The sequence below is a fragment of the Tatumella sp. JGM94 genome (assembly GCF_018257595.1).
GTDB classification, from domain to species: domain Bacteria; phylum Pseudomonadota; class Gammaproteobacteria; order Enterobacterales; family Enterobacteriaceae; genus Tatumella; species Tatumella punctata.
This window is the reverse complement of sequence record NZ_JAERJN010000001.1, coordinates 1-57,671: the sequence shown is the minus strand read 5'-3', so window position 1 is coordinate 57,671 and position 57,671 is coordinate 1. Positions and strand designations below refer to the sequence as shown.

Annotated in this window: 51 protein-coding genes (1 of these 51 running past the window's edge); 23 read left to right on the top strand and 28 right to left on the bottom strand. The window is 53.3% G+C overall.

Translation table 11 applies throughout. The annotated features are described in order from the left end of the window. Positions 1-315, top strand: partial view of a c-type cytochrome gene (locus JK216_RS00250; protein WP_212710109.1) — the end only. Its footprint begins 1,041 nt before the window's first position; 315 of the gene's 1,356 nt are visible here — the last part of the coding sequence; its start codon lies off the left edge, out of view; its stop codon occupies positions 313-315. Positions 316-359: 44 nt separating this feature from the next. Here JK216_RS00250 and JK216_RS00245 read toward each other — a convergent pair whose 3' ends face one another. After that, positions 360-2,000, bottom strand: a complete 1,641-nt coding sequence (locus JK216_RS00245) for a multidrug ABC transporter permease/ATP-binding protein (protein ID WP_212706919.1) — start codon at positions 1,998-2,000, stop codon at positions 360-362. 64 nt (positions 2,001-2,064) lie between these two features. Beyond that, the gene (locus JK216_RS00240; protein ID WP_249212938.1) at positions 2,065-4,266 is read right to left on the bottom strand and encodes a TonB-dependent siderophore receptor; all 2,202 of its coding nucleotides are present in this window, start codon (positions 4,264-4,266) and stop codon (positions 2,065-2,067) included. Positions 4,267-4,423: 157 nt separating this feature from the next. Between JK216_RS00240 and fhuF the strand changes: the two genes are divergently transcribed. From fhuF to fhuB, 4 genes are all read left to right on the top strand, one after another. Further along, entirely contained in the window at positions 4,424-5,095 is a 672-nt protein-coding gene (gene fhuF / locus JK216_RS00235; RefSeq protein ID WP_212711327.1) for a siderophore-iron reductase FhuF, read from the top strand. Between the two features lie 79 nt (positions 5,096-5,174). Next, a complete protein-coding gene (locus JK216_RS00230; protein ID WP_349290152.1) occupies positions 5,175-5,912 on the top strand; it encodes an ATP-binding cassette domain-containing protein in 738 nt (245 codons plus the stop codon). Beyond that, on the top strand, positions 5,902-6,819 hold the full coding sequence (gene fhuD, locus JK216_RS00225) for a Fe(3+)-hydroxamate ABC transporter substrate-binding protein FhuD (protein WP_212711326.1): 918 nt from the start codon (positions 5,902-5,904) through the stop codon (positions 6,817-6,819). Before JK216_RS00230 ends, fhuD begins: the two co-directional genes overlap by 11 nt. Beyond that, positions 6,812-8,773: a Fe(3+)-hydroxamate ABC transporter permease FhuB gene (gene fhuB / locus JK216_RS00220; RefSeq protein ID WP_212711325.1), complete on the top strand. Its 1,962-nt coding sequence runs from the start codon at positions 6,812-6,814 to the stop codon at positions 8,771-8,773. Before fhuD ends, fhuB begins: the two co-directional genes overlap by 8 nt. A gap of 51 nt (positions 8,774-8,824) precedes the next feature. Here the strand turns inward: fhuB and JK216_RS00215 are convergent, their stop codons facing one another. Beyond that, positions 8,825-10,180, bottom strand: coding sequence for a carbohydrate porin (locus tag JK216_RS00215; RefSeq protein ID WP_212706914.1), 1,356 nt, complete (start codon positions 10,178-10,180; stop codon positions 8,825-8,827). A gap of 579 nt (positions 10,181-10,759) precedes the next feature. Between JK216_RS00215 and JK216_RS00210 the strand changes: the two genes are divergently transcribed. Beyond that, positions 10,760-11,974 carry an MFS transporter gene (locus JK216_RS00210; protein WP_212711324.1) on the top strand — a complete coding sequence of 405 codons (1,215 nt, stop codon included), beginning with the start codon at positions 10,760-10,762 and terminating at the stop codon, positions 11,972-11,974. A 36-nt stretch (positions 11,975-12,010) separates the two neighbouring features. Here the strand turns inward: JK216_RS00210 and JK216_RS00205 are convergent, their stop codons facing one another. Then, entirely contained in the window at positions 12,011-12,928 is a 918-nt protein-coding gene (locus JK216_RS00205) for a bestrophin family ion channel (RefSeq protein WP_212706912.1), read from the bottom strand. 366 nt (positions 12,929-13,294) lie between these two features. On the opposite strand from JK216_RS00205, the gene mqo reads away from it, so the two are divergent. Further along, a complete protein-coding gene (gene mqo / locus JK216_RS00200; protein ID WP_212710104.1) occupies positions 13,295-14,938 on the top strand; it encodes a malate dehydrogenase (quinone) in 1,644 nt (547 codons plus the stop codon). Positions 14,939-15,004: 66 nt separating this feature from the next. Here mqo and JK216_RS00195 read toward each other — a convergent pair whose 3' ends face one another. Continuing rightward, a complete protein-coding gene (locus JK216_RS00195; protein WP_212710103.1) occupies positions 15,005-16,243 on the bottom strand; it encodes an MFS transporter in 1,239 nt (412 codons plus the stop codon). 242 nt (positions 16,244-16,485) lie between these two features. On the opposite strand from JK216_RS00195, the gene JK216_RS00190 reads away from it, so the two are divergent. Next, positions 16,486-17,958 (top strand): catalase, encoded by a 1,473-nt coding sequence (locus JK216_RS00190; RefSeq protein WP_212706909.1) that lies wholly within the window; start codon positions 16,486-16,488, stop codon positions 17,956-17,958. Between the two features lie 41 nt (positions 17,959-17,999). Here JK216_RS00190 and vsr read toward each other — a convergent pair whose 3' ends face one another. After that, on the bottom strand, positions 18,000-18,473 hold the full coding sequence (gene vsr, locus JK216_RS00185; RefSeq protein ID WP_212706908.1) for a DNA mismatch endonuclease Vsr: 474 nt from the start codon (positions 18,471-18,473) through the stop codon (positions 18,000-18,002). Between the two features lie 377 nt (positions 18,474-18,850). Between vsr and pmrA the strand changes: the two genes are divergently transcribed. Next, on the top strand, positions 18,851-19,507 hold the full coding sequence (gene pmrA / locus JK216_RS00180; protein ID WP_212710101.1) for a two-component system response regulator PmrA: 657 nt from the start codon (positions 18,851-18,853) through the stop codon (positions 19,505-19,507). A gap of 25 nt (positions 19,508-19,532) precedes the next feature. Then, positions 19,533-20,645 (top strand): two-component system sensor histidine kinase PmrB, encoded by a 1,113-nt coding sequence (gene pmrB, locus JK216_RS00175; RefSeq protein ID WP_349290151.1) that lies wholly within the window; start codon positions 19,533-19,535, stop codon positions 20,643-20,645. 172 nt (positions 20,646-20,817) lie between these two features. Here the strand turns inward: pmrB and phoC are convergent, their stop codons facing one another. The 4 genes from phoC to yddG all read right to left on the bottom strand — a co-directional run bounded on the left by phoC (position 20,818) and on the right by yddG (position 24,371). Next, entirely contained in the window at positions 20,818-21,564 is a 747-nt protein-coding gene (gene phoC, locus JK216_RS00170) for an acid phosphatase PhoC (RefSeq protein WP_212706906.1), read from the bottom strand. A gap of 207 nt (positions 21,565-21,771) precedes the next feature. Beyond that, positions 21,772-22,671, bottom strand: a complete 900-nt coding sequence (locus JK216_RS00165) for a Kdo hydroxylase family protein (RefSeq protein WP_212706905.1) — start codon at positions 22,669-22,671, stop codon at positions 21,772-21,774. Positions 22,672-22,788: 117 nt separating this feature from the next. Next, positions 22,789-23,427 carry a glutathione S-transferase family protein gene (locus JK216_RS00160; RefSeq protein ID WP_212706904.1) on the bottom strand — a complete coding sequence of 213 codons (639 nt, stop codon included), beginning with the start codon at positions 23,425-23,427 and terminating at the stop codon, positions 22,789-22,791. Positions 23,428-23,450: 23 nt separating this feature from the next. Further along, positions 23,451-24,371, bottom strand: a complete 921-nt coding sequence (gene yddG / locus JK216_RS00155) for an aromatic amino acid DMT transporter YddG (protein ID WP_212706903.1) — start codon at positions 24,369-24,371, stop codon at positions 23,451-23,453. A 380-nt stretch (positions 24,372-24,751) separates the two neighbouring features. Here yddG and JK216_RS00150 point away from each other — a divergent pair, with 380 nt between their 5' ends. The 3 genes from JK216_RS00150 (at position 24,752) to dld (ending at position 28,191) form a co-directional block, all read left to right on the top strand. Then, entirely contained in the window at positions 24,752-25,369 is a 618-nt protein-coding gene (locus JK216_RS00150; protein ID WP_212706902.1) for a trimeric intracellular cation channel family protein, read from the top strand. Between the two features lie 123 nt (positions 25,370-25,492). After that, positions 25,493-26,137: an oxygen-insensitive NAD(P)H nitroreductase gene (gene nfsB, locus JK216_RS00145; protein ID WP_212706901.1), complete on the top strand. Its 645-nt coding sequence runs from the start codon at positions 25,493-25,495 to the stop codon at positions 26,135-26,137. 356 nt (positions 26,138-26,493) lie between these two features. Next, complete coding sequence (dld, locus tag JK216_RS00140) at positions 26,494-28,191, top strand: D-lactate dehydrogenase (protein WP_212706900.1); 1,698 nt, start codon at positions 26,494-26,496, stop codon at positions 28,189-28,191. Between the two features lie 53 nt (positions 28,192-28,244). Here dld and pqqF read toward each other — a convergent pair whose 3' ends face one another. The 8 genes from pqqF to JK216_RS00100 form a co-directional block, all read right to left on the bottom strand. Next, positions 28,245-30,590: a pyrroloquinoline quinone biosynthesis protein PqqF gene (gene pqqF / locus JK216_RS00135; protein WP_212711323.1), complete on the bottom strand. Its 2,346-nt coding sequence runs from the start codon at positions 30,588-30,590 to the stop codon at positions 28,245-28,247. 4 nt (positions 30,591-30,594) lie between these two features. Then, positions 30,595-31,734 (bottom strand): pyrroloquinoline quinone biosynthesis protein PqqE, encoded by a 1,140-nt coding sequence (gene pqqE / locus JK216_RS00130; RefSeq protein ID WP_212711322.1) that lies wholly within the window; start codon positions 31,732-31,734, stop codon positions 30,595-30,597. Further along, positions 31,721-32,002 (bottom strand): pyrroloquinoline quinone biosynthesis peptide chaperone PqqD, encoded by a 282-nt coding sequence (gene pqqD, locus JK216_RS00125; protein ID WP_212706973.1) that lies wholly within the window; start codon positions 32,000-32,002, stop codon positions 31,721-31,723. The genes pqqE and pqqD overlap by 14 nt, the downstream gene beginning before the upstream one ends. A gap of 2 nt (positions 32,003-32,004) precedes the next feature. Then, positions 32,005-32,760 carry a pyrroloquinoline-quinone synthase PqqC gene (gene pqqC, locus JK216_RS00120; RefSeq protein ID WP_212706897.1) on the bottom strand — a complete coding sequence of 252 codons (756 nt, stop codon included), beginning with the start codon at positions 32,758-32,760 and terminating at the stop codon, positions 32,005-32,007. 3 nt (positions 32,761-32,763) lie between these two features. Then, the gene (gene pqqB / locus JK216_RS00115) at positions 32,764-33,681 is read right to left on the bottom strand and encodes a pyrroloquinoline quinone biosynthesis protein PqqB (protein WP_212711321.1); all 918 of its coding nucleotides are present in this window, start codon (positions 33,679-33,681) and stop codon (positions 32,764-32,766) included. A gap of 60 nt (positions 33,682-33,741) precedes the next feature. Next, entirely contained in the window at positions 33,742-33,813 is a 72-nt protein-coding gene (pqqA, locus tag JK216_RS00110; protein ID WP_072055929.1) for a pyrroloquinoline quinone precursor peptide PqqA, read from the bottom strand. Between the two features lie 153 nt (positions 33,814-33,966). Next, the gene (locus tag JK216_RS00105) at positions 33,967-34,986 is read right to left on the bottom strand and encodes a dipeptidase (RefSeq protein WP_212706895.1); all 1,020 of its coding nucleotides are present in this window, start codon (positions 34,984-34,986) and stop codon (positions 33,967-33,969) included. Positions 34,987-35,042: 56 nt separating this feature from the next. After that, positions 35,043-35,918 carry an NAD(P)-dependent oxidoreductase gene (locus tag JK216_RS00100; protein WP_212706894.1) on the bottom strand — a complete coding sequence of 292 codons (876 nt, stop codon included), beginning with the start codon at positions 35,916-35,918 and terminating at the stop codon, positions 35,043-35,045. Between the two features lie 325 nt (positions 35,919-36,243). On the opposite strand from JK216_RS00100, the gene pqqU reads away from it, so the two are divergent. After that, complete coding sequence (gene pqqU / locus JK216_RS00095) at positions 36,244-38,388, top strand: TonB-dependent receptor PqqU (protein ID WP_212711320.1); 2,145 nt, start codon at positions 36,244-36,246, stop codon at positions 38,386-38,388. A gap of 44 nt (positions 38,389-38,432) precedes the next feature. On the opposite strand, the gene JK216_RS00090 is transcribed toward pqqU, so the two are convergent. Together JK216_RS00090 and JK216_RS17120 are read right to left on the bottom strand one after the other, a co-directional pair. Beyond that, a complete protein-coding gene (locus JK216_RS00090) occupies positions 38,433-39,488 on the bottom strand; it encodes an AbrB family transcriptional regulator (protein ID WP_212711319.1) in 1,056 nt (351 codons plus the stop codon). 1 nt (position 39,489) lies between these two features. Beyond that, on the bottom strand, positions 39,490-39,618 hold the full coding sequence (locus JK216_RS17120; RefSeq protein WP_256441121.1) for a hypothetical protein: 129 nt from the start codon (positions 39,616-39,618) through the stop codon (positions 39,490-39,492). Positions 39,619-39,876: 258 nt separating this feature from the next. On the opposite strand from JK216_RS17120, the gene JK216_RS00085 reads away from it, so the two are divergent. From JK216_RS00085 to JK216_RS00075, 3 genes are all read left to right on the top strand, one after another. Beyond that, on the top strand, positions 39,877-41,046 hold the full coding sequence (locus tag JK216_RS00085; RefSeq protein WP_212706891.1) for a benzoate/H(+) symporter BenE family transporter: 1,170 nt from the start codon (positions 39,877-39,879) through the stop codon (positions 41,044-41,046). A gap of 149 nt (positions 41,047-41,195) precedes the next feature. Further along, the gene (locus JK216_RS00080; RefSeq protein WP_212706890.1) at positions 41,196-42,383 is read left to right on the top strand and encodes a hypothetical protein; all 1,188 of its coding nucleotides are present in this window, start codon (positions 41,196-41,198) and stop codon (positions 42,381-42,383) included. Then, a complete protein-coding gene (locus JK216_RS00075; protein ID WP_212711318.1) occupies positions 42,383-45,292 on the top strand; it encodes a virulence factor SrfB in 2,910 nt (969 codons plus the stop codon). The genes JK216_RS00080 and JK216_RS00075 overlap by 1 nt, the downstream gene beginning before the upstream one ends. Here the strand turns inward: JK216_RS00075 and JK216_RS00070 are convergent. The 5 genes from JK216_RS00070 to JK216_RS00050 form a co-directional block, all read right to left on the bottom strand. Then, positions 45,266-45,586 carry a barstar family protein gene (locus JK216_RS00070; RefSeq protein ID WP_212711317.1) on the bottom strand — a complete coding sequence of 107 codons (321 nt, stop codon included), beginning with the start codon at positions 45,584-45,586 and terminating at the stop codon, positions 45,266-45,268. The two genes, JK216_RS00075 and JK216_RS00070, sit on opposite strands and share 27 nt — an antisense overlap. 1 nt (position 45,587) lies before the next feature. After that, entirely contained in the window at positions 45,588-46,067 is a 480-nt protein-coding gene (locus JK216_RS00065) for a ribonuclease domain-containing protein (RefSeq protein WP_212706886.1), read from the bottom strand. A 192-nt stretch (positions 46,068-46,259) separates the two neighbouring features. Next, positions 46,260-46,607, bottom strand: a complete 348-nt coding sequence (locus JK216_RS00060) for a helix-turn-helix domain-containing protein (protein WP_212706885.1) — start codon at positions 46,605-46,607, stop codon at positions 46,260-46,262. 191 nt (positions 46,608-46,798) lie between these two features. After that, positions 46,799-47,284, bottom strand: a complete 486-nt coding sequence (locus JK216_RS00055) for an Rrf2 family transcriptional regulator (RefSeq protein WP_212706884.1) — start codon at positions 47,282-47,284, stop codon at positions 46,799-46,801. Positions 47,285-47,390: 106 nt separating this feature from the next. Beyond that, entirely contained in the window at positions 47,391-48,320 is a 930-nt protein-coding gene (locus JK216_RS00050; RefSeq protein WP_212706883.1) for an ROK family protein, read from the bottom strand. Between the two features lie 216 nt (positions 48,321-48,536). Here JK216_RS00050 and tus point away from each other — a divergent pair, with 216 nt between their 5' ends. Then, positions 48,537-49,463: a DNA replication terminus site-binding protein gene (tus, locus tag JK216_RS00045; RefSeq protein ID WP_212711316.1), complete on the top strand. Its 927-nt coding sequence runs from the start codon at positions 48,537-48,539 to the stop codon at positions 49,461-49,463. A gap of 12 nt (positions 49,464-49,475) precedes the next feature. Here the strand turns inward: tus and fumC are convergent, their stop codons facing one another. Then, entirely contained in the window at positions 49,476-50,879 is a 1,404-nt protein-coding gene (fumC, locus tag JK216_RS00040; protein ID WP_212711315.1) for a class II fumarate hydratase, read from the bottom strand. Positions 50,880-51,276: 397 nt separating this feature from the next. Here fumC and JK216_RS00035 point away from each other — a divergent pair, with 397 nt between their 5' ends. Then, positions 51,277-52,770, top strand: a complete 1,494-nt coding sequence (locus JK216_RS00035; protein ID WP_212711314.1) for a YdgA family protein — start codon at positions 51,277-51,279, stop codon at positions 52,768-52,770. Here the strand turns inward: JK216_RS00035 and JK216_RS00030 are convergent. After that, positions 52,747-52,935: a hypothetical protein gene (locus JK216_RS00030; RefSeq protein WP_212711313.1), complete on the bottom strand. Its 189-nt coding sequence runs from the start codon at positions 52,933-52,935 to the stop codon at positions 52,747-52,749. The two genes, JK216_RS00035 and JK216_RS00030, sit on opposite strands and share 24 nt — an antisense overlap. A gap of 40 nt (positions 52,936-52,975) precedes the next feature. Beyond that, positions 52,976-53,224 carry a hypothetical protein gene (locus JK216_RS00025; protein WP_212706878.1) on the bottom strand — a complete coding sequence of 83 codons (249 nt, stop codon included), beginning with the start codon at positions 53,222-53,224 and terminating at the stop codon, positions 52,976-52,978. Between the two features lie 231 nt (positions 53,225-53,455). Between JK216_RS00025 and add the strand changes: the two genes are divergently transcribed. The 4 genes from add to rsxC all read left to right on the top strand — a co-directional run. Then, a complete protein-coding gene (gene add, locus JK216_RS00020; protein WP_212706877.1) occupies positions 53,456-54,454 on the top strand; it encodes an adenosine deaminase in 999 nt (332 codons plus the stop codon). Between the two features lie 188 nt (positions 54,455-54,642). Further along, on the top strand, positions 54,643-55,224 hold the full coding sequence (gene rsxA / locus JK216_RS00015) for an electron transport complex subunit RsxA (RefSeq protein WP_212706876.1): 582 nt from the start codon (positions 54,643-54,645) through the stop codon (positions 55,222-55,224). Beyond that, positions 55,224-55,802 (top strand): electron transport complex subunit RsxB, encoded by a 579-nt coding sequence (gene rsxB, locus JK216_RS00010; RefSeq protein WP_212706875.1) that lies wholly within the window; start codon positions 55,224-55,226, stop codon positions 55,800-55,802. Before rsxA ends, rsxB begins: the two co-directional genes overlap by 1 nt. Continuing rightward, positions 55,795-57,671, top strand: a 1,877-nt coding sequence (gene rsxC, locus JK216_RS00005) for an electron transport complex subunit RsxC (RefSeq protein WP_212715371.1), incomplete at its 3' end; no start/stop codon positions are given. The genes rsxB and rsxC, both read left to right, overlap by 8 nt.

Here is a 57,671-nt window from a genome sequence, read left to right as displayed (position 1 = left end):
CTGCAGCGTCCGGTGGCTGATAATGCGGTAATGGCGATTCTCGACGGATTAACCCCTGACCACGGACAGGCTATGCCGTCATTCAGCAGCAGTATGAATGATCAGCAAATCTCGACACTGGTTAATTATATCTTCAGCACCTTCGGTGACAGGGAGGTACAGACCAGTCCGCAACGGGTCGCAGTACTGCGGGCAGGAGGTGCACCGTCCCCGCTGTTGTCGATAGCCAGGGGCGGAATGATCGCTGCCGTGGTGATTGTTGCCGGGCTGATTATCGCTGGTGTTGTGCGGCGATCCCGTCGTAAAAAACGCTGATACGGGTCACTTTCCCGGGGGCTGCCCGCGCAGCCCCTGTTTATTTATCCGCCCTGAACCGGCTGTGCAAGTACCTCTCTGGCAGCCTGCCGCCGCTGTGCTGCGGACAGTTCCATAAGCTGTCCCTGCTGCATCTGCAGGACCCGGTCTGCGACATCAAAGTAATCATCATCATGACTGATAATCAGCAGGGTTTTGCCCTGCGACACTAACCACGGCAACAATTCACGATAGAAATAGCGCCGGAACTGGGGATCCTGTTCGGCAGCCCACTCATCAAGAAACAAAATATCGCGCTTTTCCGCCAGCGCCAGTAACAATGCCACTCGTTTTTTTTGCCCCTGAGACAGTTCCAGCGTACTCAGCTGGTGATCCTTGACATAAATTTTCTCCCCCAGCTGCATTTTTTCCAGCCACTGTTCTGTCAGGGCCTGATCCTCCGGCTGTGGTTCAACAAACAGGGTTTTAAACAAATAAGGCCGGGTAAATACCACCGAAAACAGAGATTTTAACCCTGTATTGTCCAGCGGCTGATTATCCAGCCAGACTTTCGCCTGAGGATCTTTATACAAACCGGCCAGCATCTGACTAAGAGTCGATTTCCCGGAGCCATTGGCACCGATAATAAATACAATTTCCCCGCGTCTGAGAGTGGCATTCACCGGACCCACCCGGAACCCGCTCTGCGGGTAATACCAGCTGAGATTTTCCCAGCGCAGGATCTGCCAGTCGGCAGGGATCGCCGTAGCAGGCGGCGGCTCAGTCGTCGCCCGGTCGGGGAATATCTGGTTGATTTTTTGCCAGGCCAGTTCCCCGCTCAGCAACGTCGGCCAGGCACCAATCGCCTGTAGCAACGGAGAGCGTAAAAACAAGACGGTCAGGGAGAAAGATGTGGCTGTGGTGGCGGAGATCCATCCCAGCGACCGGGACGCCAGGAAAATCAGCCCGATTAGCCCGAGCATCATGATATTTGACCAGTTAATTGCCGAAATATGAAAACTGTCGGCGCGGATAATATGCTGCCGGTAGCCGAGGGCCGCCTGCTGATAATCATGGTCATAAAAGTGCCGGGCCCTGGCCGGATTCAGGCTCAGTTCTTTTTTACCGTGGATAACCACCTGGAAGACCTCCTGCAACTGGCTCTCATAGTCACGGACATGGCGGATATGATGATAGACCTTAGCCACCATCCGGTAACCGGTATAAAAAGTCAGCCCCATCCAGATAATCACTATCCCTGATACAGGCAGGGATAAATAGCCGAGATAGCCGATCGCCACCCCGCCCAGCACGACTCCCTGAATTAATTCAGGCAGACGGACAAAAGCCAGGGTGATATTACGAATATCCGGCCCCAGCAGAGACAGTAACTCACCGTCCCCCTGTTGCTCTAACTTATCCAGTGGTGTGGCCATCATTTGCCGGATGATCCGGCTGCGTTTCTGCCAGATAAAATGATGCCCCAGCGCCGTCAGTCCCCACTGTGCTGCCAGCGTAATCAGTAACAGCAGGATCAGCAGCCCGGTCAGCTTGCTCAGCCCGGTATATAACGAGCTTTCATCGGCCAGGGTCTGATTAATATAAGCAATGGTAAAAATACCCAGACAGGCACTGGTCAGGTTAAGCAGAATAATTCCGCCGATAGCCAGCAAATGCTGTTTCAGAATCGATCGTAGTAGCGACATAGTTCACTGTAAAAATGGCCGCCGGACTGGCCGGCGGACAGGGGCTGAGGAACAACGGGAGTGATCAGAAATCGACACTCATTGATAATTTAAGGGTTCGCGGATCCCCCTGGGTCAGATAACCATTACTCTGACCGACGGTTTGCCAGTATTTTCTGTTGGTGACGTTTTCCAGCCCGGCGCGCCAGGTTACACGGGTCTCCTGCAGTGAGGTCACATACTGTACCCCGAGGTCCAGACGGGTCCAGGCCGGTATCGGCATAGTATTGGCCACATCGTAATACTGGCGGCTGGTATGCACCAGGGTGCCCGATAAGGTGACGCCCTGTACGCCCGGAATATCCCATTCAGAACCCAGTGTCCATTGATTACGCGGTACGCCTACAGCATCCTTACCATTGGATCCGTCGCTGGTATTGTGCATTACCGGTTTCAGCCAGCTGCTGCCGGCATTCACCCGCCAGCCAAGGATCGGCTCACCGAAGATATTGACTTCAATGCCCTGATTACGCTGTTCACCGGTCAGACGATATACCTGGTCACTGTCCAGACGGCCCGCCATCTTACGCATATCAAACAGGGCCAGGTTTCCGCCAAAGGTGCCGCGCTGTACTTTAACCCCGACTTCGTTCTGTCGCGTACGTCCGATACCCGGCACCTGCCCTGCATTCACCGCATTTGACGGGGCAACGGCTGCCGCCTGCAGACCTTCCGTATGGTTTGCGTACAGAGACAGCCAGTCCTGTGCTTTCCATACCACACCATAGGCCGGTGACCAGCGATGAGCATCAAATGCACTGGCCGTATCTTCCGCACCACTGTATTGGTAGTTACGTACCCGCAGTTTCTGGTAGCGGGCACCGGCCGTGAATAACAGGCGGTCGTCGAGTATCCCGAGCGTATCTGACAGGGAAATACCGTTATTGACGGTACGGCTGCGTACGGAAGGTGCCGACATATTACCGCCGGAATAAATCATCGGCCCGGCAGTTACCGGCGAAGGGTTATAGATATTCGGTCCGGTGAAAGTTCCCGACATCAGATAGGCGCTGCCTGCCCGATTATAGATACCGGAATAACCGAGGTTAACCTGATGGCTGACATCACCGGTGCGGAATTTCCCGCGGACCCCGGCCATACCGGCCACTGTATCGGCAGAGTAATGAGTATCCAGACGGCTCATCGTGGAATCCCCGTTCAGGTCTGATACTACCGGCGACCCGCTGGCCGACCATTCATTGGTATGGTTAGCCCCGATAGCACTGTAGAATACCCAGTCCGGTGTCAGGTGGTAGTCATTTTTCAGTAAGGCATAACGGGTGGTTAAATTTGCGTAACTCCATGACTGCCCGTAGTTAGTGCGCGGATCCGGCGCATCAGGGACTTCGGTCATCCCCTTCGCCAGCCGGATACCTGCCCGGCCATTATGGATCGTCGATTTTACGTACCCCAGATCCAGTGAACTCTCCAGTTTATCGCCATGGTAATCAAGGCCGAGAAAAGCGGCAGTGGTACGATCTTTCTCACGGTGAATCTGTGTTTCACCTTCGCGCTGTACCAGGTTAGCACGGATACCAAACTGGTCCCGGTCACCGAAACGCTGACCAATATCGGCACTGACCCCGGGTTGCTGGCGGGAGGTATAATCGACGCTGATACGCCGGACCGGCGTACTGGTGGCGTGTTTAGATTCGATATTAATATTGCCCCCGGCACCGCTCCCTGCGGCAGGGACACCATTCATAAAGGCAGTGGAACCTTTAATAATTTCTACCCGCTCAACGTCTTCCAGAGGAAGAATTTGCCGTGGCAGGATCCCGTACAGGCCATTAAGGGCAATATCATCACCCAGCAGGTCAAACCCGCGGATACGGAATCCCTGAGAGAAATTGCCATAACCACGTACGTTCTGCACCGATGCATCATTTTTTACCACATCCTGCAAAGTACGGGCCTGCTGACTGTCTATCAGTGTTGAGGTGTAGCTGATCACATTAAAGGGAACATCAAGGGCTTTCTGTTCCCCCAGTACCCCCAGCCGTGCGCCATTGGCAATACCACCGTCCAGAAATGCCGGCAGTGGATCCTGACCATTATTGGTGTCTGCCCCCGGTCTGGCGGTAACCAGCAAGGTATTATTGCCGGTTCCGGCTTCATCCCCCGGGGGATGGCCTGCCCCAAGGGCATAACTACTGACCGGAAGAAGTGCCATCAGGATGGCCTGGCGGAGCAGACCGGGTGTGAAACTACTGCCACTCATTTTCATTTTTCTGCCTGGTTTGTCTGGTAAACCGGTACAGCTCGCGGATGTCTGCCGCTGACTGTTACCGGAAAAATGCTACAAAACGCAGGATAATAATGTAACTCTTTATCATTTGCATTATTATTCCAGGAATTTTATTGTCAGCAGTGGAAATTTTGCCATGTCAGTCACCGATACTACGGCTGAACTGCCGTTTAGCGGCGTTCCTGCCAGGATCCTTTGTCAGCCGGACGCCTTTGGTGCATGGCTGCCCTCCGTCTGGCAACAGTATTCCCCGTCGGAAAAAGCCGCATGGCTGTCCCTGTGGTCGCACTGGCTGTTTGCCGATACGCTGATCAACTGGGCCGTGAGGCTGTGTTGCGAGCAGCGGGCCAGCCCGTTATGGGAATTCAACGGACAGCTACAACTTAACCACCACGGATACCCGGAGACCTGGCTGAATGCCGGTGCCCCGGGGCCGCAGTTACCCCTCGACAGGCAGCAACAGCAGCTGGAACAGCTGATCAGCCAGTTTATTGATCCCGTATGTCAGACACTGGCCACCTTTGCCGGACATAATCTGACCGTATTCTGGAGTAATGCGGCGGTCAGACTATGGCAGGGAATGCAGCGGGCTGCCGAAAAACAGGCGGATGTACAGTTGCTGGAGGCGTTATTCGCCATGCCCCGCCTGCCAGACGGCCAGGTCAACCGCTTATATGCGCCGTTACGCACCCTGAGCGGGCCGGACGGCTCTCCGCGCCAGCAACGCCGCCACTGTTGTCTGATTTTCCGGCTCGACGGGCATCAGAAGTGCCCGTCCTGTCCGCTGCTGAAAAGCGAAAACAGTTAATCCGATGAGAAAAAATGTGAACAGTCAGGATACCCTTGCCAGTGCGGCAACATTCGGCCTTTTTCAGGCACAAGTCAGTATTGAACAGCGGCAATTACTCCGCCCCCTGAACCTGCAGTTTTCACCACAGCGGGTCACGGGATTGATTGGCCATAATGGCTCCGGAAAATCTACCCTGATTAAACTGCTCAGCCGGCAGAGTACGCCTTCCGCCGGAGAGATCCGCTGGCATGGCAAACCCTTATCTGACTGGGGGGCCAGGGAGTTTGCCCGTCAGGTGGCCTATCTGCCCCAGAGTCTGCCGGTGGCGGAAGGAATGACCGTAAAAGAGCTGGTCGGGCTCGGGCGTTATGCCTGGCATGGCGCGCTGGGAAAAATGCGCCATGAGGATCATGACGCCATTGCCCGTGCGATTGCCAGTGTCGATCTCACCCGTGCCAGTGACCAGCTGGTGGAGAGTCTGTCCGGGGGTGAACGGCAGCGAGCGTGGATTGCCATGTGCGTGGTTCAGGGCAGCCACTGTTTATTACTGGATGAACCGACCTCCGCGCTGGATATTGCCCATCAGAAAGAGGTGCTGTCAGTGATCCACACCTTGTCACGGCAACGCAAGTTAACCGTTATTATGGTGTTGCACGACATTAATATGGCCGCACGGTTCTGTGATGAATTTATTGCCCTGAAACAGGGAGAGAAAATTTTTCACGGTAATGTCAGTCAGCTGATGACCCCGTCACAGCTGGAACAGATTTACGGTGTGCCGATGGGCGTCATCCGCCAGCCGGAGAACGGGGAGTATATCAGCTATGTCAGATAGTTCCGGCGGACAACCGGCACTGTTCAGCCGGCGTCAGTTATTACGCCGGTCAGCCTTACTGCTGGCCGCCGCCGGCCTGCCGTCAGTGTGCCGCGCGGTGGCTGCCCCGCCATTATCGCCGGTTGCCGCACTGGAGTGGTCGGCCGTCGAAATGCTGTATGTTCTGGGGCTGACACCAATGGCAGTCAGTGATATCAGTGGCTATAACAACTGGGTATCGGCACCGCCTGTCCCGCCTCAGGTCACCGAACTGGGGCTGCGCACCGAACCTAATCTGGAACTGCTGTACAGCCTGGCTCCCCGGTTACTGCTCCTGCCGCAACATTCGCCGTTATCCGTCTCCCGGCTACAGCAAATCGCCCCCGTATGGCAGTATCCGTTTGCCGTTGCCGGCAGCACACTGCTCAGTGTGGCGCGGCAGAATATACTGCAGCTGGCAGATCGTCTTGAACGTCAGCCCGTGGCACAGCAATACCTGCACAGTTTCGACCAGCAAATGGCGGTTTACCGGCAGCAACTGCAACCACTGGCAGGTAAAAAAGTGCTGATGTTTACCCTGATGTCACCCCGTCAGGCCCTGGTACTGACCCGCGACAGCCTTTTCGGCGAAGTCGTCACCGCCACCGGTCTGCAATCCGCCTGGCAGGGATCGTCCAGTATCTGGGGAAGTGTGATCGTCGGTATCGAGCAACTGCTGACCTGTCAGGCAGATATTGTGTTGCAGTTTTCACACGGTGATCAGGGGCTGACTAACGCATTGTCCGGCTCACCGGTCTGGCAGCAGATACCTTTTAATCTGCAACACCGTCGCCGGCTTATTGAACCGATCTGGCTGTATGGCAGTCTTTATTCAGCATTACGTTTTGCCGGAAAACTGGTGCAGACTGCGGAGGAATACCGTGCGTAAATCCGCCGTGATATCAATTATTCTGCTGTTGTCGGTCGTGATTATGCTGTTACTGACCGTGAACAGCCTGCATTATTATTTTCCGCATCATCCCCGGGGACTGACGCCACAGGCTGTCGCTGATCTTCAGCAACAGAATATGCTGCTGTTGCACTACAGCTATCTGCCACGGATCGCCGTGGCATTACTGACCGGTGCAATACTCGGGCTGGCGGGCTGGCTGTGTCAGTTATTACTGAAAAACCCGCTGGCCGAACCTTCGACCCTCGGTATTGCCTCCGGGGCTCAACTGGGCATGACGCTGGCCACCCTGCTGGGCAGCAGTGTGCTGATCAGTCAGGGGTTATCCCTGGCCGGTGCATTGGTCTGCGGGGTGATTATTTTTATTCTCAGTAATCAGCGCCGTCTGTCTCCCCTCACCCTGCTGCTGACCGGACTGATTATCGGGCTGTTTTGCACCGCCTTGCAGAACGGGATTATGCTGTTCCGCCACCAGCAGTTGCAGAATGTGTTTATCTGGAGCAGTGGAAATCTGACCCAGAATGACTGGTCAGTGGTGAAAAATCTGACGCCGGTGGTGCTGATTATTGTCCTGCTGACTGTGCTTTTTTCCCGACCGTTAAACCTGCTGCGTTTATCCGATACGATGATCAGCAGCCTCGGTGGCCGCAGCCAGCGTATCCGGCTGGGGGGATTATTGCTGGTGATCTTCGCCGCCGGCTGGACTGTCAGCCAGGCAGGTATTATTGGTTTTATCGGCCTGTTTGCCCCGCAGATCTGCCGGTTACTGCCCCATAAGCGTTTTATCAGCCATCTGCTGCTGGTGATGCTGTTCGGCGCACTGATATTACTGGCCTGTGATCAGGTTGCCGTATTGATGGCGTATGGCGGCTATCAAATCACCGCCGGTAATATTACCGCCATCGGCGGGATCCCGCTGATGCTGTGGATTATTGCCCGTGCCCGGTTTGTTACCCTCCCGGACTTACATCCGCAGCCCCGCCGGGCACGGCAAATCAACCGCCGAAAATGGGCCCTGCTGGTAATACTGCTGATACTGGCTGCATTGCTGGCGGTGAGTATTACCCGCACCGGACAGGGTCTGCAACTGACCGGTTCTGATCCTTTAGGGTTCCGCTGGCCACGGGCCATGGTCGCCGGCAGTTGCGGCGCGCTACTGGCTATCGGCGGGGTCATATTACAACGCCTGACCGCCAACCCGCTGGCCAGCCCCGAAGTGCTCGGGGTTAACAGCGGCGCTGCATGCGGGGTGGTCGTTATGCTGTTAATCTTCCCCGGCGCGGCGGGGATCACTGTTTTCCCTGCTGCACTGGCGGGAGCATTGCTCAGCCTGGGGATTATTATTTGCTTCGCTTTTGCCGGAGCGGCATCGTCATCGCGTATTCTGCTGGCCGGAACGGCCCTGAGTGCCCTTGCCGCTGCCGTGATCAGTTTGCTGCTGGCCAGCGGCACACCCGATGCCAGTCAGATTATCAGCTGGTTATCAGGCTCTGCCTGGGGAGCTACCCCACAGACAGCGTTCAGTGGCCTGATCATCATTACTGTTGCCCTGCCCCTGTCGTTGCTGTTTTTTCGCTGGCTGACCCTGTTACCCCTTGGCGGACCCGTGGCCGCATCCCTGGGACTCGCCTTGCGGCCGGTCACCGGCGTACTGCTGGTATTTTGCGCCATCCTCAGTGCCTGTGCCACCCTGTTACTGGGGCCAATGAGCTTTATCGGACTGCTGGCACCTCAGGCGATCCGCCAGCTGGGGATCCGTCAGGCTGCGGTTGCCTTACCGGCCGCAGCCATCACCGGCGCGGTACTGATGATAGTGGCTGATACTCTGGGGCGGCTGGTTATCTGGCCTTTCCAGATTCCGGCGGGGATTATGGCGGTACTGCTGGGAACACCGGTATTTGTCTGGCTGTTATGCCGACAGAATAACGGCTGAGATTGCTGTCTGTCACTGACGGCCCGTTCACCCGCCAACGGGCCGTTATCCTCAGAAAACCACTACCGTTTTCAGCCCGGCAACCCAGCCATCGGCGGTATTTCTGTCACCCGCCGGGTTATGCCAGTACTGAATATCCGGCTGAACTTGCAGCCACGGGGTGATGGTAAAACGGTAATACAGCTCTGCATTCACCGAACTGCTGATGTTCGGATACCCCGCTACCGTCGGCAGAGACGCCACTCTGGCGAACGCGTACTTTTCGTTTCCATAGTGACTCATCCTGATATAGCTTACCCCCAGCCCCAGCCAGTCCCGCGGCCGGCTGTCAAACAGACCACGGTAACGCATGGATATGGCACTGGTCAGCTGAATCGGGTTAGTCCGGTGATCGGCCAGGCTGCCACTCCAGGACAGACTCATCCCGCGTTGTTTATTGTCTTTATGCGACGTGACCTGCTGATTCGCAGAGGCCCAGATAAATGCGGTATTGCCATAACTACGATACCCCAGCGGATCACGGCTGCCATCCTGCTGCGATTTTCCGCGTGATAAGTGAGGCTGGCTGGCATTGGTCAGCAATACACCGGCATTGTATAAACCCGGCAGACCTTTAACGGTGGTTTTCAGCTCGACTTCCAGCGGCAGCAGGACTCCGCGACTGCCTCTGGCGGACAGACTCCAGCCGCGATTTCGATCCGCGGCCCGCGGATTCTGTTCCATGATACCGCCTTTCAGAGTCACTTCCGGCGTCAGCTTATATTCCAGTGTGGTTCCCCAGCTATGCACGTTCCAGTTGTTCCACAACAGAGCATTGGCTGATTTTCCTCCACATTGTGTCAGCATCTGAAAATCACAGGGAATTGACTGATCGAAGGTCTGTACCTTATTCATCATACCGATACGCCAGAAAAGACGCCGCTCAAAAAAACTGCGGCTGAAAGTCAGCCAGCCAAGCCGTGTAATGGATTGCCCGCCCCAGCTTTCCTGAGCAAGATCATTAAACGGCAGTGCCGGATTCTGTAACCGTTCCGCCGTCAGATTATTATTATGATTACGGTTAACGATATTACCTTCGATAGTCGCATCAGGGATACCGGTGATCTGCTGCAGACTTTGCGAAAAAGTCAGGGCAAACTGGTCGATATAAGCCAGTTTGCGATCACGGTTATAACCTCCGCCGGTATTTACTGCCGACTGGCTGAGATAGGCCAGATTAAAATTAAACCCTGACCTGGCGAGATCTGATCTCAGGCCCAGCATATCGCCAAATACTCCGGGTTCTGAGGGTTCAAAACCTAATACACTTGCTTCCCATTGCGTGGCATAGGCCGGGCAGGAAAATACAGCACACAGAAATACTATTGATTTTTTACGATTACGCCACTGCTGGCCGGTTATATTCATACGCTCATCCTGAAAAGTAAATTAATCCGTTAGTTATTCGCAATAACAGAATATAAATACCGCCTGAGGACAGGAGCAGTATTATTCATCAGGCCGTTTCATTTTTTCAGAAAATATTAATCCGCCCGTCACAGAGATAACCCCTGGCGGTAAAGAGAATTCATACTGAAAAAATTATTTTTCGGACAGTCCGGTCTGTTATGCAATATTACTTTATCATTCAGTAACGCTGATAAAACATTCTTTTCAAAGTATCATTAATTATTGTGATAAGAGTCATACAGGAGGCGAGTCTATATCAGAATTATCCAGATCCAGTGTTGGCTAATGCGGATTATTCCAAAAGTATCTCCGCAAGGACCTATTACTGATAACTGATTGTTCAGTGGCCCTGCCCGGGAAGCATCGTCCCGGCTGGCGCGGAGCCGGCCAGCGGACAGCATACTCACGGGTAAAAAAGTGCTTGTTTTACCGCTGTTCCCTGCGTTTCAACGGGTTAAATGTACTTTCCCCTGCCAATCAGAGACTGTCTGGCGTATACTTTTTCCTCCCTGACCTCACCAGACTCCGTTATTGCTTATGATTTCCTGGAAAAAGAACCTGTTATCTCTGTGGCTGGGATGCTTTATTACAGGTTTAGGCACCAGCCAGATTCTGCCCTTTTTACCGCTCTATATCTCACAGCTCGGGAATTATGACACAGCCAGTCTGACCCTGTGGTCAGGGCTGACCTTCAGTATTACTTTCCTTATCTCGGCCATTGTTTCTCCGTTATGGGGGCGGATGGCCGACAGTAAAGGACGTAAACTGATGCTGATCCGTGCTGCTGTCGGGATGGCGATTGCGATTTTTTTCCAGGGGATGGTGACCAGTGTCTGGCAGTTATTTCTGTTACGTGGCCTGATGGGGCTGGCTTCCGGGTATATCCCCAATGCAATGGCGTTAATTGCCTCTCAGGTACCGAAAGGAAAAAGCGGCTGGGCATTAAGTATTTTGTCTACCGCGCAAATCAGCGGTTTTCTCGGTGGCCCGTTACTCGGCGGATATCTTGCCGATCATGTCGGACTGCGCCCGGTATTCCATGTCACCACTTTGTTACTGGTACTGACTACCCTGGTGACCCTGTTTTTTATCAAAGAACAGCCGCGTCAGAAATCTGAAAATAAGATCCGTACTAAGCCGGTATCTGTCTGGAAAACGGTACCTTCGCCCAGTATTATTCTGTGTCTGTTATTCTGTACTCTGGTAGTGCAATTATGTAACGGTTCCGTTAATCCGATCCTGTTTTTATATGTGCAGCACCTTGCTCCGGACAGTCATAATATTGCTTTTATGAGTGGTTTTATTGCCGCACTGCCGGGAATGTCAGCCTTAATTTCCGCCCCGGTCTGGGGACGGATGAGTGATAATATCGGACCAAAGCGGATTATTTCGGTGGCGTTTGTCATGTTTATTATATTACTGACCTTAATGTCGCTGGTCAGCAGCGTCCCCCAGTTTTCCGTATTACGTTTCCTGCTGGGGTTTGCCGACGGTGCCATGTTTCCTGCCATCCAGACCATGTTACTCACCTATTCATCGGCGGAAGTCTCAGGACGGGTGTTCGGTTATAACCAGTCATTTATGAACCTGGGCAATGTCACCGGCCCGTTGCTGGGTTCTGTCACTTCTGCCGTACTGGGCATGCGCTGGGTATTTCTGGCCTCAGCGATTGTGATTCTGATTAACCTGATTTACCTGACCCTGACCTTCAGAACCGCACAGCGGGCCGCCAGCCTGGTGACCCGTGACTGAGTGGTGACATAGCAGCCGCACTGGCTGCCATGGCGATTATGTCAGCTGAAAACGGTGGTCTGGTAATAAAGGCGCCGGCAACGGCGACTGATCGTTCATTTCCAGCATATGCCGTTCAATGGTCAGACAAATAGCATCGAGGGGTAAATGGTTGGATCCGGTACCAAAAGGCTGTTCCAGCTCTTCTGCCAGTGAATCCAGAGACAGAAAGGTGTAGGAAATAAAGGCTGACACCAGTACTGTCATATAATGCAGTTCGGTGACCAGTGAAAAAGGTAATAAAGTACAGAACAGATAGACTGTGCGGTGCAGTATCAGACTATAGGCAAACGGGATCGGGGTATTATCCAGCCTTTCACAGCCGCCGAGTAACGTTTCCAGTTTGCGTAATGCCTGGTCCATTTCGCAAAAAATAATATCGGATATTTTTCCCTGTCGCCGCAGATCCCCGAGGAACTGACCGCTGACTAATAAAATACGGTTAGCGCGGAAAGGGCTGGCCAGCACCTGCGATTGTAGTGCTGCGGGTAAAATACGCCGCAGATCTTCGGTTGCATCGGTTGATCTTAGCTGATGTTTTAGCGCATATGCATAGCCGGTCAGTAATTGAGAAAACGTGATCAATTGCGGTGAATTTTCCGGTAATACGCAATGTAACTGGCGCAACAGAATACGGCAGTTAATCAGTAATGTCCCCCACAGCAACCGCGCCTCAAGGAAACGTCCGTAACTGGCATTATTACGAAAGCCAAGGAAGATAGCGATGGCTATTCCCAGCAGACTAAAAGGGGCGGTAGACAACTTAACATTCAGGCTCTGGTACCAGGGGAGGACCAGAATAGCGACTATTGATATCGCAACATTCAGTCCCATGCGGAAGGCAATATCAGACAGTACTGAACCATGCCAGTCAAACAGGCGCAGGAACCAGTGCTGTGGTTTACGGATAATCATTTTATATTAACGCCGGAAGAATCAATGGGGCAAATTATACAATAATTCTGATGTAACACCGAACAATGCATTATCTCCGCGATCCGTCACTGGCCGCAGGCCCTTTTCCGGGTCCTTCCTGTTATAAGCACATAAACTTTACTGATATAATTGTTACAAATCAGGTAAAAAAAAACAGATCTGATTCTATTTTGTTCAATTGGTGAAAATTTATAATTTTAAATTATTTATTTAGAATCAGTTAGTTAAATAACTAAATCCTATTTATTAACTTATTTTTATCAATGTTAATACATAAATATATTCACAATTGGACACATCCGGAGTTACACTCCCCCGCAGTTTTTCTCAATGACCAGGCGTACTATGACTTATTCAAAGAAAATGGCTTTCAGCCTCTCCCTTCTCGCCTTAGCGACCTTCAGCCAGTCAGCGTCTGCTGCCAGCGAAAAAACCGATGTGTTGCTGATCGGCGGCGGTATTATGAGTGCTTCTCTGGGCACCTGGCTGAATGAACTCCAGCCGGACTGGAAACAGATTATGGTTGAAAGGCTGGACGGCGTGGCTGAAGAGTCGTCCAATGGCTGGAATAATGCCGGAACCGGACACTCTGCCAATATGGAGCTTAACTATACTCCGCAGCGTGCTGATGGTTCGATTGATATCAGTAAAGCGATTGAGATTAACGAGTCCTTTATGATTTCCCGTCAGTACTGGTCATCCCTGGTTAAACAGGGCGTACTGAAAGATCCTCATTCCTTTATTAACAGCGCACCACATATGAGTTTTGTCTGGGGTAATAGCAATGTTGATTACCTGACTAAACGCTATCAGGCACTGCAAAACACAACCCTGTTCCAGGGAATGCAGTTTTCTGTCGACCAGAACCAAATCAAGCAATGGGCACCGCTGGTGATTGAAGGCCGTGATCCGGCACAAAAAGTTGCAGCCACCTGGACTCCGCTGGGGACTGATGTCAACTATGGCGAAATTACCCGTCAGCTGGTAAGCAGTCTGCAATCTAAACCTGACTTCAGCCTTGAGCTATCCACAGAAGTGACCGCGTTTAAACGCAATCCGGATAACAGCTGGCATGTGACGGTAAAAAACCTGAAAGACAATACCGAACATGAGATTGATGCCAGATATGTGTTTATCGGTGCCGGCGGCGCAGCCCTGAAATTACTGCAGGAAAGCGGTATTCCGGAAGCAGATAACTACGGCGGGTTCCCGGTCGGTGGTTCATTCCTGGTCACAGAAAATCCGGAAGTGACTGAACGTCATTCAGTGAAGGTGTATGGTCAGGCCTCTGTCGGTGCACCGCCGATGTCGGTTCCCCATATTGATATCCGTAATCTCGACGGTAAAAAAGTGGTGTTGTTTGGTCCGTTTGCCACCTTCTCGACCAAATACCTGAAAAATGGTTCGTTGTTTGATCTGCTAAGCGCCACCACAACCAGCAATATCTTACCTATGGCCCATGTGGGGATTGATAACTTCGACCTGGTGAAATACCTGATTGGTCAGGTTATGCTGTCAGATGACGATCGTTTTGCTGCCCTGCAGGAATACTACCCTGATGCTAAAAAGTCTGACTGGCGTCTGTGGCAGGCCGGACAACGGGTACAGATCGTGAAGAAAGATCCACAGAAAGGCGGTGTGCTGAAACTGGGTACCGAAATTGTTACCGACCAGCAAAAAACCATCGCAGCCTTACTGGGTGCTTCGCCGGGTGCTTCCACTGCCGCCCCTATTACGCTGAATGTGATCGAAAAACTATTCGCGGATAAGGTACAGACACCTGAATGGCAACAGAAAATCCGTAGTATCGTCCCGACCTACGGTCAGAAAATTAACGGCAATGTCGCCCTTACCCAGCAGGTCTGGGATGATACCGCCGCCAGCCTGCAACTGACCAAACCACCGCGCATCGCGGCCCCGTCAGTAGCAAGCCCGGCAGAGAATACCCCTGCCCGGCAGGCAACTCCGCAGCAGGATATGGCCCTGTAATCGGCTACTACTGAAAAATCCGCCCCTCTCTGAGCCGGCGGATTTTTTTATCCCGCCATATTCGGCTCAGACCTCAGATCCCTGTGCCAATTTTTGCCGCCGCCGCAGATGCGGAAACATCACCATCCACAGACCCGCCACCACAAGGGTACCAATACCACCGGCCACCGACGCCGGAACTGTGCCGATAGCGCTGGCCAGCAAACCTGTTTCAAATTCACCCAGCTGATTCGAGGTATTAATAAACACAGAGTTCACTGCGTTAACCCGGCCGCGCATATCATCAGGAGTATCCAGCTGCACCATCGCACCACGGATCACCATACTGACCATATCAAAACCGCCCAATACCACCAGCGCCAACAGTGACAGGATAATGTTATCTGACAGGGCAAAAACCAGCGTCGCCACCCCGAAACCGGCAACACAACCAAACATAATCATACCTGTATGTTTATGAAAGCTGTTGCGGCTGATCCAGATGCCGGTAATCAATGCCCCGACCGACGGTGCAGCCCGCAGTGCTCCCAGCCCCCAGGCCCCTGTATGCAAGACATCATTGGCAAAAACCGGTAACAGGGCGGTAACTCCGCCCAGTAACACCGCAAACAGATCCAGTGAAATAACGCCCAGCACATCCTTGCGTTTAACAATAAAGTCGAGCCCGGCAAACAAATTTTTGAAGGTCATCGGCAGTGGTTTAACCACTTCACGTTCATATTTCAGGGTGGTCATCACCACCAGCGAGGCCAGATAGGCGATCGCCGCCGTTCCGTAGGCCACCTGCGGCGCAACGACATACAGCAACCCGCCAGCCATCGGTCCGGCAATTACCATCGCCTCGCGGAACACCTGGTTAGTCGCCATCCCTTTTGATAGCAGCCCCGCGGGCAGCAGCGCCGGTAACAGAGAGGTCATTGACGGTCCCTCAAAAGCGCGGGCCAGCGAAAACAGGCATACCAGCGCCAGTAAGATTACCGGACTGCCGGTACCGATAAAGGGTAAAACCGCCAGCCCGATAACCGCCAGAAACTCGATACTCTGACCACCGATAATCAGGGTCTTGCGATTATACTGGTCCGCCAGATGGCCCGCCGGTAATGCCAGCACTACCGAGGGTATAAACTGCATCAGGCCGATCATCCCCAGCATAAAAGTGCTGTGGGTCATGGTATACAATTGCCAGCTGACCGCCAGGGAGACAATCTGAAAACTCAGAGAAGAACAGGTTTGTGCGGCAACATAGGCCCTGAAGCCAGGATGATGAAAAACACGCGATGAAGACTCTCCGCCGGAAGAGACCATAAGCAAAACTCCGGGATTATTTACTCAGGTGATTATTAGCCCGCGAGAATAACGTATTACCCGCATCAATCCAACGTACAGAAAATGATAAATTTTGCCGCAGTACTGATAACGTTCAGCGGTTTCTGTCTCAGGGGAATCCCGCTGGTCGATTATTTTGCGGGACGGAGCCCCTCAATGGTCAGGTTTCGACTATGCTTAGCGGGTGCGCATTAACCCTGTTTTTCACATGGAGAAGAAGCATGAGCAATGATCAGAAACCAAAAATAACGACGACCGATGCCGGCATCCCGGTTGCCAGCGACGAACACTCTCTGTCGGTCGGTGCCGATGGTCCGCTGGTATTGCATGACCATTATCTTATCGAACAAATGGCTAATTTTAACCGGGAGCGAATTGCAGAACGTCAGCCCCATGCCAAAGGCAGCGGCGCTTTCGGCCATTTCCGGGTGACGGGAGACGTGAGCCGGTATACCCGTGCAGCCCTGTTCCAGCCGGGGGTAAAAACAGAGGTTGTGATGCGGTTTTCGACCGTGGCCGGAGAACGCGGCAGTCCTGATACCTGGCGGGATCCGCGCGGATTTGCGATAAAGTTTTACACCACCGAAGGTAACTATGATTTGGTCGGCAATAATACCCCGGTATTTTTTATCCGTGACCCGATGAAGTTCCAGCATTTTATCCGCTCGCAGAAACGCCGCGCTGATAATAACCTGCGTGATAATGAAATGCAGTGGGATTTCTGGACCTTATCCCCCGAGTCCTCACACCAGCTGGCATGGCTGATGGGTGACCGTGGTATCCCGAAAAGCTGGCGCCATATGAACGGTTATTCCAGCCATACTTATATGTGGGTCAATGCTGCCGGGGAGAAATTCTGGGTTAAATACCATTTTAAAACCGATCAGGGTGTTGAATGTCTGACCCAACAGCAGGCCGACCAGCTGGCCGGGGCTGACGGGGATTTCCATGTGCGGGATCTGTTTAACGCCATTAAACAGGGCGACTTTCCCCAATGGACCCTGTATATGCAAATTATGCCGTTTGCCGACGCAGAGCACTACCGGTTTAACCCGTTTGACCTGACCAAAGTCTGGCCGCATCAGGATTATCCATTAATCGAAGTCGGTAAACTGACCCTCGACCGTAACCCGACGGATAACCATGCCCAGATTGAACAGGCCGCATTTGAACCTAACAACCTGGTGCCAGGCATCGGCTTAAGTCCGGATAAAATGTTACTCGGCCGCGTCTTTGCCTATGCCGATGCCCACCGTGCACGGCTGGGGGTCAACTATAAACAGATCCCCGTTAACGCCCCTCACTCACCGGTGAACAGCTACAGTAAAGATGGCGCTATGCGTATGACACCGGTCAGTGACCCGGTGTATGCGCCAAACTCCAAAGCAGGCCCGCAGGCCGATGGCAAACAATATCCGACCGATTCTGCCTGGCACAGCAGCGGTGATATGGTGCGCCAGCCCTATGCGCTTCATGCTGAGGATGATGATTTCAGTCAGGCGAATACGCTGGTCTGTCAGGTGATGGATGATGCGGCACGGCAACGGCTGGTGGATAATGTCAGCGGGCATCTGCTGAACGGGGTTGAAGAACCGGTATTATCACGGGCATTTGACTACTGGCGAAATATCGACCGTAAAATCGGTGACCGGATAGCAGAGAAAGTCACCACTGCCCGCCAGGCAGCGAAATAACACTCAGCCCTCTGGGAAACCGCCCCTGCGCTACCGGAGGGTTACTTTGACAACAGACGTAACCCTGACTGGCTGATTTCTGCCGAATCCTGCGCCGTACAGACCCACTCTTCGACCCGTTCTGTTAGTTGCTTCTCCGTCAGACGGTATTTTCCTTTCAGGGCACATTCCCAGATAATCAACACATTCCAGCCAGCCGCCTGCAGCTTTTCGAGAATTTGCTCATCCCGTTCAGCATTCCGGTCAATTTTCTGTTGCCAGAAAGTACGGCGGGTTGCCGGAGGTTTATATAAATGACAGGAGTGACGATGCCAGAAGCAACCGTGGGTAAAAATAATTTTGCTACTGTCCTGCAGGACAAAATCGGGCCGGCCGGGTAGTTCCCGTACCTGCTGAGATGCCGGGATATTCAGTGACTGCAATAACCACAGTATTCGTTTTTCCAGGGACGTGTCACGGTCCCTGATGGCCCGCATATTTTTACTGCGGGTCGGCTCATCATGTACATCAGCCATCGTTCCTCCGGTAGTGTGACCGCCGCCGGCCTGCCAGCGTATCTTAAGTTACTTAATACGTCAGACCGGCTGTCTCATGAAAAATCATGCCGTTAAGCAAGCAGCCCGCGTCACAGGATTAAGTAATTTAAGGTTATCCTAAGCTTTTCGCCGCATAATAGCCCGCCGGTATTACTGTACCGATATACTTATATTGCTTATGACATCACTGCTTATATTACCGGCGGTGGTACCTGCGGCCAGTAATCGCAGCTAACAATACACCAGAAAAATCGTTCCCCCGCCACTGCCTGTTGTCTGGCCCGCGGGGTTATGACCAGTGGCCGTCACCACTGTTATCAGACAGATAAACTGTAACTGTCTTGCCGGAGTACCAGATGAAGATATTAATTGTTGAAGATGATGCCCTGTTACTGCAGGGTCTGATAATCGCTATGCACGATGAAGGCTACACCTGCGATGGTGTCAGCAGTGCACGGGAAGCAGAAAACTGTCTTAAAGCTACCCAATACAGTCTGGTGATCCTCGATCTTGGTCTGCCGGATGAGGATGGAATACACCTGCTGTTACGTTTACGTCGTCAGAAAATGGCTTTACCGGTATTGATACTGACCGCCAGAGATACCCTGAGCGACCGGATTATCGGCCTCGACAGCGGGGCCGACGATTACCTGATCAAACCTTTCGCTCTGGAAGAACTGAATGCGCGGATACGGGCCTTAATCCGCCGCCACAATAACCAGAGCGCCAATCTGCTGACGGTTGAGGATTTGTCGCTGGATACCGCCCATCGTCAGGTGTTCCGCAGCGGCGAATTGCTGGATCTGACGCCGAAAGAGTATGCCTTGCTGGCCCGGCTGATGATGAAAGCCGGCAGCCCGGTTCACCGTGAGATTTTATACAACGATATTTATAACTGGAATAATGAACCTTCAACCAATACCCTTGAAGTTCACATCCATAACCTGCGTGAAAAAATAGGTAAAACCCGTATCCGCACCGTGCGGGGATTTGGGTACGCTCTGCTGAAATAAAGTGTCCGTCGAAGAGGGTCAGCAAATATTGAACAGGTTACCGAAAACAACCACCCTGCGCCGGCGGTTGCTGATCACTATCGGCGCGATTTTACTGTTTTGCCAGCTAATCAGTGTGCTCTGGTTATGGCATGAGAGCAAAGAACAGATAGATCTGCTGGTCAGAGCTGTATTGCAGCAACGTAATGAACAGGGACATGTGGAAAAAGAGATCCACGAAGCGGTCGCCAGCCTGGCATTACCCAGCCTGATCATGATTTCCGTCGCCCTGATATTGTGCTGGCAGGCGGTGAAGTGGATCACGCATCCCCTGTCAGAATTACGCTATCACCTCGAAAAACGCAGCGAATTTAATCTGCAACCGGTGGAGTACCAGAGCGCAATTATCGAGATCGACGGGGTGATCCACGCGATTAATCAGATGGTCGAACGTTTAACCACCACCCTCGAACGAGAACGGCTGTTTACTGCCGATGTCGCCCATGAATTACGTACCCCGCTGGCCGGGCTGCGGTTGCATCTTGAATTAATTGCCAGACAGCATCCCATTGATATGTCGGCTCTGATCCATCGTCTCGATCAGATGACTGACAGTGTTTCACAGCTGCTGCAACTGGCACGGGTTGGGCAGTCATTTTCCGCTGGCAGTCAGCAACCGGTGCCACTGGTCAGCGCTGTCACCCGTCCCCTGCGTGACAGTTTGCTGACCATGATCAAGCTGCGGCACCAGCACTTAATTTTGCCGGATGACAGCGCAGACTTTATCGTCAAAGGCGACCCGACATTATTACAGCTGGTGGTACGTAACCTGACAGAAAACGCGCACCGTTACAGCCCTGAACACAGTACCTTACAGGTGAGTATTCAGCAGCTAACCGCGACTGACGGTAAGCAATATATTGAGCTGGCGGTAGAAGACCAGGGACCCGGCATTGATGAAAGCAAAACCGGTGAGCTCAGCAAAGCCTTTACGCGGATGGATAGCCGCTACGGAGGGATTGGGCTGGGACTCAGTATTGTCAGCCGGATCTGTCAGCTGCATGATGCAACGTTTTGTCTGACTAACCGTACCGACCGTCAGGGGTGCCGGGCAGCGGTACGCTTCATAAAGCAGGACATTGTTACGGAAAACTGCTGAACCAGACCAGCAGAAAGGTTGCCAGCACACACAGACCGAGCAATGTGGCACTGAGTTCACCGAAAGAAATAGCCGCGACTTTATTCATCATACTCTCCTGTCTGGTTTGTCAGGAGAGTATGCAGGTTAATCATTAAGATTTTATTAATCGGGAGAAGATAATGACGGCAGGTTAAGGTGCAGCAAATTCCGCTTTCGCTTTTGCCAGCTGGGCGTTAAAGGCCGGAGAGGTATGCAGAGTCGCCACCACCCCTGAAGCCACTACCCGTGCAGCATCAACATCACTCTGCCAGTGATAGCCGCAAATGACACGGCTTTGCCCGAGTTCATAACCCCGCTTAAGGATTTCATTCTGCCGCTGCGGGTTAATTTCGGCCAGTACCAGCGCCGTGGCCCAGCCAATAGCCGTATGACCAGAGGGGTAAGAACCGTTGGTCGAAAGTTCATCCTGTTGCCGGGTATTACAGGTCGCCACCTGGTAGAAAGCAAACGGACGGATACGCATATAATGCTGCTTTGCTGAGCGGGTTGCCAGGTCCCCGGCATCTTCGATCATGTTGGTCAGCAGTTTATACAGTTGCGGCGTATTTCTGGCCGTAATTTCGCGTCCGAAGGCCGCAGAAAATGCATTCGCCACCCCGCCGCTGCTCAGGTTAGCATCCTCGGCCGCCAGCTTGCCGCGGTCGGTGTTACGTAATAAGCGCCCCTGTTCGTACATCGCCTGATCATTCAGAAAAGCGATACTGCCAATTGCCGGAGGCGGGGGCAGCAGTGCCAGGCTGTCAATGGACTGACTATTGGTCAGATAATAGAGGTCTGGTTTGGTGGTGACATCATCCCCGGCAGGGGTTGCCGCCGCAGCAGCAGCACCATAAAACAGTGCTGATATCAGTAGTGCCATCGTCAGTTTTTTAGTCATTATGTCGTCCTGTGATAAGTACATTCCCGGAAAAAATACGTTACCACGTCACGTATCACCGAAACTCCTGCACTGGTCACAGTTCAAAAAAATAACGCTATAATGTTCAGGATCTCTGCCGTTCGTGACTAAGTTAATAACTATCGACGATTAACAGTTCATTTACACCCGGGGATTACTGTTCCTGCCCGGCCGGGCAGGAATATCTCAGAGTAAAGAGGCGCCCAGCAAAGTCTCGAGGGTTTTCAGGGGAGAATGTTGCGGATTTACCATATCTCTGGCCGGCAACAGAAACGTCTGTTCCAGCATAAACTGCCCCGACATGGCTGCGTGGGGGGTTTGATCAGAAAAACAGATCCAGCTGCTGCCCGGCGGAAAACTCACCTCAAGCTGTGCACCCGATGACTGGTAGTCTGTATCGGCTTTCATTGCGTCGTGCAACCCCAGCATAATATGGTCATAACGGGTGCGGTAACTTTTGGTGATCCCCAGCTTTTGCTGTAACAGACTGCTCAGGGGATGGTAACGCCCCACCCGTGGCAGGAATCGTTTGACCAGCGACGGAAATGGCTCACCGACCCGCCAGACCCGGGCTTCACCGTGCGGATTAATATTGGTGAAAATGCGCAGGATACGTTCCCCGTGGATAGGCCGCGACGGGAAAGCATCCACATGTAACCGGGTATCATCTTTACGCCATGAACTGCCTTTCTTCCACACCGCTACCGGATGAACCCGCAACGTGTTAATCGGGGTGTGCAGTACCGGAACATAAGCAGGCAGCAGACTACCGATCAGCTGCTGACAGACCTGATGATGGCGTTGCAGCAACTGACGGATCACCGTTTCGTCTGCCTTGTCGGCGACACCAAATAACTGATCAGTCTCAGCGCGGTAGCTGATATTTTTTCGCCCCGGCTGAACGGTTTGCTCCCGCAGACGTGGCTGTTCATCCGGAGTAAGAGGAAAACCTAGTCGTGGCAGGCTAAGAACTGCGCCCTGCTCAAGGGCCGTCAGGGCCTGCTGGCTGAAACTCCCGCCATCTGCCCAGTCATTCAGAGGTAAAGTGAATATCACGTCGTCATAACGCAGCGTATCGGTCTGCATTTCTGACTCCTTGTTTAAGAATTTTATACTGTTAAGAATAATAGAGTTAAGAAAATTGTTTAACGCCAAAAATGCGAATCAGTCTCATCCGGACAAAATATCAGCAACGAAACAGCCTCAGACCGCTAACTCCTGATAGCTGACCATCACATGTTCACGGTAGGCTGCTCGCCGGGTCAGTCGCTGGTAGTAAGCTTCGACGGCCGGTAATGCTGCCCGCCGGATATCCAGATCAAAATAGCGATACAAAATATGGCCGAACTGGATATCAGCCAGAGTGAATTCCGGCCCGGCCAGATACGGGTGACGCAATAATTGTTGCTCTGCAATATTCAGAAAACGGGTCAGCCGCTGTAAAGCGACGGTAAGTGCCTGCATATCACGCTGTTCCGCCGGAATACGCACCAGGGGCCAGAACACCGGCATAGTAAAATTAATGGCAATATTAATTTTTGACCATTCCGCCCACTGGTCGATAACACAGCGTTGATTCACATCAGATGGCCAGAACGGCGGGTCACCATAGAGCGCCGCCAGATGACGCAGAATGGCACCAGACTCCCACAGGGGAGTTCCCCCGTTGATACTGACGACGGGTACCGTACCGTTGGGGTTCATGGCCAGAAACGCCGGAGTATCATTGCCGCCAAACCTGTGTCCGATATCATAGCGTTTATAATGCTGCTGCAGTTCGGCCACCGCCCACATCACAGCCTGTACATTTGACGAGGTTTTGCGCCCCCAGATTTCTATCATCGATATTCTCCGTCAGTCACAATTTACCGGTTCTGCTGCACCACCGCCTGTGACACTGGCGGTTTTTTTCTGCGGGTTGCCAGCCAGCAAACCAGAGAACCAAAGCAGACCATCCCTGTGCCCTGCCAGAATGAAAGGGTCAGGGCGGAGTGCAGCATAACTGAAGCCAGTACCGCTGACAGTACCGGAATAAAATAAGAAACAGTCGCCAGTAAGGTGGCATTTCCGCGCAGAATACCAATATTCCATGCCGCGTAACCCAGGCCGAACGCCAGGGCTGCCAGTAACAGGCTTATGGTGGCAGGCAGACTGACACTGAAAGGACTGGCGGAAGAACTCAGCTGTTTCACCCACAGGGTGGCCGCAGTCAGCATAAAGAAGAAGGTAATTCCGTTACTGCCACGAGCCAGCTTTTGGGTGACAACACAGTACACCGCCCAGATAACCGCTCCGCTGAAAGCCAGACCGTAACTGAACGGGTTTTCTCCAATATGCCGGGTTATCTGTATCAGGGAGAGCGGCTGGTTACCGGACAACACCTGAAGAATGCCTGCCAGCGACAGGCCAATGCCCGGCAAAATTGTCCAGTGTACCCGCTGACGGTTTACAATGATCCCCAGAACCACGGTCATTGCCGGCCAGAGATAATTCACCATCCCGACTTCGATGGCCTGCTGAGCATTTTGTGAAAAACCCAGCGACAGGGACAGGCAGATTTCGTAACTGACAAACAGTAAGCTGCCGATCAGCAGGTAGCTGCGCGGAAATGTTCTGAGTTTCGGGAAGCCAACAGTCAGTAACAGCACCACCGAACTCAGGGTATATACCAGCGCAGCTCCTCTGACCGCCCCGAACCCTTCACTGACATGTTTGATTAGCCCGACATTGGCACTCCAAAGCACAATAGCGGCTAAGCCGATGACCGTCGCTTTTGTCGAATTCATGACTACCTATCCTATTTATCTGCTGTTCAGGGGGCGCCGGGAACGTCAGAGGCTGCCTGAGCAGGCAACCATTTGCCGGAAAAAACCGGTCTGTCGTTCATAATATTTACTGGTTTCAGGGTATCGGCTGGCTGTCATCCTGTCACGATTTTTCCCGATCCCTGACGTAACTTCTTTTACCTGCCACCTCAGCCCGTCTCTGTTCAGGAGAAATCACCGGCTGTACCAGCCGCAGGCGATGCCACGCAAAGGATTGCGCTCTTCGCCGGAAACATTTATTGTGCCTGCGCCCGGTGAGCGGATGGCCTTGCCGGGGCAGAAGATCCTGCGGCGGCCGGAGTGCTGTTTTTACTGCCTGAAACCCGGTTTATCGAGAATTTATGAGCTTACTTTTACACTTTATCGACTTATTCGGTACTTTTGTCTTTGCCCTCAGTGGGGCTACTGTCGGCGTCAGAAACCGGTTCGATCTGTTTGGTGTCTTTGCACTGTCATTTGTTACCGCCATTGGCGGCGGCTGTATCAGGGATCTCTGTCTGGGTGCCACCCCGCCCGCAGGGCTGGTGAATGTGGAATACCTGCTCTGCGTGATTATGGCCATGACTCTGCTGTCTTATTTCCAGAAACTGGTATTCTCTTTCGAAAAACCGGCCCTGTTCTTTGATGCCCTGGGACTGGGATTTTTTGCCGCCTTTGGTGCAAATAAAGCCTGGCAATATACGCAAAATATCGAATTCTCTATTTTAATGGGCTGTGTCAGTGCGGTCGGTGGCGGATGTCTGCGGGATATTCTGGCGGGGAGAACACCGGTTATTTTTACCAAAGAGATCTATGCCAGTGCGGCATTAATTGGTGCGGCTATCGAGTTACTGGGTTCTGCTAATATTATTCCGGAACACTACAGTGTCTGGCTATCTATCGTTACCTGCACACTGATCCGGCTGTTGTCGCTTAAGTACAATATCACTCTGAAAACTATCGCGAATAAATACTTTTAACCCGTCAGAGGCCCCTTTAACCTTTAGTGCGTCAGCCGGGGATTAGACTGGTCGTCTGATAACGAAATTGTTACTTTAGCCTGAATATAGCCAGTGTTTAACATTACTCCGGAGGTCATCCAGATGAATATCGTCGAGGTTGCCAAACAGCGTTACACAACCAAAGCCTATGATCCGCAAAAAAAGCTGACTGCTGAACAACAGCAGCAATTGCTGGATCTCCTGCGCAACAGCCCCTCTTCCCTGAACCTGCAACCCTGGCATTTTTTTGCGGTTACCAGCGATGAAGGAAAAGCAAAAATTTTACCCGCCATCCGCGAATTCAACCTGCCGAGAGTACGTGATGCTGCCATGGTAGTGGTGTTTGCCTCAGCTGACCGTCTGGATGACGCGCATCTCGCCGCAGTTCACGCCCGGGAAACTGCCGATGGTCGTTTCAAAGATGACGCCAGCGCAGCAGCTAATGATAATGGCCGCCGTCAGTATATTGCTGCCTTCGGCGGTGATGAACAGAATGTTCGCCACTGGCTGGAACGTCAGGCCTATATTTCTCTGGGCTTTCTGCTGCTGGGTGCCGCAGCGCTGGACCTGAATGCTACTCCAATCGAAGGTTTTGATCCGCAGAAAATGGATGAACTGCTCGGACTGAAAGCAAAAGGCATGCACAGTCTGGTGGTGGCATCGATTGGCTTTAATAGTGAAAAAGATTTTAACGCCACGTTACCTAAGTCACGTTTCAGTGAACAGCAAGTCATTACCCGGCTATAGTCTTCATGACAATCCCTGCCGCTGCGGCAGGGATTCTTTCCGCCCTGTCGCTTTTATCCTGTCCTCTGCGGCCGAATTTCCCCTGCCTTTCCGGCATTAAATGTTAATCAATTGTTTAAATAAATCAGTTAACAGAACAAAAACAGCGTTTTTGTGGTTCTGTTAGATATTTTCTTTTAGTCCGATAAGTTTTTTTTATTTAGCCCCTTTCTTCCTGATCAAAAAAGCGCTTTCATATATTGCAGGCCGCGACGTTATCGCACTGCTAGCGCAGGACGTCGCGGCAGGTCATCGAAACAAGCAGCACAATCAATCCGCCACAGGCAAAAATGAAAAATAAAAGGCAGACAGGATAGATGAATAACCGTCAGGAGCTGATCCGCAAGCTGCATGAAATCGCGGGAGATAAACAGGTTTTAGTGAGTGAGGATGACAAGGCATTTTATACCAAAGGATTCCGTGTCGGTCAGGGTGATGCGCTCGCCGTGGTACTGCCTCAGACATTATTACAGCTCTGGCAACTGCTGAAAGTCTGCGTGGCAGAAGATGTGATTATTCTGATGCAGGCATCCAATACCGGCGTGACCGGCGGGTCAACGCCCGATGGTAACGATTATGACCGCGATATCGTGATTATCAGTACCAGACTGCTGACGGGCGTACAGGTAATTGATAATCATCAGCAGGTGATCGCTTTCCCCGGCACGACGCTGACTGAACTTGAAGACACTCTGAAACCCTTACAACGGGAGCCTCATTCGGTCATTGGCTCATCCTGTATCGGTGCGTCGGTGATTGGCGGGTTATGCAACAACTCCGGCGGTTCACTGATCCGCCGCGGCCCGGCATTTACGGAAAAATCACTGTTTGCGCGCATCACCGAAGACGGACAACTGGAGCTGGTCAACCATCTGGGGATCCAGCTGGGGGATACCCCGGAAAGAATAATTAATGCCCTCGAAACCCGAGAATATACCACCGGCGATGCAGAAGACTGGGAAGGTAAAATCTGGGCCGACGATTATGCAAAACAACTGCGGGATACACAGGCGGCTTCACCGGCCCGGTTTAACGGCGATAAACGTTATTTATATGACAGTGCAGGCTGTGCCGGTAAAGTCGTGGTATTTGCCGCCCGCTTGCCGACGTTCGCCGCCAGTGAACAAACCCGTACCTTTTATATTGGCAGTAATGATGAAACGGAACTGGTAGAGTTGCGGCGTTTCCTGCTGGAAAAAATGGATGAATTACCCTTACAGGCTGAATATATTCACGCCGGGGCTTTTGACCTGACGTTGCGCTATGCCAAACATATGTTCCTTGCGATCCGTAAGCTGGGCCCGCAGGCATTACCCGGACTGATGGCGAATAAAGCGCGCTGGGATGTGCGGGTAAAACATGCCCGTTTTCTGCCACATAATTTCACCGATAAATTGATCCAGGGCTTTAACCAGGTCACACCGTCCTTTGTTGCGCCACGCATTATGGCCTATCGCCAGCGGTTCGTTCATCACCTGATGATTAAAGTGGATGCCGTGCAGACTGCGCAGCTCACTGCCCTGCTGGACGAATTTTTCGCCCACCGTCCGGGGGAATATTTCCTGTGTGATAAACGTGAAGCAGCCGATGCCTTTCTGATCCGTTTTGCGGTGGGCGGCTGTACTATTTGTTACTGTGATTATCTGGGCTACCCGACCAGTGAGCGGCTGGTGGCTTTCGATGTGGCACTGCGGCGTAACGACAGCCAGTGGCGCATCGAACTGCCGCCGCATCTTGCGGCACAGGTTCAGGCCGATTCCTGCTGTGGCCATTTCTTCTGCTTTGTCAACCACCAGGACTACGTGCTTAAGCCGGGGGTGGATGCACACCAGTTTAAACAGGATGTGATGGCATATCTGGAACAACGCGGCGCACGTTATCCCGCAGAGCATAATGTCGGCCATCTGTATCAGGCCTCCTGCGAACACCAACAGCACTGGCATCAGCTCGACCCGACCAATACCTGTAACCCGGGAATCGGTAAAACCAGCCGTAAAAAATTCTGGGCTAAATAATTCCGGGATAAATAAAGTTCAGGGTTCAGTGACTGCCGGTAACTGAACCCTGATTACCAGCGGCCACTGGTCAGTTGTAATGCCTGGTCGCTGTTTTCTGTCAGCCATAAATGCAACTGCTGTAACAGTAACACTTCATCACTGCCCGCCACTGACGGCAGGTTTCCCCGGCCACTGACCTGCCATAATTCCTCGCCGATCCGCGCCATTATCCGGTCAGCATGTAACGGCGCCTGTTCTCCGGCCGCTGGCGGTAACCTTAATTGCATAATCTGCGGAGTCATCCGCTTGAAAAACTGCCGGCACCATGTTGCCAGCTGATCACAGGGGTAGCCCGGTGACTGGACAGCACACAGGATGCCGGGCATCTCTCCGTACTGCTCGAAACGACAGGACACCACATAACCAGCCGATAACTCTTCCCGCAGCCAGTGATAAAACGCCGGCTGATAGATTGCAGCCAGTGCCTTTGCTATTCGCACTGCGGCCTGGCTGTTATCGGGTAATGGCAGGAAAAACAAAATCCCGTTATCTGCGTCATTATCCGGCTGGTGATGATGACTTTGCGCGGCGGATATCGTCGCGGTGGCGGGTGGCAGATCAGCGACCTGCGGCGGTAAACGTGCCATCAGGGTGTTGAATAGCTCCCGGTCATCACACTGGATCACCCCCTGCCAGCAGGGCCGAGCGGTTGTCGGTAATAACAGAGACGGAAATTCAGCCAGCAGACGGCGGATCACTATCTGTTGTGGCTCAGCGGCGGAGGATACCCCGGTCAATGGCGGCCACAACACCGCCAGCCAGCTGACAATATCCAGCACCTCACCACTGTCCGGCAGGGCAATAAACAGCCAGGGAATATTGTGATAAAAGGCAATGCCGCTCTCCCCGCCGGCATGACTGACTCGGCTGAATACCGGTAACAGGGCATCTTCCAGCCGTCTGAGTTGCGCCGGAGTCAGGGTTGTTCCATCGGCAGGCCGCAACAGGATCCGGACTCCCGGGGCACAGACCGCCGAACGCTGCCATTGTCCGACAGTTGTGCCGCTGGCGGCTACCGCCGGTGCATTCAGGGTCTGCGGGTAAAAGACAAACGACAGCGGCGGAGAATCTGTCACTGTGCTATCGATCAGCGGCTGCCAGCGACAAGCAAAGCCGCACACTGTCGCCTGTTCACTACAGGTGCGGGATGATGTCTGTAATTCATAGGGTGTTGCCTGTAACAAGGTTGTCGCCAGGGCTTTCACCGGCCGGTCCGACGGCCCGGTACCTGAAGCAATCTGTCTTACCTGTTCCATCGGGTTCAGGGCACGGAAATGCTGCAATGCCAGCCCCTGATAATGTCTGATCCTGGCAGCCGGTAACCTGGTCAGTTGCTGTAACCATGCCCGCAGATCTGCGTTCAGTTGCCCCGCAGGCAACGGGCCGGCTGATGGCCGTTGCACACGGACCATCAGCCACAGATATCCTTCGGCGGCGCTGATAATTTCAACCGCTAACTGACGGCAGAATCCGCGCCTGCGCCAGTGATCAAACAGTGACCCCGGTGCGGCATCGCTGATCAGGGTGCGAAGCAGTGGCACCGCTGCCCGCAGTTCACCGTCAGGATCACCGATGATCATATCCAGACAATGGTGAACCTCTCCGTCGAGCTGCAACACAGCCGGCGGACGGACTGCCCGTTGCGGCAGTACATATTTGTCAGCACGGGGGCGACGGTGATACGGCGCAGGCGCCAGCCAGCCGGCCAGCCCGGCGGCCAGCAGCGCGTTGTCAAACAGGGCCCGCAGCTGGCTGAGAGGTAACGGGGCCCGTAAGATCAGCTGCAGATTATCAGGGCGATAATAACGATGATGAAACTCACGCAGGGCCTGTTGCAGCAAAGAGATATCCCCGTCCAGACTCTGGCGGTTACCGGCGATAAAACGTGAATAACCGCCGGGCTGGCTGATCATCTCACGTAAAAAGGCGTTGATCAGGGTCGGAACATGGCGGCTGAGCATCGTATATTCCGCATCAATCACCCCGATTTCACGGCTGATCGCCCGCTTATCGAACAGGGGAGCCGCGACCATATCCAGCAGCCGGGCAAGGGCCCCGGGGAAACCGGCAGTAGCAATAGAAAAATAACAGAGGGTATCGCAGAGTCCGGTTGTGGCATTAACCCTGCCCTGTTGCCCGGTTACCCAGGGCATCAGCCGTTGCTGGCCACGGAATACCTCACCGCCCTGGAATAGCAGATGTTCCAGCAGATGTGCCAGTCCCGGCCAGCGGTCAGGTTCATGAATACTGCCGGCCCCGGCCCTGATACAGGCCGAGGCGGCGGATAACCCGTCTGATGAGTATAGCCGTACAGCCAGGCCATTGTTCAGCGACAGCTGTATGCAGGGTTCAGACATCAGGTTATCCCTGTGAAGTGAAAATCACTTTCGAGTTTTTCTGGTTACGGAAACGTAACTGAGACACTTTAATCTCACTGCAATCGGCTTCACGCCGCGCTTGCAGGATTTTACCGTGATGCTCGGATTTACTGCAAACCGGATCGGCATTGTCGGCATTACCGGTCAGCATAAATGCCTGACAGCGGCACCCGCCGAAGTCTTTTTCTTTCTCATCACAGGAACGGCAGGGTTCCGGCATCCAGTCATAGCCCCGATAACGGTTAAACCCGAACGACTGGTACCAGATATGTTGCAGGCTGTTATCCAGCACCGACGGAAACTCGATAGGCAACTGGCGGGCACTGTGACAGGGTAACGCCAGACCGTCCGGGGTTACATTCATAAAAATGGCTCCCCAGCCCCCCATACAGCCTTTCGGCCGTTCTTCGTAATAGTCGGGGGTGACAAATAACAGGTTGGTGAGGTTACCCGCAGCCTGCATTTTTTCCCGGTAGCGCTTAACCACCGCTTCTGCGCCGGCTATCTGCTCACGGGTCGGTAACAACCCTTCACGGTTAAGCTGAGCCCAGCCATAAAACTGGCAGGTAGCCAGCTCGACGTCATCCGCTTCCAGCTGAATACATAATTCGATAATCCGGTCGATCTGATCAATGTTGTGCCGGTGCAACACAAAATTCAGGACCATCGGATAACCGTGGGCTTTAATCGCTTTTGCCATTTCCAGTTTCTGATGAAACGCCTTTTCCGACCCGGCAAGGGCGGCATTCAGGGTTTCATCACTGGCCTGGAAACTGATCTGAATATGGTCGAGCCCGGCGTCAGCGAACGTATCCAGTTTCTGACGGGTCAGGCCGATACCGGAAGTGATCAGGTTGGTATAAAAACCCAGCTGCCGTGCACCGGCAATCAGTTCGGCCAGGTCTTTTCGTACCAGCGGCTCCCCGCCGGAAAAGCCCAGCTGTACACTGCCCATTTCCCGTGCCTGGCGGAATACGGTCAGCCACTGTTCGGTGGTCAGTTCCTGCTGCTGTCTGGCAAAGTCGAGTGGGTTTGAACAGTACGGACACTGCAGCGGACAGCGGTATGTCAGCTCGGCAAGCAGCCACAGGGGAGCTTTAATTCCGGATTCACTCAGACTCATGTAACAGGATCCATTTTTGTTTTACTGCCGCTTGCAGAAAGTCGGTCACATCGTCGTCGACGCCACCCGCGTCGGGAAAACGCTGGTTCAGTTCACCGATAATCTGTGCAATGGTGCGTTTACCGTCCACCAGCTCCAGGATCAGGGCAGCGGTTTCATTCAGTTTTGCCATCCCTTCCGGGTAAAGGATCACATGACAGTCCTGGGCGGCTTCCCATTGCAGACGGTAGCCGCGGCGGAAGATGACGACCGTGGATAAACTATTCATCATCACACCAGCCGGGTTGTGTGCCAGACCTGCTGATCTGTCACTGTATGGTAAGGCGCACGGTCCAGTGCATAAGCCATGGTCATGGCATCCAGCATCGTCCAGAGAATATCCAGTTTAAACTGTAAAATTTCCAGCATCCGGTTTTGCTTCGCTGCCGTATCAAAGTAGTCAAGCGCCAGCGACAGACCATGTTCCACATCACGCCGCGCCTGGCTGAGGCGGCTGCGGAAATAGAAATACCCTTCTTCTTTGATCCACGGATAATGCTGCGGCCAGCTGTCCAGCCGTGACTGGTGGATTTGCGGCGCAAATAACTCTGTCAGCGAGCTGCAGGCGGCCTCTTCCCAGCTGGCGCGGCGGGCAAAATTAACATACGCATCAACCGCAAAACGAACCCCGGGTAAAACATGCCTGTCAGACAGCAGGTCATCCCGCGATAACCCCACCGCTTCACCGAGCTGTAACCAGGCTTCAATTCCGCCTTCACCGGCCTCTGCGCCGTCGTGGTCAAGGATCCTCTGCACCCATTTACGCCGGGTGGCAGGATCAGGACAGTTAGCCATGATTGCCGCATCTTTTAACGGGATATTGGTCTGGTAATAGAACCGGTTTGCCACCCAGCCACGGATCTGTTCAGGGGTTGCCTGACCGTTATGCATCGCGATGTGATACGGATGGTGGATATGGTAGTACGCCCCTTTATCACGTAACGCCTGTTCAAAGTCCTCGCGGCTCAGAGTTGTGGTTATGGTCATCGGTTAATCCTGTAGCTGAATCGCCATTCCGTCAAAGCTCACTTCAATCCCCTGCTGTTGCAGAAACTGACGCTGAGGTGAATCTTCATTAAGGATCGGATTGGTGTTGTTAATATGAATTAGAATTTTTCGGCTGGCGGGCAGTGTCGCCAGCAGCGCCATCAGTCCCTGCTCTTCCGACAGGGCCAGGTGCCCCATCGCACGGCCGGTATTTTTACCGACCCCGCTGCTCAGCAGTTCATCATCCTGCCAGACGGTGCCGTCAATCAGCAGACAGTCTGCCTTTTGTAACCATGGCAGGATCACCTGATCAGGCTCTCCCAGACCCGGCGCATAAAATAATGATTTCCCGTTGGCGGTATTTTCCACAAACAGGGCAACATTATGTCCGGGTAACGGTTTATCACGGTACGGTGAGTAAGGCGGCGCATTGCTGACAATAGGTACCGCCGTAAATTGCAGATTCTGGCATACGGTGGTCCGGAAAGGTGTCTGAGGGCGGATTGGCTGATGCTGCAGCCCGCCGTTCCAGTGTTTCAGCATCGGAAATACCGGGAAACCACTGTTCAGATCCTGGTGTACTTCTTCGGTACACCATACGCGGTGCGGACAGCCTTCCCGCAGGCTCAGCAGCCCTGTGGTGTGATCTATCTGACTGTCGGTCAGGATAATGTCCCCGATGGCTGTACCACGCAGGACATCGCGTTTGATCAATTCCGGGGTCAGAAAAATTTGCCGGGAGATATCAGGAGAGGCGTTACATAACACCCAGTCTTCACCGTTATCACTGATAATAATTGAAGACTGGGTGCGGGCATGGGCGTTGATACTGCCTTCACGCAGGCCCTTACAGTTGGTGCAATTACAGTTCCACTGCGGGAAACCACCGCCGGCAGCAGAGCCAAGCACTTTGATAAACATAAATTACTCTTTACTGAATAAAAGGACCGCCCGTAAGCGGCCACTTAAGATACCGGATAATTAGCGGTTAGAAATGTACAGAGTCACTTCCATACCCAGACGCATATCGATAAATTCAGGTTTTTTCCACATGATGCTGACCTCAATGTTGCCAATTAAAAGATTCTTAAAATGACTGAAATACATACAACCGCAGTGTCAGTCACTGCGCTATGACACTTCAGCCCGACAAATGTTGCGCCAATGTCAAACTCAGGTCAATGAAAAGATGGTTTCGTTATGTCTTTACCCCGGAAAATGTTTAAAAATCCGTAACCAGTTTTGATAACAGACTCTGGCGATCACCCGCTCCTTAACCCCTTCATTACGCAGGCTTTGTTCAATCAGCGGCAACCCGGCTACATCACCGAGTGCCTGCGGAACGCACACTCCGTCGAAATCGGAACCAAAACCGACATGCTCTTCACCGGCGACATTGATCAGATACATCAGATGCCGGGTGATTACACTCAGGGCAGTCCCCGCATTACGCTGACCATCGGGCCGGATAAACGCATTACCAAAATTAACCCCGACTATCCCGCCGCTGTCAGCGATCATTTTCAGTTGCTGATCGGTCAGATTACGCGGCTGTGGACATAATGCATGGGCACTGGAGTGGGTCGCAACCAGCGGTTGTTGGCTGTAACGCGCGGTGTCTGAAAATGCCTGCTGGTTCATATGAGAAACATCCGTCAGCATATTCAGTGACTGTAACTGACGGATAAGTTCAATGCCGTGGGGAGTCAGGCCTGGCCCGCTGTCCGGAGAACCGGGAAAACGACCGGTCACGCCTTCGCCAAAGGCATTTGCCGTGTTCCAGAACGGACCTACACTGCGTACGCCAGCCTGAAAGAAGGCCTGCAATAGCTGTCCTTGCGTATCCAGCGCATCAGCCCCTTCAATATGGGCAATCATCGCCAGTATTCCGTGTTGCAGGCAGTATTCAACCTCCGCCGAGGTACGACAGATCCTCGCTTTACCATCGGAGTAACGTTCCAGCCGTTGCAGAATCGCCAGCTGTTGCCACATTACCTGAACTTTATCCTGCAACGCATCCAGACGGCCGGGAAAGTGCTGCGCCACATAGGACTGCGGGGGAACAAAAATAGCAAACAGTGCGGCCCCTAAACGTCCGCGGACAATCCGCGAAAAGTCGAGGTGCCCCTCACCGCTATCGCCGAAAAAAAAGACTTCCGGATTATCCGGATGTTTAAGCCATAACTGCATCAGCAAATCATTATGACCATCAATATACACATTCATATACAATCACTTTATACCGGTTGCGCGGAGGGTTGAGGAGCCCCCGCTGCTGTTGGCTATTGTTTGCTGCGGTTAGCCAGAAACTTACTGATCACCGCTAAGTCCTGTTCGCCAAAACCGTCATCGACCGCCTGTTGCCATAATTCAGTAATATTTTTCAGGGCCGGTAACTGCTGTACATCGCCTGCCTCAGTCGCCAGCCGCGCATCTTTTAACGCCCAGACCAGCTGCATCTGTGGGGTAAAATCATCACGGCTTATCATCTGCAGTTTGCCTTTGGCATAAGGTGCCGCCAGCGGACCGCCCTCCAGCGCCTGCCAGAGATCTTCCGGACTGAAGCCGAGGGATTCCGCCAGTAATTCACTTTCGGCCAGACTCTGCATTAAACCGATCAGCCAGCTGTTAACCACCAGCTTCATCCGTGAACCGGCACCGGCTTCACCCAGCCACAGGCTGCCTTTGCTGATGGCCGCGAATACCGACTCGGCGGCCGTGGCCCTGCTGCGTTCACCACTGGCAAAAACAGTAATCATGGCGTTTTCTGCGGGGGCTTTGGTCCCCGAGACCGGAGCATCAAGAAACACAACATCCGGGCGCTTCTGCTGCAGGAACTGCTGCAGCAGGCGGGTGGCATCGACGCCAATCGTACCCATCTGACAGAATATCGCCTGCGCAGAGAGAGCCTCTGCCGCCTGTGCGGCAATATTCAGGGTGGTATCACCGTCTGACAGCATAGTGATAATCACGGCGGCTTCACTTACAGCTTCACTGACACTGTCTGCCAGTTGCAGCCCGGCAGGCACCAGGTCTTCCCCTTTTCCGGCACTGCGGTTCCAGCCACTGACCCTGAAACCTTTTTTGAGCAGGTTGCTGGCAAATGCATGTCCCATTGCCCCCAGACCAAGTACTGCAACTTTTGTTTGCTGGCTCATCTGACCTCCCGCTGTTTCATAAATTATTCGTAGTAACGGATGCTGACCGGTTCAGGCTACCGGCGGGTTATTCTCGCCGCAAATACATATAATAAATATGTCTTAATATATCATTTATGCATAGATAACAGTCTTGCCTTACTGACAGGAAAATATATAAATAAGATTATTATTCATCAGCCTGTACTGAAAATCTCCCCGGACACCGCGTTTTTTACCGGTAAAACAGATTACATTTTAACAACAACAGCAAAAAGAGGTAGCATTCTCCTGCCGCTGGAGCGTCTGTCCCGGCCCCGATAAACTGATTGCGAATCTTTCATCAATGAAAATTATTAAATTATCACAGCTTAAAGCCACGCTGATGTTACCGGTTTTACTGCCGGCCGGCGTTTTGGCTGCTACCACAGCCCCCGCAGAAAAAGATAATAGCCCCGCCATGATTGTCACCGCCACCCCCTCAGCCAAAGGGCTGTCCGAACTGGATACCCCGGCAGCCGTCAGTGTGGTATATGGCGATGAGATGCGTCAGGCGGCACCTCAGGTTAATTTGTCCGAAGGACTGGCGGGCGTTCCGGGCCTGCAAATCCTTAACCGGCAAAATTATGCCCAGGATTTACAGATGTCGATCCGCGGCTTTGGTTCCCGTTCAACCTTCGGGGTACGCGGTCTGCGCATTTATGTCGATGGTATACCCGCGACTATGCCTGACGGCCAGGGACAGACCTCGAATATTGATATCGGCTCGATCGATCATGTTGATATCCTGCGCGGTCCCTTTTCGGCCCTGTACGGTAACAGCTCCGGCGGGGTGATTAATATTGTTACTCAGCCCGGGCAGCAGCCCGCCACGTTATCTGCCGGCAGCTGGTATGGCAGTTATGGCAGCTGGCGTAACAGTGTCAAAGCCAGTGGTGCCAGCGGTGACGGCAGCCACCCGGGCGATGTGAACTATACCGCGTCGGTGTCACGTTTCACCACCCACGGCTATCGCGACCACAGCAGCGCGCAAAAAAATCTGGCCAATGCACGGCTGGGAGTCCGTATTGATGATGACAGTAGCCTGACCCTGCTGTTTAATTCGGTTCGTATCCATGCCGATGACCCGGGGGGACTGACTCCGGAGATGTGGCGTAACAACCCTCAACAGGTCGCGCCAATAGTCACCCTGTATAATGCCCGTAAAACCGTGGAGCAAACCCAGGCCGGACTGCATTACCTGCGTTCATTTGGTGAGAATAACGATCTGAGCATCATGACCTATGCCGGTATCCGTCAGACCACCCAGTATCAGTCTGTTCCCGCCAAAACCCAGTTCGAGAAAGCGAACCATTCCGGAGGGGTGATTGACCTGACCCGCCATTATCAGGGTATCGATACCCGCTGGACACACCGCGATAACCTGTTCAGCCTGCCGGTCAGTGTTACCGGCGGGCTGGACTACGAAACCATGACCGAGCAGCGCAAAGGCTATGAAAACTTTACCGGTCGCTGGAATGCTGTCGACAGTTATGGCGAGGAAGGAAAATTACGCCGTAACGAGCGTAACCTGATGTGGAACCTGGATCCTTATCTGCAAACGTCCTGGCAACTGACCGGCCAGTGGTCACTGGATGCGGGGCTGCGCTACAGTACGGTTAACTTCTCATCCCATGACCGTTACCTGTCCAATGGCGATGACAGTGGCAGTGCCCGCTACCATCAGTGGCTGCCCGCCGCATCACTGAAGTACGCCATCGATGATAGCTGGAACACCTACTTGTCTGCCGGTAAGGGGTTCGAAACCCCGACTATCACCGAACTGTCTTACCGTCCGGACGGTAAAAGCGGGCTGAATCTGGGGCTGAAACCTTCGACCAATAAAACGCTGGAATGGGGTACCAAAAAACGCATCGGCTATGGTTTACTGACTGCCGCCGTCTTCCGCACCGATACCAGAAATGAGATTGTTGCGGACAGTAATAATGACGGCCGCGCGACCTATAAAAATGCCGGCAAAACCCGCCGCCGTGGCCTGGAGCTGGGTTTTGAACAACAGTTTGCCGAAAACTGGCAACTGAAAATGGCCTGGACACTGCTGGACGCCCGCTATCTGAGTAACAGCTGTCGCACCACAGACTGTACCGGTAACCGTATTCCGGGCATTGCCCGCAATATGGCCTATGCCGGTATCGAATATGCCCCGGAATCAGGCTGGTATGCCGGTGCTGATATTCACTATCTGAGTAATATTGAAGCCAACGACCAGAATACGGTCAGTGCCCCGTCATACGCGGTAACCTCGGTAAACAGTGGTTATAAATGGCTGGCAGATAACTGGACCCTGGACCTTTCTGCCAGGGTGGATAATCTGTTTGACCGGAAGTATGTTGGCTCAGTGATCGTCGGCGAAACCAGCGGCCGCTATTACGAATCGGCCCCGGGCCGTAATTACGGGGTCGGTTTTAACGTAAGTTACGCATTCCGTTAATCATGCCGGTTCCCCTGCCGTTGCCCGGAGGCGCGGCAGGTTTTTTATAGCCAGCGTACCATCAGCCGTGAAAGTGCCGGGCCGGTAATCAGTACCACAATAAACCGTCCCGTCTGCATCGACATCACAAACGGCTGATTAACATGCCCGGATGCGGCAATAATTGCCACCGAATCGGCACCGCCGGGGCTGGTCGCCAGGTACGCAGTCAGGGGATCGATACCGGCAAAATGCACCAGCATCCAGGCAAAACCACAACAGATACTGAGTAACGTGATAACAGATAATAAGATCCCCGGCAGTGCATGCAGCGCATAACGTAAAATACCGGCCGTAAAACGTAAGCCGATACTCCAGCCAACTACCCCGTAGGCTATTGCCAGCAGCCATACCGGCAGCTCTATGCGTAATCCGGCAAGGTTCTGTAACAGACACCCCGTGACCAGACTGATAAGCATCGGTCCGGCAGGCAGCTTTACCCGTGCCGCCATTAAAGTACTGGCAACAATCACCGTCAGAGTCAGTAAAAAACCGCTGAGATGCAATGGCGGAAAGAAGATAACAGCAGGTGGCGGTTGCCCCGAATCGCTGCTGAAATAATAACTGACCAGGGTTGCCAGTAACGCCACCATCAGCACCCGCAGGTACTGCATAAAAGCAACCAGCCGCGTATCCGCACCGAAACTGCCCGCCATCAGGGTCATCGCAGTGGCGGCCCCCGGCGAGGATCCCCATAACGCCGTGCTGCCCGGTAATACTTTCAGTTTCGCCATCAGCCAGCCCAGCAGTGTACTGGCGGTAAGCACACTGACAACACTGAGCACAAATAACGGCCAGTTATGCTGCATTTCTTGAAATACGCTGGCAGGCATTGCCCTGGCAATCATCATCCCTACCACCGCCTGAGCCAGTTGCTGACAGGGACGCCATAAGGTCACCGGATACCCGGACGCAGAGAAGATAATCGCCGCGAACATCGGCCCGAGCAGCAAAGCCGCCGGAATATGCAGATATTCAAGAAAAATAGCGGCCAGACCGGAGATAATCATCAGCAGCACCGGTCGTCTAATGCGGCCGGGACGCGGAAATATTGTCGGCATATTATCCTGCCACCACTGAACAAGCCGCTACCATCAGCACCGGAGCGCTGCCGCCCGCCAGTAACAGGTCGCTGTTTTTCTGCGACATCATCATCAGGGAGGCGTTTTTATCCGTTACGGGTAAGACCATCGGTTGTTCCTTATCTGTTACTGGTCCTCCGGGCGGCGTACGGTAATTACCCGCAGCTAATCCCGGGATATCGTTGAAACAAAGGCTGTCACAGGGGCGCAGGATAATGTAGCAGACTTTGAAAATGATAACGAAAAGATCACCGCAGTATTCAGGTTAACCTCCTGAATGTCAGCAGGATATCCGACTATCTTGTGCACTCTCCCCCCCGATGCTATGTTGTGCCCCTTGCCCGTAATCTGTCACGGAGTTTATCCGATGTCTTTCTGTTCCGGCCTGCGTCAGCTTACCCTGCCGATGGTGATTTCCGGTATGGTTGCCGTACTGGTTGGTTATACCAGTTCAGCGGCGATTATTTTTCAGGCGGCAAGTGCCGCCGGAGCCAGTACAGCACTGACCGGCAGCTGGCTGGGGATGCTGGGATTTGCAATGGGGATAACCTCACTCTGGCTGTCAGTACGCTATCGGATGCCGGTACTGACCGCATGGTCAACCCCCGGAGCGGCAATGCTGGCCACCAGCCTGTCCGGTGCCAGTCTGGCGCAGACCATCGGAATCTTTATTTTTACTAATCTGTTGATTATGATCTGTGGTATCACCGGAATATTTGCACGGCTGATGCGATTTATTCCTGTCTCTATCGCCTCAGGTATGCTGGCCGGAATTCTGCTGCATTTTGGCCTGCAGGCGTTCAGCGGGCTGTCGCAGAATTTACCGTTATGCCTCAGTATGTGTGTTTGTTATCTGCTGGCAAAGCGGCTGCAACCACGTTACGCCGTGTTCTATACCCTGCTGGCCGGATTACTGGTGATTCTCTGGCAGGGCAACAGCGCTTTGTCAGACGTTCACTGGCAATGGTCCGCCCCCGTTTTTATTGCCCCGCAATTTGACTGGCAGCTATTACTTGGGGTCGGGATCCCTTATTTTCTGGTCAGTATGGCTTCGCAGAATGCCCCCGGTATTGCCACCCTTCAGGCCCACGGCTATCCGGTGCCCGTTTCACAGGTCACGACCGTTACCGGGGGCGTGGCATTGCTATTATCACCGTTCGGCGGTTTTTCTGTGTGTATTGCGGCAATTACGGCTGCAATCTGTATGGGAGACGACGTCGATCCGCGCGCCGAAAAACGCTGGATGGCCGCGGCAATGGCTGGCGTGTTTTATATACTCACCGGCATTTCCGGGGCGACTATTGCCCTGTTACTCAGCGCTCTGCCGCCGGTGTTTATTCATACCATTGCCGGGCTGGCATTACTGACGACCTTGTCGGGCAGTCTGCAACGCAGTCTGGAACAGCCGCAGCACCGTGATACGGCGATAGTTACCTTTCTGATCACTGCGTCCGGTCTCAGTATTGCCGGAATAGGGGCGGCTTTCTGGGGATTACTCGGCGGTCTTGTTTGTCATTTACTGCTGCGGCGGCGATAGTTCCGTTCCGCCGTCTGCTATTTTTGTATCTATCCGCCGGTCACCCGGTCATTTCTACGGTTAATTTGCCGTTATCCCGTGGCGGTATCTGAGTAACATCGGTATCCGGTGGCCGGTTATTTTCCCGGCAAGGCGCGGGAGGATGACAGATGATAGCGACTTTTCTGACCGGAGAAGCCGGTGCTGATTACCAGATGCTGGGGGTACAAGCCGCACCGGTCACGGATTACAGCCCGCAGATACAGGCGTTGCTCTGTCTGCGGGGCATGCAACACGCCGCTGACTGTTTTGCTATTCCTTTACGGGGCCATGGCAGTGAAGGCATCCAGTGGCACAGCCCGCGGAGCGGAGCGGTTGTCCGCTGGCAGGATGCCGGGGACGCTGAACGCCGCGCAGCCCTGCAAATACTGGAACAGGCCGTCAGCAGCCTGCAACAACTGGCAGAACAATGCCTGGCCGCAGATAACCCGCCAGCAGTGTTTTTTGGCCGTTTATTGCAGAAAATGATGATATTTCCCGGTAAAGAAACTGTTTTCCTGGTCAATAATTTGCCAGTGATTACCTTCTGGGGTCACTGCCCGCAGCAACCTGCGGCAGCAGGCAGCCCCCCTTTGCACAGTCTTGCCGGAGCTCTGCTTTCTCTGAGCCCGGACGGAGAACACTTCACCACAGACAGACCTGTGTTGCCCGTCACCGCAGAAGTGCCCGCCCGGCAGACCGGCAACAATAGCCGTGCAGCGATTACCGGCGGCGTGCTGGCGGCGCTGATACTGGCTGTCGCCGTGAGCGGTTATATGTGGCGATACCAGCGTCCGTCGTCGCAACCGCCGGCGGCCATCACTGAGCAGCGATTAGTGACAACCTCAGTGAAACCCCTGTCTGTTGCCCGGCTGCCTTTGCAGCTGGCATCGATAATAGCCGCAGGGGTGAAACCTGTCGCCGCCCCGCCACCGGTCACCAGACACCGGTTGCAGATCCCCGCAGCATCGGTAAAACGCGGGGATGTGAGTTTTATGGACGGTGAATGGCAGGCGGTGATTCACCCGCCACAAAGTCAGCCATTATCTCTGCAATTTACATTCGGTCAGGGTCGCGGGCACCTGCAGATGGTATCTGCCGTCCATGGGCGCTGTCAGGCCGCTGTCAGTCGCGGCTTTCTGCCCTCAGGGACTTTGTCTCTGTACAGCAGATTCAGGGCCGCCTGTCAGGACGGATCCCGGATGCAGGTTCCGGCGGTACTTTGTACGCTGACTACCCGCGGCACAGACTGCACTGCCAGTCTTAAAGGACAACCCGTCCCCCGCACTATCACCCTCTTTTCCACAGGACACGCCTGATGCCTTCCGGACGATTGAATAACCGGTTTTCATTACTGGCTGATACAGGTATCCAGTTTCTGGATACTGAGATCAGTGCCAGTATTGCCCGCGGACTCCGCCATTTTGTGCGCCGCAAAGCCAGTGGCCCGTTGATCCGGGTGGCAGAAGATCCGCAGCAACACTGCTTTTATTTACCGGCTGATAACTCCGGAGATGATGAAATTGTCCGTCCGGAGTATCAGGTCCCTCTCAGTGAGTGTCTGACAGTGTATGCAGATAACTGGCTGCCGGTACCATTTTTCCGGCAGCAGCCGGACGGAAAATGCAGTCACGGACCGGTAAACTGGGTCAGGGTATTTATCAGCCCGCCAGAGGTAAAGGACAGGCACCATAGCCTGACACTGGCCTTTGATACCACTGCGGGAGATCAGCAGACGCGGGATCTGCAGCCAGACCGTGTCGACTGTGATAACGGCCAGCATTTTGCTCCTGCCTGGCGGGATCATGACCTGATGCAGTTTCTCGAATATCCGTGGCTGAATCAGTGGCTACAGTCAGTGTTTGCCTGTCAGGCACCTGCCGGTGGATTGTCCTCCGCGACCCGGTTCAGTTATCAGGCTCATTATCTGAATTTGCTGGAACTGATCAGTATAGCCCTGCCCTGTGAGGCAATGATGCTGCTGCCGTCAGACGGCAGTAACAGACCGGCAGAGGTCGATCTGTTACTGGATATTGGCAACAGCCACAGTTGCGGGATTATCAGCGAACAGCATCCGCAGCAGGATAACCCGTTACTGCACAGCAGCGAGCTGATATTACGTGATTTATCCCGGCCTGCACGCCGCGGGGCGGCCCTGTTCAGCAGTGAAATTGCCTTTGCTCCCTGTCCGTTAGACAAGTATGCCTATTCGGCTGCCAGCGGACGTTCATCGGTATTTCTCTGGCCTTCGATAGTCAGAACCGGTGATGAAGCCCGGCGACTGACCCGCACCTTAAACCAGAGCGGCGGAATGCAAGGGGTCAGCAGCCCGCGGCGCTATAGCTGGGATGACAATATCCCTGAGTATCACTGGTATTATCCCCCTGAACAGCCGGCAGCAATACGCTCTCCGTTTACCCTGCTGATGGATGATCAGGCCAGGATGCTGGATCAGCTGCCTGCGGAACACCAGTTCCCCGTTTGTCATGCCGGGTATCCGCGCAGCAGTTTACTGATGTTTATGCTGTGTGAACTGATCAGCCAGGCATTTTGTCAGATGAACAGCCACAGTCACCGGCAGAAGATGCCCGGTTACAGCGCTCCGCGCCACCTGCGCTCAATTCTGCTGACACTGCCGGCAGCAATGAGTCCGGCGGAAAAAGACCAGGTGCTGCAGCTGGCCCGCCAGGCGGTGATGCTGGTCCGCCAGTCTCTGACCCGGCCCGCGGGCCGGGCGGCACATCCTGATGCTGAACGGTTCTGGCACCCCTTGCCGCGGGTGATTGCTGAAGCTGATGAAGCCAGCTGTGGCCAGCTGTTATGGTTATACAGCCAGCCGGTTCCCCGCTCCGGAGATAACGCGGTCTGTGACCGGCTGATTAATGACTGGCAATTACCCGGCAGATCCCATCGCGGGCTGCGTATCGCTCTGATCGATATTGGCGGGGGGACTACCGATGTTTCGGTGAGTGATTATCTGCCGGTTGGATCCCCGCCAGTGCTGCTGCGGCCTGAGCTGCTTTATCGCAGCGGTTACCCGCTGGCCGGGGAAGATTTGCTGTACGACCTGGTCAGAACTTTTCTGCTGCCGGCATTACAGGAGTACCTGCAACAACAGGGATTAGCCCGGGCAGCGACCGTTGTGCGGCAATTATTTGCCCCCGGCAGTAGTTGTGAGGGCGATACCCCCTGGCGACAACAGTTCAGCCGGCAGTTCTTCCGGCCACTGGCCCTGAAAATACTGGAAAACTACCGGCAGGCAGCCGGGAACGGACAGTGTGAATCCGTGGCCGGCGGCACCGCCGGTGATTTATTAGCCGACCCGCCCGACCATCAGGTCATGGCATATTTCAGCCAGCGGGTCAGCGACATTTCCGCGGTCAGGGGCAGATATGATGCCTGTGAGATGCCGGTTACGGTGAGTTTCACCGCCATCGAGGCATTTTTTAACTCTGAAAATTTCCGTGCTGCCGGATTACTGACCACTATGTGTGACAACGTCAGACGTCATCAGCCTGATGTCTTGCTATTCAGCGGCAAAAATTCCGCCCTGCCAGCGATTCGCCAGTTGCTGACCCGAAACCTGCCTTTGCCGCCCGGCCATATTATCAGTCTGGACAGACTGCGTTGCAGGGAAAGCATGCCTTTCTGTCGTAACGGAGAACTGATTGATGGCAAATGCAGCGCCATTACCGGCGCTTTTATTCATCAATTGATCCGTCAGCAACGTCTTTATCCCCGCTATATCGCAGCAGGACAGTACGCCGCAGATAATATTATCCGCGAACTGGGTATCATTACTCCCCGGTTTACACTGCCTTGTTCACAGGTTTTGCTGCGGTTACCGGCGACCCTGCTTCCGGCCAGCGCGGTGACTTTCGAGCTTTTGCTGGTGCAACGCGTCTCTCTGGGTTACCGCACCAGTGGCGACCCGCGGTTACCGGCCAGCCCGTTACTGAGTGTCTCTCTGCGGGCGACTGAGACTGAAGGCTGTGATAAGGGTGTACAGGTAACGTTGCGCTGGCTGACAGACAGTAACGGCCAGCTGCGCGGGCTGCCGGAAGTAATACAGGTCACTGCCGACGGGCAACAGAATCTGCCCTTGTCACTGGTGGTGATCCGTCTGAATACTCTGGCAACTAACGGTCAGCCCTGTGCCGCTTACTGGAGTGATGACGGGCGGATTGATACCGGCGATGACTCAGCTTTGCTGGCCGGCAGCCAGTAATGCCTGCCAGCGATCGTCCGGCTGTTTATCTCCGTCAAAACGCAGCTGTAATTGTCCGCTCAGCGCCAGTGAAGCCTCGGCCAGTAACTGCAATATCAGGATCAGTCGCGGATTATCCTCCGGCGGGTGCCGCAGTTCAAAGCGCGCCGGCAACGCCATTCCTGCGGTGAGCCAGTCCCAGAGTGCGTCCAGGTTATTCCCAAAGGTTGCCGGACAATGGGTATCTCTGCTCAGTTGCTGATAAAATTGCTGCTGATCACTGAGAGTACGAAAATCAAATACGGCAGTCAGCATCTCAGGGTATCCTCGTAAAGGTCCGGTAATGGTCAGTGGTCAGATAAACCAGCCCGTCGGATGAATAGAGTAACCGGTCTGCGTTACGGTGTCCGCACTGGTAATTAACATCAGCCTCAAACCAGCGCCGGCTGGCAACTTCGGGCAAACGGCCTTCACGGTTCGAGAAGTGATCTCCGCCGATAGCCTTCCCCGGTAAGACGTCACACAAATTCGCTGCGGAGGGATCCCAGCCCTGGCGGCGCGCCTCGCCTTTACGTATATAGAAATCCGGCAGACGGTGGTGCTGATGTATCCAGGCTGCTACCTGATTTGCCGATGTCAGTGCCGTAATGTCAGCAGCACGGGTACCTGACGGGGCAGAAACGGGAACCGCTGAATGGCGGGAGTTGTGGTTTTCAGAATGTTCAGGTGAAGATTTAAGACCCAGCCAGCAGGCAAAAAGGGCAATAATTAACCCGCCCCAGAGTTTTTTAGACATAATAAATTCCTTAGATAAGCAAATTTACTATACCTGTTTTTTAGCCTTCTGGCTGCCGGCATCAATATCTGCAGACAAATGGCGGGTTGCTGTCCCGCTGAAGAGAGCTTATGTCCCTGCTCTGCCGTCACTCTGTGGCTGAAATAACCGCGACAGCGCTGGCCACTGCAGGCGGCCATCTGACGAGGAAAATTAATGCATATAGTGCTGAGGCGCATCGCCGGAAGAACGACGCCATGTTCCGGGGGCCATACCGAATTCGCGTTTAAAACTACGATTGAAGGATTGCTGTGAGTCAAAACCCATCGAAATAGCGACACTCAGGATCGGTTCATTGGTTGTAGTGAGTCTGTCAGCAGATTTTTCGAGTTTTTTCTTACGAATATATTCACCCAGCGCATAACCCGTATGCTCTTTAAACATACGTTGCAGGTGCCATTTGGAGTAACCTGCCCGTTCAGCCACCAGATCAAGATTAAGACGGCTTTCGATATGATTATCAATCCAGCTGATTAAATCATGGAAAAAAGCATTGTTCATCGGTCTCTCCGTCGCGACTAAAAGAAATAGTATCAATTGCAGTTGCATTTAATGGTGCGCCAATCCGCATTAAAATGCAAACATAATTGATACATTAAATGCCTTACTGATTCAGTGGGAATTGAGTTACCGCCGCCGCGGGTGGCTCGCGGCGGCTGTGCAGCATCATTCTGCGGCTACCGGCCCGCGGGCTATTCTGCAGTCTGACCGTCTGCCAACAGGGGTTCTTTCTGCGGCCGGGTATTATGGCCCGCTTTGCCGGTAATTTCGGCCAGTGCGGTTGCCACAGAACGTGTGGCCAGTACATTCAGAGATGCCTGTTCCGCTTCTGCGGCAAGGGATTTAAAATACCAGCAGACATTGGCACTGACGATACAACAAGGCTTCTTAACATCTGGCCGGGAGTTGAGCAGTTTTTTCTCATCAGTCACCGACAGATAGATATCGCGCAGAGAAATTTCGGCTGCCGGACGACCGAGATGGATAGACCCGGTACGGCCAAGGGTTGTAACGATTATTCCGTCACGGGTGAGAGGCACCATAAGTTTACGGATTAGACTGGGATTAGATTCCAGGCCTTTAGCAAGGATAGCACTGGTGGAACGTTCACCCTGTTGCTCTGCCATAGCAACACTGAGAACCATCTGTAGTGCTGTAGGAAAGCGATAATCTAGCATTTATGTTCCTCTGGGAAAGGGAAGGTAATAAGCCTGAATGGCATGTGGATCCTAACAAAAAAACCCCGGACTGAGAAGCCAGCCCGGGGCCACACCGCACAGAACTTTAAGTCAGACGGCGGCCCAGCATGGCGGCACCCAGTAACCCGCCCTGCTGATGGAGGCTGGCCGGGACGATTAGCGGCTGATCACCGCTGCGCAGGATTCTGGCCCTGACTTCGCGATCCAGTAGTTCAATTAATGCCCTGTCCGATGCCAGTCCGCCCCCGGCAACCACTTTTCCCGGACCGAGGGTATTAATCACCACCGATAATACTTCGCTGACCAGCTGCGACCAGAGATATACTGTCTGCATAGCCCGGGGTTCCTGCCGGTGCCAGTCGTCAATAATGGTACGGCTGTCTGCTGCGTCCATAAAGCAGTGGGCATAAATTCGTTCCAGCCCGCGGGCAGCGCCAAGGGTGTCGAGGCACCCCTGCTGCCCGCAGCCACACGGTAACCTGGGCAGGTGAAGAGTTTTCCCCCCGTAACGGAATTCCGTGCGGGTCACCGGACCATGTCCCCACTCTCCGGTCAGTCCGCCTGCCCCCCGTATAATCTGTTGCCGGTACACCAGTCCGCCGCCGACACCACTGCCAAGAATAATGCCCAGTACCATTTCAGCGTCTCTGGCGCTGCCCTGTATTGCTTCCGCCAGGGTAAAACAATCGGCGTCGTTGCCTGTCACGACCGGACGCTGAAAAATCGACGATAGCTCTTGTGCTACCCGGTGACCGTTAAAGGCAGGAAGATTACCTGCAAGGATCGTATCAGCCTGCTGGTCGACTACCCCGGCGGCCGAAATGGCAACCGGTGATCCGCGGCTCAGTAACGGTGCAGCCTGTGCCAGTAACTGCTGTAGTGCCGCGCATAATGCCGGCCAGTCCCGCGCCGGCACCGGTAAACTGCCAATGGTCTGTAGCTGATCATCCGGCATCATTACGGCACTTTTAATAAAAGAGCCGCCAATATCAAAGCACATTACTGCTGTATTCATAGTTACACCCGGTCAGACCCCTGTCTCAGAAACGGGCACAGTATAAAGTGATTACCGCGGGGTGAAAACGCCGATAACTTTCCCTGAGACTGCCCCTGCCCTTTTCCCTTCGCCCTTTGCTGGTGAAAACCGGCCAGCGACGGTGCTGCCTCTGGCATTTATCGGAAATATGAAGTATGTTGTAACTAATATAGCCTTCGTCACGGAATCAATACTATGCGTTACACTCTGGTGTCTGAAATGCGGGAATGCATTAATCTGATGGAACATCAGTTGCGGCAACTCGCGGATACTTTGCAGCAGTTACCGCTGCTGGCGGCAAGAGTATTTTCTCTGCCACCGGTGATGAAAGGTGATGAGCAGAATGCAACAGAAACTATCTCCGTACAGCAATTCACCGGGCAGACCGCCCGGGAGATGGCACTCGGACATTTACAACGTTTGTTTATGCAGCAACAGTCAGAAAACGTCAGTACCCGCGCGGCGGTCAGACTGCCCGGGGCACTCTGTTTTAAAACGGATCGGGCTGCCTTTGAGCAGTTACAACAGCAGACCGACGGGATTAACCAGCTGAAATTACTACTGGAGCAACTGATTACCCGTGATTCAGGTCTGTCTTCAGAAGCACGTTTCCCGTTTGTCCACCAGCACTTTCCGGGGCTGATTACCCTTAACGCCTACCGTTCCGTCACCCTGCTGCCGGCCCCGGCCTCTGTACATTTCGGCTGGGCCAATAAACATATTATCAGGAATGTCAGTCGCGATGAGATTTGCCAGCAGCTGGAAAAAAGCCTCAGTGCTGGCAGGGCTAAAGCGCCCTGGACCCGCGAGCAGTGGGCAGAGAAAGTGGCTGCTGAACTGGAATTGGTTGCCGCTCTGCCCGCGGATGCCCGGCTGAAAATAAAGCGTCCGGTAAAAGTACAGCCTGTGGCCCGTCTCTGGGATCGGCAGAAGAAGCAACAGCGTCAGCTGCCCTGCCCGACCCCCCTGATTTTTTGCTGCCCTGACCACAATGTGCCGGTAATCGGTGAATTAACAAACTATGACCATCAGGCGATTAATCACCGCTATAAACCCGCGGCACAACCGATGACGTTATTAATTCTGCGGTTATGGTTGTGGCAGGCCAGCGATAATCCCTGAAAGAGAGTTTTATCAGGATGACTGTTTCATACTGCTGACCATATCTTCAGGACGAACCCAGCGGTCAAACTGTTCTTCAGACAAATACCCCAGCTGTAATGCCGCAGCTTTCAATGTCAGCCCCTGTTTGTGGGCTGTTTTAGCAATTTCGGCAGCCTTGTCGTAGCCGATATGCGTGTTCAGCGCCGTGACCAGCATCAGCGAGTCATTCAGTAACTGGCTGATACGAGGACGGTCAGGCTCAATGCCTGCCGCACAATGCCGGTTAAAACTGTCCATCCCGTCAGCCAGCAGCCGGACGGATTGCAGGACGTTATTGATAATCATCGGCCGGTATACATTCAGCTCAAAATTCCCGGAAGCCCCGCCGATATTAACCGCAACATCATTTCCCATGACCTGACAACACAGCATTGTCAGGGCTTCACACTGAGTCGGATTGACTTTGCCCGGCATAATTGAGCTGCCCGGCTCATTTTCCGGAATCGATAATTCGCCAATACCGCAACGGGGTCCGGAAGCCAGCCAGCGAACATCATTAGCTATCTTCATCAGTGACGCCGCCAGCCCTTTCAGGGAACCGTGTAAGTGGACTAATGCATCACAACTGGCGAGAGATTCGAATTTATTGGGTGCAGTAACAAAGGGCAGCCCCGTATATTCCGCCAGCACGGCAGCCACCCGTACCGCATATTCAGGATGAGTATTGAGTCCGGTGCCGACGGCCGTCCCGCCCAGCGCCAGCTCAGCAATATGGGGGAGGCTATATTCCAGATGGCGCCGGTTATGCTGTAGCATGGCCACCCAGCCGGATATTTCCTGGCCGAGGGTTAAGGGAGTGGCATCCTGCAGGTGGGTGCGGCCGATTTTGACAATATCCTGAAACTGCTCTGATTTTTCCGCCAGTACACGGGTCAGGCCTGCCAGTTGCGGCAGCAGTTGCTGGCGTACAGCTATCAGAGCAGCAACGTGCATGGCGGTCGGAAAAACATCATTAGAGCTCTGACTTTTGTTGACATCATCATTCGGATGAATCAGCCGCTGCATACCCCGTTCCCCGCCGAGAATTTCACTGGCGCGGTTAGCCAGCACTTCATTCATATTCATATTGGTCTGGGTACCGGAACCGGTCTGCCAGACTGCCAGCGGGAACTCCTGCAGGTGCCTGCCTTCCAGCACTTCATCAGCCGCACGGATAATGGCATGGCTGCGATCTTCCGGCAGTAGCTGTAGCTGCCGGTTTACCACTGCCGCTGCGCGTTTGGTCATAGCGAGTGCATTGATCAGTCCTGTCGGCATTTTCTCGACAGAGATACGGAAATGCTCCAGCGAACGCTGAGTCTGTGCTCCCCAGAGTCTGTCTGCCGGTACGTCAACCGGCCCCATGGAATCTTTCTCAGTACGATGAACTGTCATTATTTTCTCCTGATGACTGACATGATTTACCGGCGGACAGACGGCCAGTTTCTTTTCCTGCCGGAAGAAAAAATATACAACATTTTAACATTTTCCGCTGCCTGTGATGACCCGGTGGTTATTTTGGTATTTTCTGCTGCGGGATGCGATAAATCTGGTTTTTTACACAATTGCGGCTTATCTGTACAACTGATGCCCCCTGATGCCTATCTTGTGATCGGATTATTGTGGAAACAGTGCTATCTTCTGAAGGGATTAACCATTTTCCCGCACATATGCCGGCATCAGGCTATCGGGATACAGCAAAGTCGCAGATACGGACCGGGCTACGGCACATGGTCTGTGGCTTTCACTGCCGTTAGCGGCCGGATATAAGAGATAAAAGGACAACTCACTGATGAAGAAAACGAATGTTGCCCTGGGTGTAGTGATTGCACTGGGTGTGGTCTGGACCGGCGCGTCATGGTTCACAGGTAAGAAAACTGAATCTGATATTGACCAGCTTATCACCCGGGCGAATCAGCAAATTGCCACAAATTTTCCTGACAGCCATCTGCAGCTGACCAAACAGAATTATCAGCGCGGTGTGTTCAGTTCACATCTGCAACTGGTATTACAAAGCTCCGCCGGGACGACTGACAGCAGTTTCCTGCCACCGGGCAAGCAAATTATACTGAATGAAACTATCGATCACGGCCCTTTCCCCCTGTCGCAACTGAAACGTTTTAATCTGATCCCGGCTGCAGCTTCCGTGCATTCAGAACTGGTCAGTAATGATCAACTGAAAGGATTATTCAGCTTGTCTGGCGGCCAGTCTCCGGTTACCGCCGATACACGTCTGAGTTACACAATGGCCACCGATACCCGGATCAATGTGCTGCCACTACAGTATGCAGATGACAGCGGCAAAGCGACCAGCCAGGCATCTGTATTTGATATCGCGGCAGACAGCCAGCAGAATCACATCAGTTTCAGTGCTGAAATTGGCGACTTGCTGCTCAGCTTTAAAAATGACAGTAAATTACCGGTAAACATCGCGCTCAGCGGCCTGAACCTTTCCGGCACCAGCTATCTGAGCGATGAAGGGCTGCGGCTCGGATCTCAGAAACTCAGCTTATCGTCACTGGAGACTAAAGTGGATTCACAACCGGCTCTGGCGATTAAAGGGGCTGATCTCAATAGTCACTTTGACGATAAACAGGGGAAAACCGGCGGTAAAATCAACTACACCATCGATGACCTGTCCCTGCGACAACAGTCTCTGGGGAGTGCCGCCCTGTCCATCACCCTGAGTAATTTTGACACCCGGTCAGTAAAACAGTTTTATGATAATTATAACCAGGTGGTTCAGGAGAATCTGTCGGCGATTGCTGCCGGCAGTCAGCAGGATCCTCAGGAGATGCAGCAATCGGTGAATGCTGCTGTTTTGCAAAACTTGCCGTTACTGCTGAAAGGTGCGCCGGTAGTGTCGATAGATTCCCTGTCGTTGAAGAATAACCGGGGTGAAAGCCATTTCAGTCTGCAGGCAGACTTTAATGATCCGGCCGCCAACACAGCGGCACCCCAGTCACTGTCTCAGCTGACCGACCGTTATATGAAAAACCTCAATGCTTCCCTGTCAATTAACATGCCAATGGCACAGCAGTTAGTGACAGTGCTCGGTGAAACTCAGGGGTATACGGCGGCGGCGGCGCAACAATCGGCGGAGCAGCAAATTAAAGGTCTGGCGGCGATGGGGGAAATGTTCCGTCTGACGAAAGTCAAAGATCAGGACATTGTGACCGAATTGCATTACGGCCAGGGTGACGTGACCATTAATGGTGACAACATCCCCCTTGAGCAGTTTATTCAGCAATACGTTCCGTTGTTACAGGGCGATGGTCAGCAGTAACCCCCGATGCATTAACGGCACTGTTTTTACAGTGCCGTTAATGATCACCGCACAGGCAAAAAAAACGAACCCGACGGGTTCGCTGACAGGCAATACAGCCTCAGAAGGATTGCCTTGCGGGCAGAAGACCTTGATATCTGTTGCCGGCAGTTCAGCTTCCGGCATCAGCAGTTCAGGGGCATGCTATCAACGTACTTTATCACAGTCAGAGCACATCCATCAGTCTGTCGACAACCACCTGTCCGTGCTGGTCACGCTGAGTAATACGATAGCTGGCTGAGTAAGAGCGGCGGCAATTCAGTTTATCAAACAGATCAACAGTCCCTTTTTGCTGACCATCTTTACCGACGATAATCCACTGATTGACTTCTTCCTGACCACGATTTTTAAGTTTAACCATCTGAGCATGTTTCAGCTGGTCGCCTTCTTCAATTTGCAGATAATCTGTTAACATTTTCCTGACTCCCGATTGACTTTAGACATCATATTGCGGAACATTTATCCATTCAATCGAATATACTAATCGAAATATCCCTGTAATAAAAAGGGGCTTGTTAATTAAAACTGCATACTTATCATTACAGTAACCATTTTCCCCCCGCGGGCAGAGCGTAAATTACTGGTGTTTTACCCCCGGATATTTTTATACTATTACGCACTTTTTACATTTTTTTGCGAGTGCGCCATGATCGATACAACTTTTCCCCTGACTGACCTCCACCGGCACCTCGACGGCAATATCCGTGCGCAGACCATTCTTGACCTCGGCCGGGAGTTTAATCTTGCGTTACCGGCAAATGATTTATCCTCACTGCTGCCCCACGTACAGGTGATGTCCACACAACCTGATTTGGTCAGTTTCCTGCAGAAACTCGACTGGGGAGTCAAAGTATTAGGATCTCTGGATGCCTGCCGCCGCGTGGCTTTTGAGAATGTCGCCGATCTTGCTGCCGCAAAGATACAGTATGCAGAATTACGGTTTTCACCAGGCTATATGGCAATGACCCACCAGTTGCCTGTCGCCGGGGTTACCGAAGCAGTGATTGAAGGGGTACGTCAGGGATGCCAGCAGTTTGATGTAAAAGTCAATCTGATAGGTATTATGAGCCGTACCTTTGGCGAAGCGGCCTGTCGCGAAGAGCTTGCAGGCTTACTGGCCCACCGGGACCATATTACCGCTGTTGACCTGGCCGGAGATGAACTGGGCTTCCCTGGCAGTCAGTTCCTGAGCCACTTTAACAAAGCGCGCGATGCCGGATTCCGGGTGACGGTACATGCCGGTGAAGCTGCTGGCCCGGAAAGTATCTGGCAGGCTATCCGTGAATTAGGGGCAGAGCGTATCGGCCATGGTGTTAAAGCGATACAAGACCCGGCACTGATGGATTATCTGGCTGAGTATGGCATCGGTATTGAATCCTGTCTGACCTCGAATATCCAGACCAGTACTGTAGCGTCACTGCAGGAGCATCCCCTGAAAAGCTTCCTGCAACACGGTGTGATGGCCTGCCTGAATACGGATGATCCTGCGGTCCAGGGTATCGAACTGCCTCATGAGTATCAGGTGGCCGCACCGGCCGCCGGGCTGAGCCCGGAAGAGATCCGCCAGGCACAGGAAAATGGGCTGTATATGGCGTTCCTCAGTCAGGCAGAAAAACAGGCCTTACGTGACAAAGTGGCCGGCTGAGTATGTAAACAGGGTTCCGGTCTGTGCCGAAGGCGCAGACCGGCTGCCCTGATACACATATAAACAGCGGGGTTAATCACTGCTAATTTAATTCTGAGTGCGAAAGCCGCTAACAAAAAAACCGACATGGTTGTTATACACCTCCTAATCCCTGATAATACTTACCTTTCAACCCCCATGGCACGACAATGACTGACTATCTATTACTCTTTGTTGGCACAGTATTAGTAAATAACTTTGTGCTGGTGAAGTTTCTTGGCCTCTGCCCTTTTATGGGTGTTTCCAAAAAGCTGGAAACCGCTATCGGGATGGGTCTGGCGACAACATTTGTTATCACACTGGCATCGATTTGCGCATGGCTGGTGAACCATCTGATCCTGGTCCCGCTGGATTTGGTCTACCTGCGTACCATGGCATATATCCTGGTAATTGCGGTGACTGTGCAATTTACCGAAATGGTAGTGCGCAAAACCAGTCCGTCTTTATACCGGTTACTGGGTATTTTCCTGCCGCTGATTACCACCAACTGTGCAGTGCTGGGTGTGCCGTTACTCAGTGTTAACCTGAAACATACGTTTCTGCAGGCTGCATTGTATGGATTCAGTGCCTCACTCGGCTTTTCGCTGGTAATGGTGCTGTTTGCCGGAATTCGTGAACGTCTGGTACTGGCTAATGTACCGGCGCCCTTTAAAGGTTCTTCCATCGCTCTGGTCACTGCCGGACTGATGGCGCTGGCATTTATGGGCTTTAGCGGGCTGGTGAAATTCTGATGACCGCGATTTGGATTGCTATTGTTGCACTGAGTATTCTCGCATTAATGTTTGGTGCCCTGCTGGGCTATGCTTCACGCCGTTTCAGGGTCGAAGAAGATCCTATCGTTGAACAGATTGATGAGCTGTTGCCCCAGAGTCAGTGTGGACAGTGTGGTTATCCCGGCTGCCGTCCTTATGCTGATGCGGTCGGCAACCAGGGAGAGATGATCAATAAATGTGCACCCGGCGGTGAGCAGACCATGCTGAAACTGGCGGCACTGCTGAATGTTGATCCGCAGCCAATTGACGGTGATGAATCGGCAAAATCTCCGGAAGCCAAAGTGGCATGGATTGATGAAGCCAACTGTATTGGCTGTACTAAATGTATTCAGGCCTGTCCGGTGGATGCGATTGTCGGCTCGACCCGCGCCATGCATACCGTACTGACGGATTTATGTACCGGCTGTGATTTATGCGTTGCCCCCTGCCCGACCGATTGCATCGAAATGCGCCCGGTAGCCACCACCACTGCTAACTGGAAATGGGATTTAAATTCCATTCCTGTCCGTGTTATTCCGGTAGAACATCATGCTTAATCTGTTTTCTCGTTTTCGTACCGATAAAATCTGGGACTTTAAAGGGGGGATCCATCCGCCGGAGATGAAGACCCAGTCTAACGGCACGCCGCTGGCGGGCTTACCCTTACCTGAACAGTTTATTATCCCGTTAAAGCAGCATCTCGGCCAGGAAGGTGAACTGCTGGTACAACCGGGTGATCACGTCTTGCGCGGACAAGCGCTGACCTTTGGCCATGGCCGGATGTTACCGGTACATGCCCCCAGTTCAGGGACCGTGACAGCTATTGCGCCCCATATTACGGCACACCCTTCCGGCCTGTCTGAACCCTGTGTTTTTATTCAGCCGGATGGTGAAGACCGCTGGATTGAACGGCGTACCGTGACCGATTATCAGCAATATGACCGTCGTGAAATTATCCGTATTATCCATGATGCCGGGGTGGCCGGGCTGGGTGGCGCCGGATTCCCGACAGCAACTAAGCTTAATGGCGGATTACAGGGCGTTAACACTCTGATTATTAACGCTGCTGAATGTGAACCCTATATTACCGCCGATGACCGTCTGATGCAGGACTATGCACAGGAAGTACTGACCGGCTGCAGGATCCTGCGCTGGCTGTTACAGGCAGATCAGGTGCTTATCGGGATAGAAGATAACAAACCTGAGGCCATCCGTAGCCTGAAAAAAGCATTAGCCGGCGATAACGACCTGATTATTCGTGTTATCCCGACCAAATACCCGTCCGGCGGTGCGAAACAGCTGACCAGAATACTCACCGGCCGGGAAGTTCCTCATGGCGGGCGTTCTGCCGATATTGGCGTGCTGATGCAAAACGTCGGCACCGCGTTTGCCGTAAAACGGGCAGTGATTGATGGTGAGCCACTGACTGAGCGGGTCGTCACCCTGACCGGTGAAGCGCTGGCGCAACCTCGTAATGTCTGGGGACGAATCGGCACCCCGGTCAGCCACCTGCTGCAACAGGCCGGTTTTACTGCCAGCCCGCAGCCGATGGTGATTATGGGTGGCCCGCTGATGGGATTTACACTGCCCTCTCTGCATGTCCCGATGGTGAAAATCACCAACTGTTTACTGGCACCATCCATCGCAGAAATGGGTAACAATGACAGTGAACAATCCTGTATCCGTTGCAGTGCCTGTGCTGATGCCTGCCCTGCCGGGCTGTTGCCACAACAGCTGTACTGGTATTGCCAGGGCGGAGATCACGAAAAAGCCCGGGCCTATAACCTGAATGATTGTATCGAATGCGGTGCCTGTGCCTATGTCTGCCCGAGTAATATTCCGCTGGTGCAGTATTATCGTCAGGAAAAAGCAGAGTTGTTACAGATTGATCTCGAAGCCCGCAGGACAGCGGAAGCTAAAGCTCGTTTCGAGGCCCGTCAGCAGCGACTTGAACGGGAAAAACAGGCTCGTGAAGCAAAACATGCTGAAGCGAAACGCAGAGTCTCAGCCAGCGAACAAAGCGAAATTTCTGCGGCTATCGCGCGGGTAAAAGCCCGCTCCGCAGCGGCCGGCGAAGAAGTCCGTGTTCAGGCCGGGACGGTACCTGATAATGCGGCAGCCATAGCACAACGTGAAACACGTAAAGCTGAGGCCAGAGCCAGGAAGCAAGCACAAACGGCACCCGCCGCTGCGGCAGCGCCAGAAGTTGCTGCAGATAACGCCGTGGCGGAAGACCCGCGTAAAGCCGCAGTCGCCGCCGCCATTGCCCGTGCTAAAGCCAGAAAAGAAGCACAAACGGCACCCGCCGCTGCGGCAGCGCCAGAAGCCGCTGCAGATAATGCTGTGGCAGAAGACCCGCGTAAAGCCGCAGTCGCGGCCGCCATTGCCCGTGCTAAAGCCAGAAAAGAGGCACAAACGGCACCCGC

What these genes read in the sequence shown, in the direction of transcription:
- JK216_RS00245 (WP_212706919.1), bottom strand. Translation starts at nt 2,000, where the DNA reads ATGTCGCTACTACGATCGATTCTGAAACAGCATTTGCTGGCTATCGGC.
- JK216_RS00240 (WP_249212938.1), bottom strand. Translation starts at nt 4,266, where the DNA reads ATGAAAATGAGTGGCAGTAGTTTCACACCCGGTCTGCTCCGCCAGGCC.
- fhuF (WP_212711327.1), top strand. Translation starts at nt 4,424, where the DNA reads ATGTCAGTCACCGATACTACGGCTGAACTGCCGTTTAGCGGCGTTCCT.
- fhuD (WP_212711326.1), top strand. Translation starts at nt 5,902, where the DNA reads ATGTCAGATAGTTCCGGCGGACAACCGGCACTGTTCAGCCGGCGTCAG.
- JK216_RS00215 (WP_212706914.1), bottom strand. Translation starts at nt 10,180, where the DNA reads ATGAATATAACCGGCCAGCAGTGGCGTAATCGTAAAAAATCAATAGTA.
- JK216_RS00210 (WP_212711324.1), top strand. Translation starts at nt 10,760, where the DNA reads ATGATTTCCTGGAAAAAGAACCTGTTATCTCTGTGGCTGGGATGCTTT.
- JK216_RS00205 (WP_212706912.1), bottom strand. Translation starts at nt 12,928, where the DNA reads ATGATTATCCGTAAACCACAGCACTGGTTCCTGCGCCTGTTTGACTGG.
- mqo (WP_212710104.1), top strand. Translation starts at nt 13,295, where the DNA reads ATGACTTATTCAAAGAAAATGGCTTTCAGCCTCTCCCTTCTCGCCTTA.
- JK216_RS00195 (WP_212710103.1), bottom strand. Translation starts at nt 16,243, where the DNA reads ATGGTCTCTTCCGGCGGAGAGTCTTCATCGCGTGTTTTTCATCATCCT.
- JK216_RS00190 (WP_212706909.1), top strand. Translation starts at nt 16,486, where the DNA reads ATGAGCAATGATCAGAAACCAAAAATAACGACGACCGATGCCGGCATC.
- vsr (WP_212706908.1), bottom strand. Translation starts at nt 18,473, where the DNA reads ATGGCTGATGTACATGATGAGCCGACCCGCAGTAAAAATATGCGGGCC.
- pmrA (WP_212710101.1), top strand. Translation starts at nt 18,851, where the DNA reads ATGAAGATATTAATTGTTGAAGATGATGCCCTGTTACTGCAGGGTCTG.
- phoC (WP_212706906.1), bottom strand. Translation starts at nt 21,564, where the DNA reads ATGACTAAAAAACTGACGATGGCACTACTGATATCAGCACTGTTTTAT.
- JK216_RS00165 (WP_212706905.1), bottom strand. Translation starts at nt 22,671, where the DNA reads ATGCAGACCGATACGCTGCGTTATGACGACGTGATATTCACTTTACCT.
- JK216_RS00160 (WP_212706904.1), bottom strand. Translation starts at nt 23,427, where the DNA reads ATGATAGAAATCTGGGGGCGCAAAACCTCGTCAAATGTACAGGCTGTG.
- yddG (WP_212706903.1), bottom strand. Translation starts at nt 24,371, where the DNA reads ATGAATTCGACAAAAGCGACGGTCATCGGCTTAGCCGCTATTGTGCTT.
- JK216_RS00150 (WP_212706902.1), top strand. Translation starts at nt 24,752, where the DNA reads ATGAGCTTACTTTTACACTTTATCGACTTATTCGGTACTTTTGTCTTT.
- nfsB (WP_212706901.1), top strand. Translation starts at nt 25,493, where the DNA reads ATGAATATCGTCGAGGTTGCCAAACAGCGTTACACAACCAAAGCCTAT.
- dld (WP_212706900.1), top strand. Translation starts at nt 26,494, where the DNA reads ATGAATAACCGTCAGGAGCTGATCCGCAAGCTGCATGAAATCGCGGGA.
- pqqF (WP_212711323.1), bottom strand. Translation starts at nt 30,590, where the DNA reads ATGTCTGAACCCTGCATACAGCTGTCGCTGAACAATGGCCTGGCTGTA.
- pqqE (WP_212711322.1), bottom strand. Translation starts at nt 31,734, where the DNA reads ATGAGTCTGAGTGAATCCGGAATTAAAGCTCCCCTGTGGCTGCTTGCC.
- pqqD (WP_212706973.1), bottom strand. Translation starts at nt 32,002, where the DNA reads ATGAATAGTTTATCCACGGTCGTCATCTTCCGCCGCGGCTACCGTCTG.
- pqqC (WP_212706897.1), bottom strand. Translation starts at nt 32,760, where the DNA reads ATGACCATAACCACAACTCTGAGCCGCGAGGACTTTGAACAGGCGTTA.
- pqqB (WP_212711321.1), bottom strand. Translation starts at nt 33,681, where the DNA reads ATGTTTATCAAAGTGCTTGGCTCTGCTGCCGGCGGTGGTTTCCCGCAG.
- JK216_RS00105 (WP_212706895.1), bottom strand. Translation starts at nt 34,986, where the DNA reads ATGAATGTGTATATTGATGGTCATAATGATTTGCTGATGCAGTTATGG.
- JK216_RS00100 (WP_212706894.1), bottom strand. Translation starts at nt 35,918, where the DNA reads ATGAGCCAGCAAACAAAAGTTGCAGTACTTGGTCTGGGGGCAATGGGA.
- pqqU (WP_212711320.1), top strand. Translation starts at nt 36,244, where the DNA reads ATGAAAATTATTAAATTATCACAGCTTAAAGCCACGCTGATGTTACCG.
- JK216_RS00090 (WP_212711319.1), bottom strand. Translation starts at nt 39,488, where the DNA reads ATGCCGACAATATTTCCGCGTCCCGGCCGCATTAGACGACCGGTGCTG.
- JK216_RS17120 (WP_256441121.1), bottom strand. Translation starts at nt 39,618, where the DNA reads ATGGTCTTACCCGTAACGGATAAAAACGCCTCCCTGATGATGATGTCG.
- JK216_RS00085 (WP_212706891.1), top strand. Translation starts at nt 39,877, where the DNA reads ATGTCTTTCTGTTCCGGCCTGCGTCAGCTTACCCTGCCGATGGTGATT.
- JK216_RS00080 (WP_212706890.1), top strand. Translation starts at nt 41,196, where the DNA reads ATGATAGCGACTTTTCTGACCGGAGAAGCCGGTGCTGATTACCAGATG.
- JK216_RS00075 (WP_212711318.1), top strand. Translation starts at nt 42,383, where the DNA reads ATGCCTTCCGGACGATTGAATAACCGGTTTTCATTACTGGCTGATACA.
- JK216_RS00070 (WP_212711317.1), bottom strand. Translation starts at nt 45,586, where the DNA reads ATGCTGACTGCCGTATTTGATTTTCGTACTCTCAGTGATCAGCAGCAA.
- JK216_RS00065 (WP_212706886.1), bottom strand. Translation starts at nt 46,067, where the DNA reads ATGTCTAAAAAACTCTGGGGCGGGTTAATTATTGCCCTTTTTGCCTGC.
- JK216_RS00060 (WP_212706885.1), bottom strand. Translation starts at nt 46,607, where the DNA reads ATGAACAATGCTTTTTTCCATGATTTAATCAGCTGGATTGATAATCAT.
- JK216_RS00055 (WP_212706884.1), bottom strand. Translation starts at nt 47,284, where the DNA reads ATGCTAGATTATCGCTTTCCTACAGCACTACAGATGGTTCTCAGTGTT.
- JK216_RS00050 (WP_212706883.1), bottom strand. Translation starts at nt 48,320, where the DNA reads ATGAATACAGCAGTAATGTGCTTTGATATTGGCGGCTCTTTTATTAAA.
- tus (WP_212711316.1), top strand. Translation starts at nt 48,537, where the DNA reads ATGCGTTACACTCTGGTGTCTGAAATGCGGGAATGCATTAATCTGATG.
- fumC (WP_212711315.1), bottom strand. Translation starts at nt 50,879, where the DNA reads ATGACAGTTCATCGTACTGAGAAAGATTCCATGGGGCCGGTTGACGTA.
- JK216_RS00035 (WP_212711314.1), top strand. Translation starts at nt 51,277, where the DNA reads ATGAAGAAAACGAATGTTGCCCTGGGTGTAGTGATTGCACTGGGTGTG.
- JK216_RS00030 (WP_212711313.1), bottom strand. Translation starts at nt 52,935, where the DNA reads ATGCCGGAAGCTGAACTGCCGGCAACAGATATCAAGGTCTTCTGCCCG.
- JK216_RS00025 (WP_212706878.1), bottom strand. Translation starts at nt 53,224, where the DNA reads ATGTTAACAGATTATCTGCAAATTGAAGAAGGCGACCAGCTGAAACAT.
- add (WP_212706877.1), top strand. Translation starts at nt 53,456, where the DNA reads ATGATCGATACAACTTTTCCCCTGACTGACCTCCACCGGCACCTCGAC.
- rsxA (WP_212706876.1), top strand. Translation starts at nt 54,643, where the DNA reads ATGACTGACTATCTATTACTCTTTGTTGGCACAGTATTAGTAAATAAC.
- rsxB (WP_212706875.1), top strand. Translation starts at nt 55,224, where the DNA reads ATGACCGCGATTTGGATTGCTATTGTTGCACTGAGTATTCTCGCATTA.